This is a genomic window from Nostoc piscinale CENA21 (assembly GCF_001298445.1).
In the GTDB taxonomy this organism is placed as follows: Bacteria; Cyanobacteriota; Cyanobacteriia; order Cyanobacteriales; family Nostocaceae; genus Nostoc_B; species Nostoc_B piscinale_A.
The window spans coordinates 3,861,763-3,919,433 of sequence record NZ_CP012036.1 but is presented as its reverse complement, the minus strand read 5'-3'; the positions used below and the strand labels follow the sequence as shown (position 1 = coordinate 3,919,433).

At 40.3% G+C, this 57,671-nt stretch carries 52 protein-coding genes and 4 pseudogenes (2 of these 56 only partly in view); 20 read left to right on the top strand and 36 right to left on the bottom strand.

Features of this window, described 5'->3' with window-relative positions; genetic code table 11:
- From ACX27_RS16995 to ACX27_RS16975, 5 genes are all read right to left on the bottom strand, one after another.
- Nucleotides 1–387, bottom strand: the start of a protein-coding gene (locus ACX27_RS16995; protein ID WP_062294596.1) for an SPFH domain-containing protein. The gene continues 1,701 nt to the left of window position 1, outside the view; the window shows 387 of its 2,088 coding nt (coding positions 1–387); it begins with the start codon at nt 385–387; its stop codon lies off the left edge, out of view.
- Nucleotides 388–620: 233 nt separating this feature from the next.
- Complete coding sequence (atpC, locus tag ACX27_RS16990; protein ID WP_062294594.1) at nt 621–1,034, bottom strand: ATP synthase F1 subunit epsilon; 414 nt, start codon at nt 1,032–1,034, stop codon at nt 621–623.
- A gap of 99 nt (nt 1,035–1,133) precedes the next feature.
- Nucleotides 1,134–2,579, bottom strand: a complete 1,446-nt coding sequence (gene atpD, locus ACX27_RS16985; protein ID WP_062294591.1) for a F0F1 ATP synthase subunit beta — start codon at nt 2,577–2,579, stop codon at nt 1,134–1,136.
- A gap of 213 nt (nt 2,580–2,792) precedes the next feature.
- Entirely contained in the window at nt 2,793–3,464 is a 672-nt protein-coding gene (locus tag ACX27_RS16980; RefSeq protein WP_062294589.1) for a PEP-CTERM sorting domain-containing protein, read from the bottom strand.
- A gap of 275 nt (nt 3,465–3,739) precedes the next feature.
- Nucleotides 3,740–4,741, bottom strand: coding sequence for a choice-of-anchor L family PEP-CTERM protein (locus tag ACX27_RS16975; protein WP_062294588.1), 1,002 nt, complete (start codon nt 4,739–4,741; stop codon nt 3,740–3,742).
- A 946-nt stretch (nt 4,742–5,687) separates the two neighbouring features.
- Between ACX27_RS16975 and ACX27_RS16970 the strand changes: the two genes are divergently transcribed.
- The 4 genes from ACX27_RS16970 to ACX27_RS16955 all read left to right on the top strand — a co-directional run bounded on the left by ACX27_RS16970 (nt 5,688) and on the right by ACX27_RS16955 (nt 8,443).
- A complete protein-coding gene (locus ACX27_RS16970) occupies nt 5,688–6,509 on the top strand; it encodes a SirB1 family protein (RefSeq protein ID WP_200929815.1) in 822 nt (273 codons plus the stop codon).
- 24 nt (nt 6,510–6,533) lie between these two features.
- Entirely contained in the window at nt 6,534–6,902 is a 369-nt protein-coding gene (locus tag ACX27_RS16965; RefSeq protein ID WP_235526246.1) for a hypothetical protein, read from the top strand.
- 237 nt (nt 6,903–7,139) lie between these two features.
- A complete protein-coding gene (locus ACX27_RS16960; protein ID WP_062294586.1) occupies nt 7,140–7,358 on the top strand; it encodes a hypothetical protein in 219 nt (72 codons plus the stop codon).
- Nucleotides 7,359–7,525: 167 nt separating this feature from the next.
- Nucleotides 7,526–8,443, top strand: a complete 918-nt coding sequence (locus ACX27_RS16955; protein WP_062294583.1) for a histone deacetylase family protein — start codon at nt 7,526–7,528, stop codon at nt 8,441–8,443.
- Nucleotides 8,444–8,571: 128 nt separating this feature from the next.
- Here ACX27_RS16955 and pstB read toward each other — a convergent pair.
- From pstB to ACX27_RS16920, 7 genes and pseudogenes are all read right to left on the bottom strand, one after another.
- Nucleotides 8,572–9,400 (bottom strand): annotated as a pseudogene (pstB, locus tag ACX27_RS16950) (phosphate ABC transporter ATP-binding protein PstB).
- Nucleotides 9,401–9,476: 76 nt separating this feature from the next.
- Nucleotides 9,477–10,379 carry a phosphate ABC transporter permease PstA gene (gene pstA, locus ACX27_RS16945; RefSeq protein ID WP_062294580.1) on the bottom strand — a complete coding sequence of 301 codons (903 nt, stop codon included), beginning with the start codon at nt 10,377–10,379 and terminating at the stop codon, nt 9,477–9,479.
- Between the two features lie 5 nt (nt 10,380–10,384).
- The gene (pstC, locus tag ACX27_RS16940; RefSeq protein ID WP_062294578.1) at nt 10,385–11,326 is read right to left on the bottom strand and encodes a phosphate ABC transporter permease subunit PstC; all 942 of its coding nucleotides are present in this window, start codon (nt 11,324–11,326) and stop codon (nt 10,385–10,387) included.
- Nucleotides 11,327–11,337: 11 nt separating this feature from the next.
- Nucleotides 11,338–12,339: a PstS family phosphate ABC transporter substrate-binding protein gene (locus tag ACX27_RS16935; protein WP_062294576.1), complete on the bottom strand. Its 1,002-nt coding sequence runs from the start codon at nt 12,337–12,339 to the stop codon at nt 11,338–11,340.
- A 33-nt stretch (nt 12,340–12,372) separates the two neighbouring features.
- A complete protein-coding gene (locus ACX27_RS16930; protein ID WP_062294575.1) occupies nt 12,373–13,506 on the bottom strand; it encodes a sulfate ABC transporter substrate-binding protein in 1,134 nt (377 codons plus the stop codon).
- Between the two features lie 414 nt (nt 13,507–13,920).
- Entirely contained in the window at nt 13,921–14,682 is a 762-nt protein-coding gene (locus ACX27_RS16925) for a circadian clock KaiB family protein (RefSeq protein ID WP_062294573.1), read from the bottom strand.
- A 68-nt stretch (nt 14,683–14,750) separates the two neighbouring features.
- Nucleotides 14,751–16,022 (bottom strand): type IV pilus twitching motility protein PilT, encoded by a 1,272-nt coding sequence (locus tag ACX27_RS16920; RefSeq protein ID WP_062294571.1) that lies wholly within the window; start codon nt 16,020–16,022, stop codon nt 14,751–14,753.
- Nucleotides 16,023–16,738: 716 nt separating this feature from the next.
- Here ACX27_RS16920 and ACX27_RS16915 point away from each other — a divergent pair.
- The 3 genes from ACX27_RS16915 (at nt 16,739) to ACX27_RS16905 (ending at nt 19,158) form a co-directional block, all read left to right on the top strand.
- A complete protein-coding gene (locus ACX27_RS16915; RefSeq protein ID WP_062298392.1) occupies nt 16,739–17,113 on the top strand; it encodes a hypothetical protein in 375 nt (124 codons plus the stop codon).
- A gap of 179 nt (nt 17,114–17,292) precedes the next feature.
- Nucleotides 17,293–18,408, top strand: coding sequence for a non-hydrolyzing UDP-N-acetylglucosamine 2-epimerase (gene wecB, locus ACX27_RS16910; RefSeq protein WP_062294568.1), 1,116 nt, complete (start codon nt 17,293–17,295; stop codon nt 18,406–18,408).
- Nucleotides 18,409–18,735: 327 nt separating this feature from the next.
- On the top strand, nt 18,736–19,158 hold the full coding sequence (locus ACX27_RS16905) for a DinB family protein (protein WP_200929975.1): 423 nt from the start codon (nt 18,736–18,738) through the stop codon (nt 19,156–19,158).
- Between the two features lie 2 nt (nt 19,159–19,160).
- Here ACX27_RS16905 and ACX27_RS31780 read toward each other — a convergent pair whose 3' ends face one another.
- Entirely contained in the window at nt 19,161–19,268 is a 108-nt protein-coding gene (locus tag ACX27_RS31780; protein WP_144427476.1) for an element excision factor XisH family protein, read from the bottom strand.
- A gap of 28 nt (nt 19,269–19,296) precedes the next feature.
- Here ACX27_RS31780 and ACX27_RS32890 point away from each other — a divergent pair, with 28 nt between their 5' ends.
- Nucleotides 19,297–19,518: a hypothetical protein gene (locus ACX27_RS32890; protein ID WP_200929813.1), complete on the top strand. Its 222-nt coding sequence runs from the start codon at nt 19,297–19,299 to the stop codon at nt 19,516–19,518.
- A 232-nt stretch (nt 19,519–19,750) separates the two neighbouring features.
- A complete protein-coding gene (locus tag ACX27_RS16895; protein WP_062294564.1) occupies nt 19,751–20,350 on the top strand; it encodes a hypothetical protein in 600 nt (199 codons plus the stop codon).
- Nucleotides 20,351–20,364: 14 nt separating this feature from the next.
- Here ACX27_RS16895 and ACX27_RS16890 read toward each other — a convergent pair whose 3' ends face one another.
- The 7 genes and pseudogenes from ACX27_RS16890 to ACX27_RS16870 all read right to left on the bottom strand — a co-directional run bounded on the left by ACX27_RS16890 (nt 20,365) and on the right by ACX27_RS16870 (nt 28,072).
- Entirely contained in the window at nt 20,365–21,342 is a 978-nt protein-coding gene (locus ACX27_RS16890; protein ID WP_062294562.1) for a DUF4351 domain-containing protein, read from the bottom strand.
- Nucleotides 21,343–21,427: 85 nt separating this feature from the next.
- Entirely contained in the window at nt 21,428–22,597 is a 1,170-nt protein-coding gene (glgA, locus tag ACX27_RS16885; RefSeq protein WP_250635673.1) for a glycogen synthase GlgA, read from the bottom strand.
- Nucleotides 22,521–22,850 (bottom strand): glycogen/starch synthase, encoded by a 330-nt coding sequence (locus ACX27_RS34660; protein ID WP_250635672.1) that lies wholly within the window; start codon nt 22,848–22,850, stop codon nt 22,521–22,523. The genes glgA and ACX27_RS34660 overlap by 77 nt, the downstream gene beginning before the upstream one ends.
- 145 nt (nt 22,851–22,995) lie before the next feature.
- Nucleotides 22,996–23,968, bottom strand: a pseudogene (gene hemC / locus ACX27_RS16880) (hydroxymethylbilane synthase).
- Nucleotides 23,969–24,399: 431 nt separating this feature from the next.
- Complete coding sequence (locus tag ACX27_RS35345) at nt 24,400–24,594, bottom strand: lysozyme inhibitor LprI family protein (protein ID WP_335337702.1); 195 nt, start codon at nt 24,592–24,594, stop codon at nt 24,400–24,402.
- A 16-nt stretch (nt 24,595–24,610) separates the two neighbouring features.
- Nucleotides 24,611–24,823 carry a lysozyme inhibitor LprI family protein gene (locus ACX27_RS35340; protein WP_335337701.1) on the bottom strand — a complete coding sequence of 71 codons (213 nt, stop codon included), beginning with the start codon at nt 24,821–24,823 and terminating at the stop codon, nt 24,611–24,613.
- Nucleotides 24,824–25,243: 420 nt separating this feature from the next.
- Complete coding sequence (locus tag ACX27_RS16870) at nt 25,244–28,072, bottom strand: two-partner secretion domain-containing protein (RefSeq protein ID WP_062294560.1); 2,829 nt, start codon at nt 28,070–28,072, stop codon at nt 25,244–25,246.
- Between the two features lie 390 nt (nt 28,073–28,462).
- Between ACX27_RS16870 and ACX27_RS16865 the strand changes: the two genes are divergently transcribed.
- Together ACX27_RS16865 and ACX27_RS32470 are read left to right on the top strand one after the other, a co-directional pair.
- Nucleotides 28,463–29,404, top strand: coding sequence for a calcium-binding protein (locus ACX27_RS16865; RefSeq protein WP_062294558.1), 942 nt, complete (start codon nt 28,463–28,465; stop codon nt 29,402–29,404).
- Between the two features lie 7 nt (nt 29,405–29,411).
- Entirely contained in the window at nt 29,412–29,576 is a 165-nt protein-coding gene (locus ACX27_RS32470; protein WP_158507394.1) for a hypothetical protein, read from the top strand.
- A 122-nt stretch (nt 29,577–29,698) separates the two neighbouring features.
- On the opposite strand, the gene ACX27_RS16860 is transcribed toward ACX27_RS32470, so the two are convergent.
- Nucleotides 29,699–29,905, bottom strand: coding sequence for a hypothetical protein (locus ACX27_RS16860; RefSeq protein WP_083468759.1), 207 nt, complete (start codon nt 29,903–29,905; stop codon nt 29,699–29,701).
- A 111-nt stretch (nt 29,906–30,016) separates the two neighbouring features.
- Here ACX27_RS16860 and ACX27_RS34915 point away from each other — a divergent pair, with 111 nt between their 5' ends.
- Nucleotides 30,017–30,148: a hypothetical protein gene (locus ACX27_RS34915; protein WP_256364344.1), complete on the top strand. Its 132-nt coding sequence runs from the start codon at nt 30,017–30,019 to the stop codon at nt 30,146–30,148.
- 15 nt (nt 30,149–30,163) lie between these two features.
- On the opposite strand, the pseudogene ACX27_RS16850 reads toward ACX27_RS34915, so the two are convergent.
- The 3 genes and pseudogenes from ACX27_RS16850 to ACX27_RS30980 all read right to left on the bottom strand — a co-directional run.
- Nucleotides 30,164–30,643 (bottom strand): annotated as a pseudogene (locus ACX27_RS16850) (hypothetical protein).
- Between the two features lie 21 nt (nt 30,644–30,664).
- Entirely contained in the window at nt 30,665–31,279 is a 615-nt protein-coding gene (locus tag ACX27_RS16845) for a hypothetical protein (RefSeq protein ID WP_062294554.1), read from the bottom strand.
- A gap of 40 nt (nt 31,280–31,319) precedes the next feature.
- Nucleotides 31,320–31,616, bottom strand: a pseudogene (locus ACX27_RS30980) (tyrosine-type recombinase/integrase); the annotation flags it as partial.
- A 335-nt stretch (nt 31,617–31,951) separates the two neighbouring features.
- Between ACX27_RS30980 and ACX27_RS16840 the strand changes: the two are divergent.
- The 6 genes from ACX27_RS16840 (at nt 31,952) to ACX27_RS16815 (ending at nt 41,765) form a co-directional block, all read left to right on the top strand.
- Nucleotides 31,952–32,950: an aldo/keto reductase gene (locus ACX27_RS16840; protein ID WP_062294552.1), complete on the top strand. Its 999-nt coding sequence runs from the start codon at nt 31,952–31,954 to the stop codon at nt 32,948–32,950.
- Nucleotides 32,951–33,340: 390 nt separating this feature from the next.
- Nucleotides 33,341–34,177 carry an alpha/beta fold hydrolase gene (locus tag ACX27_RS16835; protein WP_062294551.1) on the top strand — a complete coding sequence of 279 codons (837 nt, stop codon included), beginning with the start codon at nt 33,341–33,343 and terminating at the stop codon, nt 34,175–34,177.
- Nucleotides 34,178–34,390: 213 nt separating this feature from the next.
- Nucleotides 34,391–34,540: a hypothetical protein gene (locus ACX27_RS32465; RefSeq protein ID WP_158507393.1), complete on the top strand. Its 150-nt coding sequence runs from the start codon at nt 34,391–34,393 to the stop codon at nt 34,538–34,540.
- A gap of 1,078 nt (nt 34,541–35,618) precedes the next feature.
- Nucleotides 35,619–39,503, top strand: a complete 3,885-nt coding sequence (locus ACX27_RS16825; protein WP_235526243.1) for a PAS domain S-box protein — start codon at nt 35,619–35,621, stop codon at nt 39,501–39,503.
- A 544-nt stretch (nt 39,504–40,047) separates the two neighbouring features.
- Nucleotides 40,048–40,401: a hypothetical protein gene (locus ACX27_RS16820; protein ID WP_062294548.1), complete on the top strand. Its 354-nt coding sequence runs from the start codon at nt 40,048–40,050 to the stop codon at nt 40,399–40,401.
- Between the two features lie 413 nt (nt 40,402–40,814).
- The gene (locus ACX27_RS16815) at nt 40,815–41,765 is read left to right on the top strand and encodes a class I SAM-dependent methyltransferase (protein WP_062294546.1); all 951 of its coding nucleotides are present in this window, start codon (nt 40,815–40,817) and stop codon (nt 41,763–41,765) included.
- A 143-nt stretch (nt 41,766–41,908) separates the two neighbouring features.
- Here ACX27_RS16815 and ACX27_RS16810 read toward each other — a convergent pair whose 3' ends face one another.
- On the bottom strand, nt 41,909–43,450 hold the full coding sequence (locus ACX27_RS16810; RefSeq protein ID WP_144427475.1) for a phytoene desaturase family protein: 1,542 nt from the start codon (nt 43,448–43,450) through the stop codon (nt 41,909–41,911).
- A 226-nt stretch (nt 43,451–43,676) separates the two neighbouring features.
- Here ACX27_RS16810 and ACX27_RS16805 point away from each other — a divergent pair, with 226 nt between their 5' ends.
- The gene (locus ACX27_RS16805; RefSeq protein ID WP_062294544.1) at nt 43,677–44,846 is read left to right on the top strand and encodes a serine/threonine protein kinase; all 1,170 of its coding nucleotides are present in this window, start codon (nt 43,677–43,679) and stop codon (nt 44,844–44,846) included.
- Nucleotides 44,847–44,941: 95 nt separating this feature from the next.
- On the opposite strand, the gene msrA is transcribed toward ACX27_RS16805, so the two are convergent.
- Genes msrA through ACX27_RS16790 form a run of 3 tightly spaced genes read right to left on the bottom strand, consistent with a single transcriptional unit; the run spans nt 44,942 to nt 47,300 of the window.
- Nucleotides 44,942–45,619: a peptide-methionine (S)-S-oxide reductase MsrA gene (gene msrA, locus ACX27_RS16800; RefSeq protein ID WP_062294542.1), complete on the bottom strand. Its 678-nt coding sequence runs from the start codon at nt 45,617–45,619 to the stop codon at nt 44,942–44,944.
- Between the two features lie 17 nt (nt 45,620–45,636).
- Nucleotides 45,637–46,095 carry a GNAT family N-acetyltransferase gene (locus ACX27_RS16795; RefSeq protein WP_062294539.1) on the bottom strand — a complete coding sequence of 153 codons (459 nt, stop codon included), beginning with the start codon at nt 46,093–46,095 and terminating at the stop codon, nt 45,637–45,639.
- 26 nt (nt 46,096–46,121) lie between these two features.
- Nucleotides 46,122–47,300, bottom strand: a complete 1,179-nt coding sequence (locus ACX27_RS16790) for a sensor histidine kinase (RefSeq protein WP_235526242.1) — start codon at nt 47,298–47,300, stop codon at nt 46,122–46,124.
- Nucleotides 47,301–47,790: 490 nt separating this feature from the next.
- Between ACX27_RS16790 and ACX27_RS16785 the strand changes: the two genes are divergently transcribed.
- Complete coding sequence (locus ACX27_RS16785; RefSeq protein WP_062294536.1) at nt 47,791–48,294, top strand: DUF2808 domain-containing protein; 504 nt, start codon at nt 47,791–47,793, stop codon at nt 48,292–48,294.
- A gap of 122 nt (nt 48,295–48,416) precedes the next feature.
- Here ACX27_RS16785 and ACX27_RS16780 read toward each other — a convergent pair whose 3' ends face one another.
- The 8 genes from ACX27_RS16780 to ACX27_RS16745 all read right to left on the bottom strand — a co-directional run.
- Nucleotides 48,417–49,283, bottom strand: a complete 867-nt coding sequence (locus ACX27_RS16780; protein WP_062294534.1) for an STM4011 family radical SAM protein — start codon at nt 49,281–49,283, stop codon at nt 48,417–48,419.
- 41 nt (nt 49,284–49,324) lie between these two features.
- Nucleotides 49,325–50,611, bottom strand: coding sequence for a hypothetical protein (locus tag ACX27_RS16775; RefSeq protein ID WP_062294532.1), 1,287 nt, complete (start codon nt 50,609–50,611; stop codon nt 49,325–49,327).
- A gap of 81 nt (nt 50,612–50,692) precedes the next feature.
- On the bottom strand, nt 50,693–52,084 hold the full coding sequence (locus ACX27_RS16770) for an STM4012 family radical SAM protein (RefSeq protein WP_062294530.1): 1,392 nt from the start codon (nt 52,082–52,084) through the stop codon (nt 50,693–50,695).
- Nucleotides 52,085–52,099: 15 nt separating this feature from the next.
- Nucleotides 52,100–52,891 (bottom strand): STM4013/SEN3800 family hydrolase, encoded by a 792-nt coding sequence (locus ACX27_RS16765; protein WP_235526241.1) that lies wholly within the window; start codon nt 52,889–52,891, stop codon nt 52,100–52,102.
- Between the two features lie 10 nt (nt 52,892–52,901).
- Nucleotides 52,902–54,101 (bottom strand): STM4014 family protein, encoded by a 1,200-nt coding sequence (locus ACX27_RS16760; protein WP_062294526.1) that lies wholly within the window; start codon nt 54,099–54,101, stop codon nt 52,902–52,904.
- Between the two features lie 15 nt (nt 54,102–54,116).
- Nucleotides 54,117–55,337 (bottom strand): hypothetical protein, encoded by a 1,221-nt coding sequence (locus ACX27_RS16755; RefSeq protein ID WP_062294524.1) that lies wholly within the window; start codon nt 55,335–55,337, stop codon nt 54,117–54,119.
- A gap of 86 nt (nt 55,338–55,423) precedes the next feature.
- The gene (locus ACX27_RS16750) at nt 55,424–56,656 is read right to left on the bottom strand and encodes a leucine-rich repeat domain-containing protein (protein ID WP_062294522.1); all 1,233 of its coding nucleotides are present in this window, start codon (nt 56,654–56,656) and stop codon (nt 55,424–55,426) included.
- A 273-nt stretch (nt 56,657–56,929) separates the two neighbouring features.
- Nucleotides 56,930–57,671 carry the 3' portion of an STM4015 family protein gene (locus ACX27_RS16745; RefSeq protein ID WP_235526240.1) on the bottom strand. The gene runs 404 nt beyond the window's last position, so the window shows 742 of its 1,146 coding nt (coding positions 405–1,146); its start codon lies beyond the right edge, outside the window; it ends in the stop codon at nt 56,930–56,932.

Genomic DNA, 57,671 nt, shown 5'->3' with positions numbered 1-57,671 from the left:
TTCACCGTTGAGGGCAATCAATCGTCCGGCTGGCAGTCCGCGTCCAGAAAGGGCAAATTTTTTCACGACAATGCCAACTTCCCGTTCGCCAATCACTACGAGTCCGCCAAAAAACAACGGCACAAATATAACAACGCCACCAAGTACCACTATAGGAATCAATGGTGCTATCTGCATTGCTTGATAGGAAGGCTGATTAGTAACGGCTTGTGTTTGGCTGAGATTGACTGATGCTGAAGCGATTTCTGCTGAATTTTGGGTTTTTAGGGAAGTTGCATTAACTGAATGTATACCGCCTGTGATGGCTAAAGCTGTCAATGCCGACAATCCCAAACGAACTAATTTATTTTGCTTACTCTTACCAAAGCAAGATGGAAAAGTTTTCATATTATGCGCCCTGTTGGGCAACTAATCATCTAACTTATCACTTCACTTGCTAAGGTCTGATTTTCTTAAACTTGGTGTAATTTTTTTATGCAAAGTTTAATTTACAAGAACTTTAGAGAACAAAAGACTCTTAACACTATGATCTCTCACCGATCACTTATCTATACTCCCTAAAAAAATTTGTAGAGCAAGCAGATAGCCTACTCTACAAAATTGCAGATTATGAGCAATGTTTACACCAAACCACCAGCAGCTTGAAAACGAGCGCGAGCGCGTTTGTACGCTTGGTTGGCTTGGATTTGAGCTTGTCGATCGCCTGCTGGAACTTGAGCTAGGCGGGTTTGGGCTTCGTTGTAAGCTGTGCGTGCGCTGTCTACGTCGATGGTGTCGCCACGTTCTGCGCCATTGACGAGAATTGTCACTTCATCAGCTTCTACTTCTGCGAAACCACCCAAAAGTGCGATCGCTTGCCAGTTGGTATTTTTGCTGGCACGAACACGCATTACTCCTGTATCTAAGGCTGTCAACAGAGGCGCGTGTCCACTGAGGATACCTAGCTGACCAGTTGTACTGGGTAAAATTACCTCTTCAGCTTCAGCATCCCAGATTGTTTTGTCTGGGGAAATTACACGAACGGTTAATGCCATGTTTCAGTTATCAGTTATCAGTTATCAATGAGGAAATGATCAGCAAACAGCGATCGTTTTGATGGTGATCACTGTTCACTGATGACTGTTCACTGAATATTAGCCTTTGAGCTTTTCAGCTTTGGCGATCGCTTCGTTGATATCGCCTACCAAGTAGAAGGCTTGTTCTGGCAGAGCATCTAATTCACCAGACAGAATCTTTTGGAAGCCTTTGATGGTGTCTTCCAATTTTACGTATTTACCAGGAGAACCGGTGAATACTTCTGCTACGAAGAAGGGCTGAGACAAGAAACGCTCAATTTTGCGAGCGCGTGCTACAGTCAGACGGTCATCTTCAGACAATTCATCTAGACCGAGAATTGCGATGATGTCTTGTAATTCTTTGTAGCGTTGTAAGGTTGCTTGCACAGCACGAGCAGTATTGTAGTGTTCGTCACCTACAATGTTGGGCTGCAACATTGTAGAGGTAGAACCTAGGGGGTCAACCGCAGGATAGATACCTTTAGCAGCCAAACCACGAGACAGTACTGTTGTACCATCCAAGTGAGCGAATGTGGTTGCAGGTGCGGGGTCAGTTAAGTCGTCCGCAGGTACGTACACCGCTTGGATAGAGGTGATGGAACCTTCTGTTGTTGAGGTAATCCGTTCTTGTAATGCACCTACGTCAGTACCCAGTGTAGGCTGATAACCTACCGCAGAGGGCATCCGACCTAGTAGCGCGGATACTTCGGAACCTGCTTGTACAAAGCGGAAGATGTTGTCAACAAACAGCAGTACGTCTTGTTTGTTTACATCACGGAAGTACTCAGCCATTGTCAAACCAGACAAACCAACCCGCATTCTCGCTCCGGGTGGTTCGTTCATCTGACCGTAAACGAGAGCGATTTTAGATTCGTTGAGGTTGTCTTTGTTGATAACCCCAGATTCAATCATTTCGTTGTAGAGGTCGTTCCCTTCACGGGTACGCTCACCCACGCCAGCAAATACGGATACACCACCGTGCTGGGTAGCGATGTTGTTGATCAACTCCATCATGATCACGGTCTTACCGACCCCTGCACCGCCGAACAGACCAATCTTACCGCCACGTCGATAGGGAGTTAGCAGGTCAACGACTTTAATTCCGGTCTCGAAAACGGAAGGTTTGGTTTCCAGGTCAGTTAGCTTGGGAGCATCACGGTGGATAGGTAAGGTTTCTTCCGTGTTGACTGGCCCTCTGTTATCCACAGGTTCGCCAAGGACGTTGAAAATCCGACCCAGGGTAGCTTTACCCACTGGTACACTGATGGGAGCGCCTGTATCGACAACTTCCAAACCGCGTACTAGACCATCGGTGGAACTCATCGCCACAGCTCGAACTTGGTTGTCGCCCAGCAGTTGCTGTACTTCGATGGTTAGGTTGATTTCCTGTCCAGCTTCGTTAGTGCCTTTGATGGTCAAAGCGTTGTAGATTTGCGGTAATTTACCGCCAGGGAATTTAACGTCTACAACCGGACCAATGATTTGGGTAATGTAGCCTATGTTTGTTTTTTCTGCGGTGACCATGCTGAGCCTAATGATTGAAGCTATATTTCAGATGAGGTCTTTGATGACAAAAGATTAAGCAATGTCATCTTTCACTGTAGCACCGGAAGGGGACATAACTCCGTTAGTAATTCCTTAAGACCAGTGTTTTGTTTTGGAAATGAGGCTAAAAACAAAAAACACCGCGTCAGATGTATTCTGACACGGGCGCTACAAAGTTGAGTGAAAATTTATTTATGCTTTAGCTTTTACTTTCTGGAGTTGACGTTTAGATATTGAAACTGTACCTAAAGCACCCAAGGCTAACACACCTAACCAAGCACTAGGTTCAGGAATTGATGTCGTCGTGCGTGACAAAGTAATGTTATCCAGAATTAAACCAACATTATCTCCACCAACACCTTCAAAGGCTAAATTAGCAGTGGTGAGTGTGGTGACATTAATGGTGCGGCTAATGGTGGTCAAAGCTTGGTTAGCTGGTAAGGTGAATGTTTCGTTGAACAAGCTGCCTAAAGAGACAATTACTGAGTTAGTTTGGCCTCGTCTTCTAGCACCACCAAGATCGAAGCTTATGTCAACTACATCTCCTGGATTAAATGTAAATGCTGTTTTTGATGTAATTCTGCCAGCATTATTAGTTGAGCCATCTGTATCAATATACAGTCCGTTACCAGGGAATAAGTCAAAAAAACCATTCCCAATTAAGTCAACGGTGCCACCAGAAACGTTCCAGTTAGTAAAAGCATTGTAGTTTAAACTTCCTACACCACCATTTTCACTATTAAAGTTGTCAGACAGCAGGGTGGCGGCTTTAGCTGTATGAGATGTTGCCATCCCTATCGCTGTGATGGTGGTTAATGTTAGTCCTAATTTACTGAATGTGGTAAGAAAATTTGATTTAGCCATACTTTAAGTAGAATGTTTTTCCAAAGAAAGAGGCCAGTAGTAATACAGGCGGTTTGTTAAGTAACTTGTCTAGGGGTACTGTGTTTTAGGGGACAATTACTCCTGATAGCGATCGCATCACTGAATACGCAGTAAATTCTTGTAAACAATGAGTTTGACTGCAAGTTTTGAGCTTTGCAGTCATCTTACTACGTGTTATTTCTGTGAAGTTACTTTTATAGAGTACTTCTTTCTTTGTAATTTAATAATGAAGTTTCCGTATTTTTACATAAAATTTAGCGGAGAGCTTTTGTTGCTACTATCGTCCGCTTACGGAGGGATGTCAGACCAAAGACCGCACTAGCCAATACACCTAAAACAGTGGTGGGTTCTGGTACTTGTTGTACAGGGACTGGTGTAGGTACAGGAGTTGTTGGTTGAGAAACGGGTGTAGGTTCTGGTACTTCTGGTTGCGTAACAGGTGTGGGTTCTGGTACTTCTGGTTTTGGCAGTTCACCAGCAGAAAAAGTACCTGCTTGAATAAACACCGCAGAATCGTAACGATAATCTCCCACATCTGCAATTGCTATTTTCAATCGATGTACGCCTGCACTTAAACCCAAGAATTGTGCAGTAAATACATTGGTAAATCCATCATATTGCAGGTTATAAATTCCACCATCACTGAAAGCATTATTATTAAATAAGTGAGGATTGGTGGCATTGCTACCAAATGGATAACCACCATTAACAGTATTAATAGAAACTGGGGTATTGCTTCCAGGAATTAAGGCAATATTTTTACCATCTAAGAAAAAGCCAAATACATCGTTATATTGAGAATTTACGTATTCGTTATATTCTTCGGAAGCGAAAACATAATTAAAAAATAAATTGCCAGTTGTGGATGTAAATTCAAATTCCAGTACACTAGCATCAAAGGTTTTTACACCAGAAATTAAAGCACTTAAGTCATTATCGCCAGGTAATTTGTTGCTACTAGATGCACTCTCACTAGTATTTGGCCCAGATGCCAATTTTGCATTACCAGTGGTCAGAATAATGCCACTATCTATGCCGATACCTGAAGCTAAACCATCTGTAAAGATTCCTGATGCTATGGATGCACCTTGATAGGTAGCATTAGAGATTGTAATGCCTGAACCTAAAATGTTGTTAACTAAAACATTCGGGTCACTGTTAGTAGTAATATTGACCGCTTGAGCAGGTGCAGTTACTAATCCTAAGCCTAATAAAGAAAATGCACCAGTTTTGAAAAAAGCCCGGAGAGATTTCATGTTTTTCTACCAATTAAACGTGAAGATTGACAATATTATTTCTGCTAAAATATAGGGAATTTTAGCAAGTATAATGCCAGAAAATAGCAAGTGTTATGGTTGCAAACTGAATTCATCTCTAGCCGCGATCGCTGATTATCGACCTAGTGCTGTAACCACACTTTGAAAACATATTTATGCCGAATCTTAGCGAGTTAATCTTTATTTTGCTCTCGCTGGTCTATGTAACTAGATTAGTATTTAATTATTTTTTTGGATAGTAGAAATACTGTTGTTTACACAATAATTAAATTTGTAATTCTGTAAATCTACTCACAAAAGCTGATTTTATAACAGTTTGAGAGGAATTTAAGGCTAGTTTTACCAATAAAACTTTGTAAATAAATCCAATTCCTTCAAAATTTTTTTATATTTAAATATAAAAATAAAATAAATAAAATATAAGGCAATTTTTAAATTGATACAAAGCAATTTTTATATAGTTTATCCATAAATCAATTTCTGATGAAAACAAACTAAACTCACAAGTAGCGTCATTTTTTAATAATTTTTGTTATTTATTTATCTAGCCGTCGTCAATATTTTGAGTAGAAAATATTACATTTTCAGTAATAACCCGGAATGGTGATAAAGATTGAAAATCAATACGATAGCAGTCATATTTGGGGTATGAGCAAAAGAAACAAGGGAGACAAGGTAGAGAGATGTTTGTAAGTTATTGATGATTGCTGTGTTAGACTATCAAAATTTCTATCTAGTAGACTCTCAACTTATTTATGATTCTGATTTCTGATGGCTGATTCCTGAATGCTGTTTGATAAAGTTACGCGATTTTGCATTCGGCGTTTTACTTTCATGCTCTTCACTTAAGATAAAGATAAGTGCAAAAATCGCTCAGTCCCTATTTGCCCTAGCTTCATATCTAGAGTCACAGCAGAATTTGCTTATGAATTTCTCGTCAGCCAGACAATATTTTTACCAAGAGATTCAGCAACCTGACGAGTATATCAACTTGGCCAAGGCAGCACTATACATTGCCCAAGAAGAATATCCCAACCTTGACCCGGAAGAATATCTCAATGCCCTCGATACAATGGCACAAGAGGTTCAAGAACGTTTACCAACTCCACGCTATCCGTTGCGGTTGATTCAAAGCTTGAATCAGTATCTCTATGATGATTTGGGATTTACGGGCAATAGTAGCAACTACTACGACCCCCGCAACAGCTTTTTAAATGATGTGATTGACCGTCGGATGGGAATTCCCATCACTCTAGCACTGGTTTATCTGGAGATTGCCCACAGAATTGAGTTCCCGATGGTGGGGATAGGATTACCAGGACATTTTCTCATCCGTCCTGATATTCCTGATATGGAGATTTTTGTGGATGCTTTTAATCGGGGTGAGGTAATGTTTACAGAAGATTGTCAGGAACGACTCACCCAAATGTTTCAACAACCTGTCAACCTCAAACCCGAATTTTTAGCTACTGTCAGCAATCGGCAGTTTTTGGCGAGGATGCTGACGAATTTAAAATATATATATCTTAAACAGCAAGATTTGGGAAAAACGCTGTCTGCTGTAGAGCGAATTTTATTGTTATTTCCGACGGCGATGTTAGAAATCCGCGATCGCGGTCTGCTTTACTATCAATTAGGACATTACCCGCAAGCAGTCGCAGACTTACAAAATTACTTATCCAAAGTTCCTGATGCTGAAGATGCAGTGGTCATTCGACGGTTACTTACCGAACTGGGCAAGGAGTAAATGTGTTGTCAGGGTGGAAAAGCAATGCTTGATTTAGCGAAAGTGCAATTTATTGCTCAATCTTATACACCTCAAGAAATATTCGCAGCCTTGGTTTGGCAGCGTCGGTTCAATCAGTTTGATGGTGAAGAAGTGATTACTGACCTATCTAACCATAGAGATTTATGGGCAAGCTTTCTATTCACAAAGCCAATTTTTGCACCAGATGAAAACGGTTTAAGTTTTAGTGGTTTAACAGATACTCTCCTGGCAATGGCTAACTACCGTCCTATGCCTGAGACGAGTATCATTCATTTCGTTGCCTATCCTGCCGATACTTTATATATCCTGGCTGAGAACCAAGACACAAAGGTGACTCAGCTTGTAGATTTAGGAAAAAAAATGGCAAGCTGACTCTGTAGAAGTCACTGACGGTAATAATGAAAACTATGCTTGGCAGTTAAAGCGCCGCCTGAGAAGTCGTTTAGAAGGTGCGCTATGGGGTGAAGATGTTCCACAAGATCGTGATGCGGTGATTGTTGCTTATTGGTGGGATTAAATCTTGATCAGATAGCAATTTAAGCCCCAAGATAGTGTGTACTTGGTAATTGCATTGCTTAAGCTGAGTCTAGAAATGTGGAGACAAAATTCATGGATAAGCGAACAGTTCCCAGCCAAGCAAAAAAAATGAATCCTGAAGGCGACGCATCGCAATTAAGTCCAGAAACACTAGACAAAATCAAACATCCAGCGAAAATGGATGATGTCATTCGAGAACAATCAGCAGCAGAACGCAGAGGCAACCCGGCTTTAGTTCCCGAAATGTTAGATGAACCAACTGATGAATTAATTGGCTTTACAAAAGAGTAGGATTCTACTGGAAGCTCAAGAAGGATATACAGCAGTTTGTAAGTAAGTGAAGTATAAAAGATAAGCTTTAAACTCAGGTGTCAAGAGTTGATAACTTCTGCCTCCTGCCTCCTGCCTCCTGCCTTCTGCTATACAATGGCATTCAGTAACTTTGATGATTGCAACCTATGCTACCAGTCATCTATTCTGATGAGTTTCTGAATCACAAGACGGGAAATTATCATCCAGAAAAACCAGAACGTCTAACGGCTATTGTTACAGCGTTAAAAGAAGCTGCGTTTGCCGAAAAAATTGCTTGGCATGCACCTACTTCCGTTGCCGACAAACCATTGCTGATGTCTTTATTATTACAAGCCCACAGTCCCGCTTACGTCAAAAAATTGGGAGAAATTGCGGCTAGTGGCGGTGGCTATCTTGATGGCGATACACCTGTTTCAGCCAATAGCTATGATGTGGCGTTGTTGGCGGTGAGTGCTTGGTTAGATGGTGTTGATGTTGTCTTAGCGACAGAAAATCCGGCTTTTGTGCTGGCGCGTCCACCGGGACATCATGCTGAAAGTAATGCTGGGATGGGTTTTTGTTTATTTTCTAATGCGGCGATCGCAGCTTTTTATGCGCTCCAACAACCAGATATTAAGCGTGTGGCAATTCTGGATTGGGATGTACATCATGGTAACGGAACTCAGGCGATCGTGGAAACTCACCCCCAAATTGCCTACTGTTCTCTGCATCAGTATCCTTGCTATCCTGGCACTGGTAGAGCTTCGGAACGTGGCTATCATAATAATGTTTTAAATGTGCCACTGCCCCCAGGTAGCGATATCACAGCTTATCGCCCACTGGTAGAAAGTAAAATATTCCCGTTTTTACAAAACTTTCAACCTGATTTATTAATTGTCAGCGCAGGTTACGATGCTAACGCTGCCGATCCTTTGGCAAGTATGAATTTACTTCCCGAAGATTATGGTTTATTTACTGATTATTGTTTGGGTATAACGCGGAAAATTCTATTTGGTTTAGAAGGTGGTTATGATTTTTTAACACTTTCTCAATCTGTGTTAGCCACAATTGAACGCTGTTTGTGAATCTAGGGGCTAGAGGCTAAGGATTAGGAATGAGAAAGTAAGATTGTTTATGCCAGATATTATATTCATGAGAAAATCTCACGGACAAGTATGAAAAAGTTACTTTTCTAGCCTCTAGCCTCTTTCATCTATCCAAAACGACCACTAATATATTCCTCTGCTTCTCTGGTAGTTGGAGAAGAGAAAAGTTGAACTGTCGGACTAAATTCGACTAATTTACCACGGCGTTTGCCATGTTCATCAATTTCAGTATTAAAAAAATGCTGTCCAATCTGCAACTCTCGAAGCTTGTTGCATGTTGTGAGTCACCATAATAATTGTGTATTGCTGCTTGAGTTCTAAGCAGAGTTCTTCTACTTGGCGGGTAGAAATTGGATCAAGGGCAGAACAAGGTTCATCCATTAATAATACATCTGGCTTCATAGCGATCGCCCGTGCTATACAAAGCCTTTGTTGTTGTCCACCAGATAATGCTGTACCTTTGGCTTTGAGTTTGTCTTTGACTTCATCCCAAATTGCTGCACGTCTGAGGGAATCTTCAACTAACTCATCTAAATCACCTTTATAACCGTTAGAACGGGGGCTAAAAGCAATATTTTCATAGATAGATTTTGGGAAAGGATTTGGTCTTTGAAACACCATCCCGACTTGGCGGCGTAATTTGACTGAGTTAATTTTAGGATCGTAAATGTTGCGATCGCGGTAATTTAATCGGCCTTCAACTTTCGCACCCGGAATCAAATCATTCATCCGATTAAAGCACCGCAAAAGAGTACTTTTACCACAACCACTAGGGCCAATAAAAGCCACAATTTGCTTTTCGGGAATTTGTAGATAAACATCCAGCAAAGCCAAAAACCCACTATAGTAAACTCTCAGACCCTCAATATTAAACACATTTCTTTCTTGAATCAGTGTGCTATTATTTTGCTTACTTCTATTGTCATTGTGAGTCATAGTAGTTACACCTAATTTAAGAATTTAAGATTCCTATTTGATATCTGCAAAAATTTGCTGTTACCTCAATCAATACCTATCTAGTTATTGAAAAGCGTTGGCGAACATAAATCGCTATACCATTCAATACTAAAATCAACAGCATCATCACAATAATTGTTGCGGCTGATGAATTCGCAAAACCTGGTTCTGGGCGACTCAGATAACTAAAAATTTGAATTGGTAAAGCCATAAATCTCTGGAATAACCCAGGATCAAAAGTCAGAAAACTGACAGCCCCAACAACAAGTAAACAAGCTGCATCACCAACAGCACGAGATACAGAAATAATTACCCCTGTTAATATCCCAGGAATCGCATAGGGAATAACATGATGGTAAATAGTTTGCCATTTAGTTACACCCAAACCATAGGAAGCATATCTTAAAGAATCGGGAACTGCACGAATCGCTTCCCTGGATGTCACGATAATTACTGGTAAGGATAACAAAGATAAAGTTAAAGCTCCAGAAATTAACGCCGGGCCAAAACCTAGCAAATAATTAAATACTCCTAAACCCAGCAACCCATACACAATCGAAGGTACACCTGCAAGATTACTAATATTAATTTCGATGATTGCAGTCCACCAAGCTTTAGGGGCGTATTCTTCTAAATATAAAGCTGCTCCCACACCAATTGGCACTGCGACTAACATCACAATAATAGCTAACAGAATACTCCCCACAATTGCGGGTCGAATACCTCCCTCATCCGGGAACCGCGACGGAGTTTCTGTTAAAAAACCTGGGGTTAAAAATCTGGCTAATCCATCTTGGCAAATATCAAAAACCAGTAATGCCAAAATAAATAAACCAATCAACAACCCCAATAAAAAAATGATTTCAAATACTTTACCTAGTGACTCTCTTTTTTCAATATTATCGGTGAATTCTGCACTAGAATCGATAAAATTATTGCCTTGATAACTTGTAGCCATATTGATTAATCGTATTTTTCTTTAAATCTATGGGAAATCCAGTAGCTAACAATGTTTAAAGCCAAAGTTAGCAGAAATAATACAGCCCCGACAGCATATAAAGTTTTAAAATTGAGACTTCCTCGTGGGCTATCTCCACCAGAAATTTGTGCCATATAAGCTGTCATCGTTTCTACTGACTCCATCAAATTCACAGTCAGTTTTGGCTGTTGTCCAGCAGCAATCACTACAGTCATCGTTTCACCAACAGCGCGGGAAATACCTAAAATAATCGAAGCTGTAATTCCTGAAAGTGCTGCTGGTAATAACACTTTAAAAATCGACTCTAATTTAGTGATTCCCAAAGCATACGCACCTTCTCTTAAAGAATTCGGTACGGCTTGGATAGCATCTAAACTAATAGAACCGACTGTCGGGGTAATCATGATTCCCATCATTAAGCCTGCACTCATAGCATTAAAGATTTCTAGAGGCAGGAAATTTCTCAGGAATGGGGTAACAAATAACAGGGCAAAATATCCATATACAACTGTTGGTATCCCTGCTAAAAGTTCTACTGCTGGACGCAAAATTGCGGCGACTTTAGGTTGGGCATATTCACTTAAATAAATTGCGGAAGATAAACCCAAAGGAATCGCCACTGCCATAGCGGTGAGAGTAGTTAAGAAAGTCCCAGCAATTAATGGCCAAATGCCAAAATGTCTTTCAGCAAATAAAGGTGTCCATTTAGTATCGAGAAAAAAGTCAGCTAATGGGACTTCTTGGAAGAACTCAAATGTTACCTGAAAGATAATAATGACAATACCAAATGTTGTTAAAACCGAGACTAAACCACAGCAAAATAAAATTGTGGCTATAATGTTTTCGGTAATATCTTCGGATGGATTTTTTTCTAGTGATCGCCTAGAACCTTCCTGAAAACCATTGTGATGATTGATGGTACTCATAAATCAATAAATTAAATAAAGTTAGTAATTGGCTGACCTGGTTTAGCTTTTTTAAATTTTGTGCCGGTTTCCCCCTTTAAAAATTTCTGTTTAACTTTCACGTAAGCTTCATCAGGTAAAGCCACATAACCCGCACTATCTACCCATTTCCAGGAGTTTTCTAAATAAAAATCGACAAATTCTTGGACTGCTGGCTTTGTATCTAATGACTTTTTACTCACATAGATAAACAAGGGACGGGACAATGGCGTGTAAATATTTTTCACGACATTATCAACTGGTACAGGTTTTTCACACTTGTCATTAGGGTTTTTTACAGCTACTAAATTCAGCTTATCTTGATTTTGAATGTAGTAAGAAATTCCCACATAACCTAAAGAATATTTATCACCTGCCACCCCTTGCACTAAAGTATTTTGATTGTGGCTGGGAGTATAATCTGTACGACCATTTTTAGCTTTACCTGTCACCGCTTGGGTAAAATAATCAAATGTACCTGTATCCGATGCAGGTGCATAAAGTTTCATCTTTTCATTAGGAAACTTCGGATTAACTTGATTCCAAGTTAAAATTTTTCCGTCTGATTTGGCACTCCAGATGGTTTTTAATTCATCAACAGTCAGACATTGCACAAAATCATTCTGCCGATTCACAATCACGGCTATACCATCTAAAGCGATAGGTATTTCCAAAAATTCAATATTTTTACTTTTACATTTAGCGATTTCTTCATCTCGAATGGTACGTGAAGCACCCACAATATCAATTTCGCCTGCACAAAATTTACTAATACCTCCCCCAGTTCCACTCGATGCAACACTTACGACAGCATCAGCTTTCACATTATGATATTCTTCGGCTACTGCTAAAGAAATCGGAAATCCTACAGCCGCACCATCAATACTGACTTGTTGTTGCTTTTCTTTTTGACTACTACAAGCTGTTAGGCTGTAACTAATTACAAGTAAAGACAGCAGTAATAAATTATTTTTGCATTGAGAAATAAAATTCATACAATTGCTAATTCCCTGAATTTGGATGAGGACTTATGCTTTACTATTAGCTTTAACTTTGTCAAAAATTGCCCCATCGTTTAAAAATTTTGTTTGAATTATGTCCCATCCCCCTAAATCTTGGGCTGTGAATAAAGTTTGAATGGGGGTATATTGTGAGATTACCTCTTGGGTAACTGTAGGATCTACCGGACGGTATTGTAATTTAGCAAATTCCCGTTGGGCTTCTGAGGAATATAAGAAGTCAACAAATGCTTCGGCTACTTTTCTTGTCTTGTGTTCATCAATATTTTTATCTACTACAGCAACGGGGTTATCTATAGAAATATTTAATCCTGGGATGACATAAGGTAGTTTTGAGGTAGTTTTCTCTGCTAAATTGACCTCATTTTCGTAGGTAATTAAAACATCACCTTGGTCTTTTTGAAAAAACACATCACTAGCTTCACGGGCATCTTTTGTTAAGACGGCAGCATTTTGATAAACTTTGGCAATGTAATTTAAAGCTGTTGCTTCATCTCCGCCATTTTGCGTAACTGAACCCCAAAAAGCTAATAATTCCCAAATGCCAATTCCTGAAGTTTTAGGGTTAGCTGCAATGAGTTGCACATCGTCTTTAGCTAAGTCTGCCCAAGTTTGAATTTTTTTCGGATTACCTTCACGGGTAACAATTGCTGCTACCGATCTACTAACAATGCCATTTCTGGGGGTTCTAATCTGCCAACTGGATTTAATTAAACCAGCTTGTTGAATTCTAATTACATCTAATGGCAGTGCTAAGTGGACTATATCTGCTTCTTGCTTACCCGAAATTACATCAGCCGCTTGAGCGACAGAACCGCCATAACTTTGGTCAAAAACTACTTTTTGGTTGTGTTCTTTCTGCCACTTTTCGACAAATTTAGGAATAATTTGGTCATGGGCAGCTTTAGTGACCGAGAAAGAAACTAGTCTTAACTTAATTTCTGGTTCTGTCGCTGAATAACTTCCCGCACAAGCAGAGATAACTACACTTAAAATCGCACCTAAAAAGCATAAATATGCAAATCTTTTAACAGAGGTTTGGTTCAACCAAATTCTCACGATTTTTTGATACAAAACTTGCATTAACTGTCCAGTTTTCTCAATGCAAGTATGTATAGTAGCTGGATGCTGCGACTTATTCATCAAACATTTACCCCATTATCTACAGCATCTCCATCGAGTTACTGTAATTGATTAATTATAAAGCATGAAAATCTGATACCTGTCAAGACAGCATGTAATTAAACTATAAAAAATGAAGCTAATTCTTACTTAAGGTAGAATGTATGGTTTTACTAACAGCACAGCCAGCATTTTTCCCAAAAAAATCCCAAATTATAAACAAACATACAAATTTTTTTTAAGTTTAAAAGCTTAATTTTTAATTAAGCTTCCAGCAGAAGTCAGAATTCAGTATAAGACTAGGCTTTCTATCTAGCTTTGAGAACTAAATTATGTACTTGACTCACTGGAAATCTGCTGTAATTTTTAAAGGATTTTTACTAAAACTAATTGCTTCTTTTTTTGTTAACCTTAATACCAAATCTGATAAATTTTTTATAGCTTTTCTGCTGCACCTAACATTTGGAAAATTTTCTCGGCGTTATCTAAATCGCCGACGATGCGTCGAATTGGTTGCGGCCAAACTTTAACCAGTGTAGGAGTTGCAGACACTTGGTCAATTTCTGCTTGTTCTGGATGAGTTAGAACATCAATCACTTTTAAAGTGTAGGGATATCCTAGCGATCGCTCTAACAATTCGTGTAAATTGTGCAGTATCCGTTCGGTATTGGCGCTATGACCAGCAATAAATAAACGCAAAACGTAACATTGGTTTTTTTGTTGGATGTTTTGTGTGGTTCTGACTGGTGGATAGTATTTGGGAGCTTTTTCTGATAAGTCTAAGTTCACAATTAAATCGTGGTCTTCCCAAAGTTGGGGAAAAGTGGAACGATAAGTAGCTAACACCATGCGATCGCACAAACCATCTTGCCAAGGTGCAGCTTGCCAGATTAAATCACCCGTATGAAAAATTGCATTCAGTAAAGCTTGATGTTGTAGTACTGCCGGATAAGCCTCGGCAAAAGTCCGAATTTGTTGCGTATGGGGATCTAACCAGTGGTCAACTGTGGCAGTATAACAAGGAACTAAAAAATGTGGCGGTTCCGTTAAATCGAGAATTTCTTGTAAAGCAGCGCACAAATGCAAATGCCATCGACCTTGTTTATTGGGGTCGATGCAGTAAATTAAATCGCCTCCAGGTGTAAATAAGGCAATGCCTTTAAAAACTTTAGGTAAAAAGAGTTTAGGTGTAGTCAAGCTAGTTACAGGGGTTGGGGAACTTGGAGGTAAAAAGTCGAGGCGATAACTTTTTACCTTTACTGTAATTAAACTCGTCCTCGGAGAAACTGAGCCATTTCGTTAGGAGTTGGTGACATTTCTAAAGCTGTTTCTTCAGTAATGCGACCTTCTTGATAAAGATTGAGCAGCGACTGATTCATTGTAATCATGCCGTCGAAACTGGCTTGTTTCATCAATTCGGTAATTTCATCATATTTACCGTCTTTGACCCATTCTTTAACCGCCTCAGTGTTAATTAAGATATCGTGGAATGCAGCTCGTTTACCATCAGTCGTTCGACACAATCCTTGAGCGATGACTGCTACCAAAGATTCTGCCAGGGCTACCCGCATTGCATCTTGTTCTTCACCAGAGTATAAATTCAAAATCCGTTCAATGGTTTTTACCGCACTGTTGGTGTGCAGTGTTCCCATTACCAAGTGACCTGTTTGGGCAGCTTTTAAGGCGGTGTTGACTGTTTCTTTATCCCGCATTTCCCCCACCAGAATCAAATCTGGATCTTCCCGCAAGGCTGCTTTTAAAGCATTATCAAACTTGCGAGTGTGCATCCCCACTTCCCGTTGTTTTACCAATGACTTGCGGCTTTGGTGAACAAATTCTACCGGGTCTTCGATGGTGATGATGTGCTTGGCCATTTCCCGATTAATATAGTCAATCATCGCCGCCATTGTGGTTGATTTCCCAGAACCAGTCGGCCCAGTCACTAAGATTAAGCCTTTATGGGAGTGGCAGATATCTCGAAAAACTGGTGGTAAGCGCAACTGTTCCATCGATAAAATTTTCAGGGGAATCAACCGCAGTACCATTGCATGGCCTTTCAATGAGCCAAAAACATTAATCCGCACACGAGCAAATTCATATTGAGTTGCACCATCAAATTCTAGGTTTTCTTCAAATTGCTGAATTTCTCTTTCTGTCATCACTTCCCGTAACCAACTCATGAAACTTTCATGATCTGTTTCGGGATATTCTGTGGGGCTAATTTCGCCACGGTTGCGGTAGCGGGGAACTTCACCTACACCCAAGTGAATATCTGAATAACCATTATCAAAAGCTTCTTTAATAATTGCTCCCAAAGTTAACCCAGAAGGATTTTTTGCTGCGGCTGGTGGACTTGTGGGACGATTACCTGCAACTGGTGGCGGTGGTGCAGGTTGAGTTGTATTCCGATGAGCAGACATATCTAATGTTTGTGTATGCTGCCGTTGTGTCGTTAATGATGGTGGTGGCGGCGGCATAGGCGGCACATTCCGAGGAGCAGCAGGATGGGAATTGGCAGAGTTCTGTGTTTCTGTCATATATCTTCAAAATTAGGGAGTTATGAACTTGAATCTGCAAAAAATCTGTCTTGGTGGTTCTAAGGACGGCAGACAGCAGGTTTGTTGCTGTTCCTTAGTTGAGAACTTTAGCGCAACATTTCGTTACATTTAATTTGCCTGTTAGTATATTTTTTTAGATAATGTGCAAATCTCTCCATTAGGGTAAAAAATCCTGAAGTCCATATAAACTTGTTTAGCACACTGTAACCTTATATATCCTTCAGTAATAACGCTTATAAATTAAAGTAATTTATAATACATTTAATAAAAGATGAAAACATCTCACCATTAGATGAGAAATTTTTCGGCAAAATTCCGGCAATTGACTAGCAGCTAAAAGCCAAATCAGCAGCAGGTATTTTTTTCAGACAAATTAGTGAATTATGAGAGACATACCCAGTTTTTATAAGAAATATTAAGGGGATCAATTTGAGGGGTGGAAAACATTCTGATGAGGCTGTTAAGAACCAGCTTCTACTCCTTGAGATAGATGGCAGAAACCAGTCCTGTACCAAGAAATCAACGGAACTTTACATTCATAATTAGAAAAACTTAACTGTAAAGTTAAGTTACTAAATGCTCATTTTTCCTATTCCTCTTTATATACTGGAATTCACTGAAACAATCAGTTGATTCGCCAACAGCGGTATCTAACTGAAATTACATTTATTGCTGTGTACTTAGGAGGAAAAGTCATGGTTTCGGCTCAAGGCTCTAATCTCGGAAAGACCTACTCCTTAATGATGATTAAAAGCTTCTTGATATGGACTTTCACATTGGCAGTATGTTTGTTAGTTGTCGGTTTTCCATTAGTTGTTTTGATGGCTACGGTCGGATGTCTGTTGTCGATTGTTTTACAATCTGTCATGCCTGTTAGTGCTGTTTTACTAGTAGGCGGTGGGTTAATTTTGTTCAATATTTTGGCAGTGGCGATCGCAGCTGGTGTTCTCACCCTCAAAGGTGTACATCCTAGTGATATCAAATGGTTAAGCTGGTTGCATGGAGAGACTGAAGAATTACAAAAAACCTCTGTATATGCAGCTTGCCCTTTAACTTGTGAAATCAAATAAAACTATTGCGTTAAACACGACAAACAGTACATCTGCCCGGTTCAGCCGGGTTTTTTCATGTTTATTTATTATTAGTCATTTGTCCTTGGTCATTTGTCCTTTGTTCTTGGTCGTTTATCATTTGTCATTTATGGCGATTGAGTATTTACTATTGACAAATGACTAATAACAAATGACAAATGACAAATAAAAAGCGAGTTGGCATTATCCTAGGTACACGCCCAGAGGCGATTAAACTAGCGCCTGTGATTCAGGTTTTCCAGCAATCTCCTGAATTTGAGTTGCAAGTAATTTTAACTGGACAGCACCGTGAAATGGTTGAGCAAGTGATGCAACTGTTTAACCTGAAAGCCGATGATGACTTAGAGATTATGCAGCCGAAACAATCTTTAAGTGATATTACTTGCCGCAGCTTGCGCGGACTAGAAGAGTTATTTCAAAAAAGTAAACCAGATTTGGTTATCGTCCAAGGAGATACAACCACAGCTTTTGCCGCAGCTTTAGCAGCTTTTTATCAAAAAATTCCTGTGGGTCATGTTGAAGCAGGGTTAAGAACAGATAATATTTACAATCCTTATCCAGAGGAAGCGAATCGACGGTTAATTTCCCAAATTACCCAACTGCATTTTGCACCAACAAATTTGGCGGTGGAGAATTTACAACGTTCTGGGGTGTTGGGCGAAATTCACTTGACGGGGAATACTGTGATTGATGCACTGTTGAATGTGGCGGCGAGTCAACCAGCTTGTAATGTTCCGGGGTTGAACTGGAATGAATATCGCGTGTTGCTATCAACAGTTCACCGCCGGGAAAATTGGGGAGAACCATTACAAGCGATCGCTCAAGGTTTTCTGCAAATATTAGATAAGTTTCCTGATACTGCTTTGGTGTTACCTCTTCACCGCAACCCGACAGTTAGGGAACCATTGCAAGCATTATTAGGGCAACATCCGCGAGTATTTTTGACCGAACCTTTAGATTATGCCGAATTAGTGGGGGCAATTGGGCGATCGCATTTTTTATTAACTGATTCTGGTGGTTTGCAAGAAGAAGCACCCAGTTTAGGTAAACCAGTATTAGTTTTGCGAGAAACAACAGAACGTCCTGAAGCAGTAACGGCGGGTACAGCTAAGTTAGTGGGAACTGAAAGCGCGAGTATTTTGGCGGCGGCGGCTGAGTTGCTGAGTAATCCTGCTGCATATAATGCAATGGCTAATGCTATTAACCCTTTCGGTGATGGTCATGCAGCCGAGCGAATTTTGCAAATTGCCGAGAATTATTTAGGAGTGGGTTGAGCAGAATTAAGGGGTTGCATGGTTCAAATATGCAACTCCCCATATTATTTTGTCTCGCGCACAGGCAAACTATAGGCAAACTATGCACCAACTAGAAATCAAATTATGACTTTGAAATTTTAAATTGGTATTATCTGTAGGGTGCTTGGTAGAGTAGATATTTTCCTTCACAAAGAGGATTATTAACAATGTCAAACTCGATTCACCTTAGTCAGTTCCGCTTGATGGCACAATACAATTCATGGGTCAACAATCACATTTATGAGCTTACAGCCTCGCTTTCACAAGAAGAAAGACAGCGCGATCTAGGAACATTTTTTTAAATCAATTCATGGAACGCTGAATCATCTTCTTCTAACCGATCGAGTGTGGCTGGGAAGGTTTGCTACGGGAACTGGCTATACATTTAAGGCTTTGCAGAATGCGAAGCTTGTGTTTGAGTTACAGTCTTTGGGACAAATACTTTATGCTGACTTTATAGAGCTACATCATGAGCGAATGGAAACAGATCAAGTAATAGAAAAATGGCTGGGGGAACTTGAACCAGAGATGCTTTTAGCGAACTTGCAGTATTTTAATTCTACCCGCGAGATTGAGCTAAAGCATTCTCTATGGTTTGGATTGACTCATTTTTTTAATCACCAAACCCACCACCGTGGTCAAGTGACGACGCTTTTCTCCCAGCTTGGTCGAGATTATGGAATTACAGATTTTCTTGCTATGTATAACTTTGTAAAAGATACGATTTAAACCTATACTTTCAGCACTGTCCGATAGGTTAGAGTTTGACCAAGAGCTATATGAAATTTTCTTACCTCTGATGAATTAAGGAAATATTTAATCTCAATTGTAATGGTCATAAACTTGTAATAATTAATACGAACAAATATGACAACTAAACAACAAGATATTTTAACAATTGCCAAAAATTACCTTCAGGCTATAGAAGAGGGAAAAGTAGCGGATGAACTGGCTATTTATTATTCGGAATCAGTTGAGCAAATAGAGTATCCTAATCGCTTAATACCTAATGGAGCTAGAAGAAATTTAGATGATTTAAAAGAAGCTTCATTAAGAGGAAAAAAAAATTATAATCAGCCAAAAATATGATATCCAAAAATCCTATGTTCTAGGCAATACAGTAATTTTAGAAACAATATGGACAGCGAAAATAGCAGTTCCAATTGGACAGATTCCATCCGGGGGACAGATGAAAGCCTATTTTGCTCAATTTATTGAATTTGAGGATGGCAAAATAATTCGTCAGAGAACATATGACTGTTTTGAGCCATTTTAACTTATCTAGCTTCTTATTATTTTTTCAGCAAGCCCTACATAAATTATGGGTACTGATATCAGATTATTGGCAGAATACTTACAAGATGGACAATGGTCAGCAGTACTAAAACCAAAAGGTCGGGGTCTAAAACAGTTTACCGTAGAGTTATCACCTCTAAAAATAATAGATATCGGCAGACATTATGAGTTTTTTACTGTTCTAGCAGGTGTGCGCCGAGAAAGATTTTTGCAATATGGTGCAGATGTCAGACCGATTTCTCGACCACGAGGTCTGCCAAAAGACCTTTCACCTTTATTACAAACTTATATTGAAGATGATGATTGTTGGAATGCGTCTTGGCTTTTGGTTCAAGAACTGATCAATTTTGATTGGGAACAACCTATTACATTCTACGGCTTGGTTGAACCACAGTACGCGAATTTGTTTTCTAGTAATCAACCATTTCCTCACGAACAATGGCCAGAAAACGCGCACTGCTATGCTCTAAACTCGAATTATCTTCCTAAATCGGATATTGTACAAGTCAGTTGGGTAGAAAGTTATAGAGAGTTTGTTGGTTCTGAATTTATTAATTATTTTTTTGGAGAATTATTACTTTTAGGTTCACCAAAAGAAGTGAGAATTATTTTTTACTTCTATTAGTTACAAAACTTAAACTATGCTGTTTGATTTGCTTGTAACCAGTTGAGTAAATCAGCGATCGCACTAAAATCCAATAAAGCCTCACTCAGTGCTTCCAATTGTTCTAAAGAAAGATTTTGAACTTGTTGACGAACTTCGTCGGGTAAATTGCCTACCCTTCTTTGTAGTTGTCTTAAAATAAGTGCTTGTGTTTGTTCTTGTTTGCCTTCTTGTTTTCCTTCTTCCTTGCCTCGCTCGTAGCCAATGCGCTCGCCTGTAGTTATGTAAGGCATAGTAAGCTCCTGCTCGAATAACTTAAAGTCTTGCCAAAATTCTGCTTCTAATGCTTTTGGTAAAATCATAACCCAATCGATAAAACGATAGAGGTTACGAATATCTCTTTCTGCTAACCCTTGTTCATATAGTCGCCGAATTAAGCTGAATTTCCAATTTTTCCGTTCTCCTGGCTGTTTGCTGGTTTGCTGCGTTTTTAAATGCGCCATGACAACTGTTGCAAAAGGGTTATCGCTGGTTTCTAATTCTGTCCAGTGATTTTGATAATCCAGTAATTTGACAGTGCCGAATTGAAAAACCAAACTGCAATCAGGATAATTGTAACTGTATTGATTCGGTCTCCAAGTGGAATCAGCATCACATAAAATAGCTAGGCTGATGGCTGGTTTGGCAAATTTATCAAAAATTCGCAGGTTGTACAAAAACATCCTTTCAGCGAAGTTATCTTCTGGTTTCGCCTGAATTTCGACATGAATTAACAGCCAAACTTCTTCCCCGTCAATTTGCCAAACTTTGACTAATTTATCTGCGTATCTTCTTCCAAGTTCGGCTTCGCGGGCGATTTGTTGAAATTCCTTGTCGAGAAATTCGTGGGGACGTTCCCAATTAAGGAGTGCGGCTGTTTGGGGGAAGAAAAATTGCATCGCTTGGGGAAAGTATGCTTCTAATATTTCTTTCCACGGCGAATCATTATCGGCTCTTTGGAGTTCCTCGGTCATTGTATTTGGAGAATAACTAAACGCAGATGAAAAACAAAACTTTGTCTTCCTCTGCGTTAACCTCTGCGTGACTTTGCGTTTAAAACTACTGATTCAAAACTAACTCTGGCTGTGGTGCTTGTTCCTCTGGGTCTGGTAAACCATACATGGAACGATACAGCTGATCGTACTGCTTGGCAGAGCGATACCAGCTAAAGTCTTGATTCATGCCGCGTTTTTGCAGTTCCTTCCACTGGGGTTTGTAACGAAAACCTTCCCAAGCGCGAATCATACAGGTAAACAGATCCAATGGTTCGTAGCGGTCGAAGCAATAACCTGTACCCGCTTCGTTGATGGGGTCGTGGTGGGATACGGTGTCAACTAATCCCCCAGTGCGGCGGACAATGGGAACAGAACCATAGCGCATTGCCATCATTTGGCTGATACCGCAGGGTTCAAAACGGCTGGGCATTAAAAAGGCATCAGTACCAGCATAAATCCGGCGGGAAAGGGCATCGTTATATAACAGGTAAGTTGCCATACGTCCGGGGTAGCGGGATGCTAATTGCCACATTTGAGTTTCATAATAGCGATCGCCTGTCCCTAACAACACAAATTGGGCATCTGTATAAGCCATGAAGCGGTCTAAAATTTGAATGACCAAATCCAAGCCTTTCTGCTCGACTAATCGGCTCACCATCCCGATTAAAAAGGCTTGAGAGTTGACCTCTAACCCCATTTCTTCTTGTAATGCCACTTTATTTTTCTTACGCTGATCTATCGTGTCAGGAGTGAATGTCTGTGCAATATATTTATCATCGGCTGGGTTGTAAACATCAGTATCTATACCATTGACAATTCCTGATAACTTCCCACTGATGAATGACAGCAAACCTTCGATGGTTTCACCATAAGCTGGTGTTTTGATTTGTTCGGCATAAGTTGGGGAAACGGTATTTACCCTGTCAGCAAATTGTACTGCTGCTGCCATTGTGTTGTGTCCTTGCATATACCAGGGACACCAAGTAATTTTCTCTAGATACCAACGCCACGGCCCTTGATAAGCCAGGTTATGTATTGTAAACACCGTGGTGATATCTGGCGATTGGTGCATCCACACGGGTATCATGCCTGTATGCCAGTCGTGACAGTGGATAATGTCTGGCTTCCAGTAATTCCAGCAGAACTCAGCCGCACCATTAGCAAAAAAAAGTGAATCGCCAATCTTCGTCTTCTCCCGAATAAATGCGGCGGGGATTAAATACAGGATGTCCAAATAAATACAAAGGCACATCAGTACCGGGCAGCACACTTTCATAAACTGCAAAGTCTTGAAACATGGCGTATCCCCACCAAATCGGGTCTTTGGGGATTTCCATTTTGTCTGGTAAAAACCCGTAGTAAGGCAAGAATATGCGGACATCATGCCCCATTTCTCTCAAGACTTTAGGTAATGCTCCCACAACATCACCCATTCCTCCTACTTTCGCAACGGGAGCTGCTTCTGCTGCAACGAATAGAATCCGCATGGTCTTTGTTGTTTCCCCGGTTCTGCCTATATTTTCACAAGTCTGAAGTCTGAAGTATAAAGGCAGTTTAATCAACGAATCTTGATCCTTTACACTTCATCCTTGAAACTCAATTCTTATCTAACCACATCTGTTTGCCAGTATCCTAAGAACCGCGTTGGATTTCAGCAAAGATTTGCTCAAGAATTTCTTGCGCGCCTTGTTCCCGCAGGCGGTTGGCTAATTCTGTCCCCAATGCTTCGGCGTTGCTGGCTAACCCTGTGACGGTATCTTTAACAAGTTGTTGACCATTTACACTGGCAACTACACCTGTTAATGTTAAATTACCATCAACAATTTCTGTATTTACACCGATGGGTACTTGACAACCACCTTCCAAGTCACGTAAGAATGCTCTTTCTGCTAAACAACGATCGCGGGTTTCGGGATGTTCAATGGCCTTGAGTAAAGATATCAAATCTTGGTCATCAGCGCGGCATTCTATCCCTAATGCACCTTGTCCGACAGCGTGCAGAGAAATTTCTTTGGGGATAATTTGATGAACGCGATCGCCCATACCCAAACGTTGTAACCCAGCAGCTGCTAAAATCAGGGCATCGTATTCGCCAGCATCGAGTTTTGCCAAGCGGGTATTCAAGTTACCGCGCACATCTTTAAAGGTAAAGTGGGGAAAGCGATTGCGTAACTGTGCTAAACGTCGCAATGAGGATGTGCCAATCACTGCACCCTCTGGCAAAGTGTCAATTTGCTTGTCTTTGTACTTTTCATGCACAACTAAAGCATCTGCGGGGTTTTCCCGTTCGGTAATTGCCGCTAGGGTCAAGCCTTCTGGTAAATTAGTCGGCAGATCCTTGAGGGAATGAACCGCAAAGTCAATTTCTTTGTTGATCATTCCCACTTCTAGTTCTTTTGTAAATAGTCCTTTATCGCCAATCTTCGCCAACGCTACATCCAGGATTTTGTCGCCTTGGGTAGACATGGTGTGGACTTCAAAATTGATATCTGGGAAACTTTTTTTGTAGTTGCTCTCTTACCCAGTATGTTTGAACTAGAGCAAGTTGACTTTTACGAGAACCAATACGAATCGTGCGGGTTGCACTGGAAACAACTGAAGTCATAATAACGTTATGTCAAACCAGGCGATACATTCACATTCATCTAGACTACCGCAGTGAGTGACTTCCCGCATTGCAATCGCTTAATTAAACGCAATTTTAGCTTGAATTTCATTTACATTTTTTAACAAAACAACTGTTACTCGTTTAAGTTAAGCATCCCAGCACAAAACTGCTTCATAAAATAAGCTGTTAAACATTTATTCTGCACATGGAAACCGCAGGGGGGCAGGGAGCAAGGGAGAGGGTTTGGAGCTTTATTTACCATTAAACATAGTGCAATTTAAATGACGATTAGCTTACTTTTTTCTTATAGCTTCTGCTTCTATAGCAATTAACAAATTTCTCTCTCCCTTGTCTACCTTGTCTACCTTGTCTCCCCTATCTTCCTTGTCTACCTTGCCTCCTTTGTTCAAGCATAAGCCTAATAGTTATCAACCATCATGTTGAAGATACTCGCGTAATTGTTGAGTCCGCTGTTTTGTGGCTTCTTCTAAGCAGCCAGCATAAATCGCAGGTGCAATACTTCCCCCTTCGTATGCGCTTCTTTCAAACTCACAACTAGCGTCACGAAACTTAATCCAAGCTAACTGTGCAGCAATTAATTTTTGCTGTCTAGTCTTTGACAATTTTGGTAACAGTTGTTTATAAACTTGGTTCAATTTTTTTATCAGCATTTTGATATGACAACTGTGAGCAGATATTAATATCTAATTGAGTTTGCGGGTCATTACAGTTGGGTTTTTGTGCTAAATATGTTTTTGTCGGTTGGGTTTGTGTATTTGCCTGGGACACAGTATTACCACTAAAACTGATAACCGTTAAGATACCGAAAAAATAAAGTGATAAATAACGCATAGTATGACTTACCTCTCAGTATTAAAAACAGCGAGAAGTTCACTATAGCTCATAATTACTGGTGTTTTAGGAACTAAACAGAAATATTTTTGGTAAAATCCAACACAATTACAATAATCATGGTGCGAAAATTGTATATATTTACTTATAAAATATGGTGCAAGTAAGAAAATTAATTCCAGAAAAAATCTGTTTACTGGAACAAATTCTTCAATAGTGACGCTTTCATCCGCCAATACTGCATAACTTCCTTACTCAATGGTGGCTATCCCAAAGACACAAAGTGAAGGTAGTTAAAGCTTCAAGTTTGCAAATGTAGACATTTGATGTTCAAAATCATATTGTTGCTCCCTGTTCTTATCTTCGATTAAAAAGCTGATTAACCTTTTTATTTGAAAATCTTGTCGAAGTTTACTTCCGTTATTTGTTACCTGACCCAGGCAAACATTCAGAGACACCCTGAGAGATATTTTGGAATTTTTGATGGTTTTCCTGAGATTGATTTGTTTGAGAACTAGCGAAACACAATACAGGAGTTGTGTTTTCTAGTGCTTCTTCTTTGAAGGTATGTGTATTACCTTCTAAATCTTGAATCAGCCGAATCGGGTCATCAATTACTGAAGTATTAGCCAAGCTGAAATTAGCAGAAGTCGAATTTTCTACAGCAGCATTGATAATATATCTACCAACTATACCGTTTGCTGTCACAGGCACGAATAATTCACCATTATTGTCAGTTATTAGGCTACTCTCGCCAAAGATAGCAGAAGCCCCAGAGGTGGGAGCAGAAAAGCTAATTCTAATGCCAGCAATGGGTTTGCTAAACCCATTTTCTGTGAATCGCACTTTGAGATTAGTGGCAAACGGATGATTAACTGTAGCTAGTTGTTCTGAACCAGAAACTGCGGTAAGACTGTAACCAGCAGACTCAAAAGCACCAATATCTGAGGTGCCTCCTATAGAACGGAGAATTCCTCTTTGGTCTGTGGCGATACCTATAATCTTGATCCCTGAGTTAATAGCAGGGCTACCTGGCACGAGAGCATGGGTTTGGGTAATACCACCATAATCGCCAAGGGGAGTAAGAATTTGGTTAAGTGCCACATTGGGTACAATGTCAGTGACACTGGGACTGTCTCCATTCACACCGCTGTCGCCAGAATAGCCAAATAGATTGTGGTTAGAGGTGAAAGTGCCAGTAATGGCAGCGGTGTAAATTTCTCGTCCAATCGGAGAAGTATTCCCAGCAATTAGGCTGTTACTTACACTCAGCGTACCCTCATTGTAGATACCACCGCCATTGAAAAAGCTTACTGAATTGCCACTAATAGTACTGTTGTTCAGTGTTAAGGTGCTACCAGAATTGTTGTGGATGCCACCACCATCGAAGGTGGCCGAGTTGTTACTAATAGTACTGTTGCTCACGGTCAGAGTTCCACTAGAGTGGTTATATATCCCGCCACCGTCGAAAGCTGCTGAGTTCCCGTTAATCGTAGTGTTATTAACTGTTAGATTCCCAACAGAATCGTTGTAAATCCCGCCACCATTAAAGGTTGCCGAGTTGCCGCTGAGAGTACTGTTGTTTACTGTTAACGTACCAGCATTGTAAATACCACCACCATTGAATGCTGTGCCATTGCGGATAGTTAAACGCTCCAGCATCACCTCTGCTCCCGTATTCACCGCTATCACTCCTACACCATCTGCACCACTAACTGTCGTCGTGCCTGTAGCTGCTCCGTTTATGGTGAGATTTTTGTCAATGAGGATTTGCTGTGTCGGCGTATAGGTGGCAGCAGCTAGGTTGACCTTACCTCCAGCAGAGGACACATCTACACCATTCTGCACTGTGCCATTTGTTCCCACATTCACTGTGTTAGCCGTGCCATTGAGAATTGAAGTTCCTTGAAGGATAATTGGTTGGTTCAGGTTGACAGTCGGAGCTGTCAAAGTCAAGTTACCAGGGTTGATATTGGTACTAGAGTTAATCGGCGCACTCACCGTAATACTGTTTGTTGCTTGCAAATTCACGTTGGTAACATCTAAGGCTGTTACCACCGTGCTGGCAGTAATCGTGGAATCTGCTGTACTGTTCGTCCCGGTCGTTGCTATCACATCTAAATTTATCGGGTCAAGCAGCCAAGTACCTATTTCTCCTTTCGGCGCACGCGTACTAACCTGAGCAACGGGGGCAATTGCTAGAGCTTGCCCAGAAGTTTCGACCCATCCCCCATTACCTGCTTGCAATCCGCCCTGTGCAGTAATCTTGCCAGTTATAGTTGTCTGCTGCCCATCTATCTTGACTTGACCACCATTTCCAATTATTCCTGCATCCACATTTACTGTCCCGGCAATAGTGGCGGCTCCTGCCGTTGTAGCCACCACAGTGGGCGTTCCAATTAAATGTACTACTCCATACTCTACTTTCACACCCCTAGCTTCTGTCACGCTTGGGCCGGTTAATAATGCTGGTAATGAAAGGGGCGAGAATGATGTGCTATTAATTGCAGATTTTGTCTCAAGTGGCAAGTCTACACTCAAAAGACTACCTGTTGGTGTTAATCGCACGAGTTTTTCCCCAGGCACTGCCATAATTTTGATACTACCGCCAGGAGCCATTACTGTCCCGGTATTGATTACCGTGCCACCTAATAGCGTCAGGCTCTGCCCTTGTCCTACTGCTAGGGTGCCTGTATTCAGCAGTGTCCCTGACTGATTAGTAGCAAAAGCAAAGCTATGTGGATTACCGATGAGAGTGGCATAGTCATTCGCTCCATTGGCATTGAACCAACCATTGCCAAATCCAATTGCGTTTGCAGTCGTTGCAGTAAAGGCAGCTGGCACATTCAAACTTGCATTTGCACCAAATATAATCCCGGCTGGATTCATCAGGTAGAGATTAGAGTTACCACCTGTCACTTGAATCAACCCGTTAATCATTGAGGCATTGCTGCCCACCACACGACCTAGAATGTTGACAATTCCGGGATTAGACAAAAAATTGGCAGTTTGTCCCTGCTTTAACCCAAATTGCTGAAAGCTGTGAAACAAGTTAGTACCTGAGAGAGTACCTCCCGAAATATCTAGTTGGTTAGGCTGTCCCTGATGTGGAGTAACGCTTGTTCCTGTGCCATCCATAGCTGGCGTAAGCGATTGAGCAGAAACACCTTTGACTTCAAAACAAACCAAAAATACCAGAAAAATGAAGAGAGAACGCGTATGTACTGAAGGCATTTGCTTTTTTTTCATTGGGCAGTACCGAGATAAAAATGAAAAACCCACTGTGTTAAAAAGCGCAGGAGATGTCTTGGTAAATATCCCAACAAGTAAGCACTATTGAGCGATCAACGCGACACAACACAGAGAGACTTGATTAGTATTCCCTTCTGCAAGCAGAAATTAACTCATTGATACTGAACCTTTGAGCAAATTTTTGTTTGGCCATCAGCATTCTGCCAAGTCAAGTATTTTATCTAGTCAAATGCTTTAAATAAGCTAAATATAAAGACAATTTAAACACTTAATTCGGTAATGAAACTTCTCTAGATTAGCACCTATATTTAATTCCGTGGTAATACTCTAGGAAAGTTAATTTGTTCAAGCTAATTTAGTATAACTATTAAAAATAACTCCTGAAAAATGAAAATTGTACTTCCTTTAATAGGTAATTTTGATGCAGCAGATTACAGAACATATTTAGGAACTAGTTTAGACTCAATTATAATTTTTTCTTTTGACACAGCACAGTTTAATATAACAAAAAACGATAGAGATTCTCTAGATGTTTCTGGAAGTTGTGAAATAATATTTTTAAATTCAATAGTTGCTAATACAAATAACTTAAGCCAGTTAGATCCATCTTCAATAAAAGATTTAAATCAATATAATATTATTTCTCAAGGGCAAGGGTTTGGGAAATTTACAGTAGCAGAGACAGGTATTAATTTAGGATTTAGTTATAATGGAGGAATTAAATTTCTTTCTCTTTCAGATAATCAAAATTTTGACATAGCTATCAGTGGAGTCTTACAAATTCCCAATAAATTAGAAAATAATACTATTAGTAATAGTAAAGAATTACTAAATCGAATGGCTTGGAATTTGAAAGGTAATTCTATTTTGGCAGTAGGTCGTGCTGAGACACAATTAACATCTTTTATCAGTGATATTTTCACTAATACTATTAGTAAACAGCTTAATGGCACAGCAAATAATGACACTATAGTTATTTTAAAAGGAGTAAAAGAAGTAAATGCTGGTGCTGGAGATGATGTCATCAGTAGCGGCACAAACGGCAGTATCCTTAGAGGAGGCTCTGGTGACGATAGAATTTATGGTAATGCTGGCACAAACAAAATTTATGGAGATGATGGTAAAGATATACTAATTGGTGGTACGGGATCTGACCTCATCTTTGGTGGTAAGGGTGACGATATTTTATTTGGAGGGGGCGGAGTAGACCAATTAAGAGGAGACGCTGGTAACGATTTTCTTAATGGTGTAGGAGATAACGCACAGGATATTCTTTTTGGTGATTTGGGTCGGGATACTTTTTTTCCTTGGTTTAAAACAAGGAAATGACTTAATTATGGATTTCAATCCTGCTGAAGACAAACTTAAGTTAGGCTCTTTGAATGTCAGCGATTTATCCTTGGCTAAAACTCGTAATGGTGTGTCCATTTATGCAAATGGTGAAATCTTAGCCACAATACTCAATGTAACTGCTGCTCAATTAACCTCTACTTTTATCTAAGTAGAAGTAAAAATCATTCCACTTATTTAGGAATACGTTGAATCTACAATTAAAAATGTTTCAACCTCTGCAATGAGACATTTGCAGAGGTTGAAATTTGCTCATGAATGCTTGAGACACGCCTATGAAGCTGCGCCGGCTTCAGCTACAGCAACGCCTTCTTCTGGTTTAGGCTCCTTCGCCTTCTTCTGGAAAATCTGAATTCCGGCATCCACTATTTCAAACCCTGAATCTGTTCGTTGACCAAGCTTACCTGATATAGCCCCTGCCCAATCCCCAAACTCCGAAGCATTACTTTCAGCCTTACGCCAGCTTTTTGCATTAATCAAAGCGGAACATGGCGATTAATGCAGAGGATGCGAGATGACTGAATGCAGAGACTGCTTGACAAAAGACATAGATATAATTGCATCTGTCTTTCAAAACATGAGAGAAAAAGCGTGAAATATCTGATTAAACAAAGCACTAAGAAAATGCTTGCCCACACCCAAGATTTAGTGTATACCCTCAAAGAACTGATGCCGACGCAGTACCAAAAAGATAACCTAGAAGCGATATCTTATTTTACTTAATATTAAACGCCTTGCTCACCTTGCACGTAGTTCTGGTTTTGACATTGAAATTTCCAGGTGCAAGATTTGAGTCGGGCTAATTTCAAACATATCCTTATATTGATACAACGAAATGCCATATTGTTTGGCAAATGCTTGCAACACCTGGTTTGTATAAGCACGTATCTTGCCAGCCGTTAGCCCAAAGCAGTGAATCGGCTCTAGACGGCAGATAGGTTTTTGCCCCAACCATAACTCTGCACCTAAAGCGTGCAAGGGTTTATCCCCTGTTTCTTTATACAAGTACAACACAGCGAAATATGTTGCGGGTGGCTCAACGGCGATCGCTTCAATCTGCCCAGAATCATCTTTGTTGCGGTTTCGGTAGAAGGAACGGCGATTGTGACACACCTTCGGATTCCAGCAGCCATCACCTTTGGGCCCATGCAATACTCTTGCCTTAGCTGTCGGTAGCTAGGCACATAATTGGCATTTGGGGTCAAGTGGCTTGGGCATCTACTTATTTTTTCATCACCTTTAGTTACTTAATATCCCCACCAAAATTTCTATTAATTCTGGTAATTCTTCCGGTACTCTATATAACTTCAAATCTTCTGTTATCTGTTTTTCTTGACGATTATATCTAGCAAAACGCCAATCTTCCCCAGTGGTTACTGCTCCATAAAGAACCGATTTATCTAAATTTATCCACTCTGACAAAGCTATCAATTCTACTGCTAATTGTGTAAACCCTCTGCTTAAATCAGCTTGTTTTGCCTCTATCACTAACAAGCCTTTACCTTTATCAATGTAATAATCTAGGTTGCCTTTTAGTTGATCACTCACATTAATTGCATACTCGATATTCAACTGGGTTTGCGCTATTTCACATACCTCTAGTAATATTGGTGCAATAATTGCTTGTTTACGTGCATCTTCACTTAGTAGCTTGACTCGCCGAAGATTGCGTTCAATTAGCTGCTGCAATTGCTGGGTCTGCTTATCTAAAGATTCTGTTCTTGGTAATTGCAAACGCTCACGTTCATAACCGCAACCCAATTCAGCCAGTATATCTTCTGGAGAAAATGGCAAGTCAAAATACTTACTAAATGTATAACTCTGTCCTGGTTGAATAATTCTTGGACGACTCATGATTTCAAAGATAACTAGTTCGTTGCTCTTTCATTTTTGCTTATGAATCCTCCTCTGGCTCTTCACCAATTGCACGATAGTAAGCAGAGATCGCCGCTTCTTGTTCACTACGCAGAGTATAGCGCCGGAATGCTTTCTCGCTTTGATGCCCAGTCAGTTTTCGCGTATGGCTGGGGTCAACGCCCAGTAACAACAACTCCGTCGCGTAGGTGTGCCGAAAGGAGTGCGGGTGCAAATCTCCAATAAGAGCTAGTTCCCCAATTTTTTCTACGGCGAAATATATTCCGTGATAACTCAAGCGTTCGCCCTTGTATGAGGCGTGATGTGATACCCTTATCTTTTATCCGACAAAAACTCCGATTAAAATTTACTTAGAAATACTTTAATTAGTTAATATAATATTATACTTTAAACTCAGTATTTAAAAGAGGAGCGATCGTCATACTCCGGTGTTCAAGTACCTCAAACCCTTGTTCTTAGCAATGTGATATTACCAATTTCTTACTTACAACTTGAAATGTAAGCTCTGAAAGAGTTTTGAGATGGCAGTTTTATCATCTTCCCTCAGTTATGTGTAATCTGGGGGATTCTCAAAGGATGCTCCGACTGATGCCTTGTTGCGAATTGAAACTAGTTCGTTTAGGGTAAACACAGAACAATTGGAAAAAAATTATGACCACTGAACATAGAATCGAGCTTCGTGAAATTGGCTCTACTGGTCTAACTGTTTTCCCCTTGGCTCTTGGATGTATGGGTATGTCCGGAATGTACGGTGCGGCGGACGACAACGAAAGTATTGCCACCATCCACGCAGCTCTTGATTACGGTGTAACACTGCTAGATACAGGTGATTTCTACGGTACCGGACATAATGAAATGCTAATTGGTCGTGCGCTGAAAGGCCACCAAGACAAAGCTCTGCTTTCTGTGAAATTTGGCGCAATGCGCTCTCCTGATGGTGGATGGATTGGTACAGATGCACGGCCCTCTGCCGTGAAAAATTTCGCAGCGTATAGTCTTACCCGATTGGGAGTAGACCATATCGATATTTACCGCCCTGCTCGACTAGACCCACAAGTTCCTATTGAAGACACCATAGGAGCAATCGCTGAACTAATAAAGGCTGGCTATGTCCGATATATCGGTTTATCAGAGGTGGGAGTAGATACTATCCGCCGCGCACAAGCTGTTCACCCCATCAGCGACCTTCAGATTGAGTACTCGCTTATTAGTCGTAGTCCAGAAACCGAGATATTTCCCGTACTAGAAGAACTTGGTATCGGCGTAACTGCCTATGGCGTTCTTTCGCGAGGGCTACTGAGTGGTTCTACTCCATCTGCTCAAGGCGACTTCCGTGCTTATTTACCGCGTTTTAGGGAAGAAAACCTAGCCCAAAACCAGCGTTTTGTTGAAGAGTTAAAGCAAATTGCTGCAAGTAAAGGAGTTAGTCCTTCACAGTTGGCCATTGCCTGGGTACTTGCAAAAGGTAGAAATATTATTCCATTAATCGGCGCACGCAAGCGCACCCAACTTGAAGAATCATTAAAAGCAGTTGAGGTGGAATTATCATCAGAGGAGTTAACCCGTATCGAAGCGGCGATTCCGGCATCAGCGATCGCCGGAACACGTTACGACGAGCATCAGATGAAGATGTTAGACAGCGAACGCTAACAGCAATTTTTGGGAGTGGGGTGCGACGCATTGGTAGTTTTCGGAGTTTTTCGTGGCAGCAGTAAGTGCGTACAACCGCTCCCCACTGTCTGTTAAACTCTGCTTCTAAAAAACCCAGAGCTACCGCAAGCCAAAAGAAATGAACCGTCTGGGCTGACTTGGAATGAGATTTTAATTGAAGCGCAGGAGCGAGAAATAGAACAGCACAAACAACGGTCTAGGGGTTTTAGTAAATGAGTCGTGTTTGCCCTTTCCTCGTTGCCGCTGTCGCTCAATTAGGGGTTGGGCATGGTTGAGAGATTGCTTGTTGGTGTTTGAGACTAAGATAATTTTGAACAGATCGCTAAGAGTTGAAAATTAAAGTCCAAGTTACAGTTTGGTAAGGTTGAGATGAATCAAGCTGAACAATTGCAAGATCAGTATGTCAAAGTCGGCTCTGTAAATACCCGATATTGGCAAGCTGGAGATTCAGGCAGCACGGTCATTTTGCTTCATGGCGGTGGCGGTTACATTGAGTTGTGGAAGTACAATATCCTTGAATTAGCCAAACATCATCGCGTTTATGCGTTTGATATGGTGGGTGCAGGTCGCTCCGATAAACCCGATGCTGCTCATTACACCTTTGACTTCATGGCTCAGTTCACGCGAGATTTCATGAAGGTTTTAGAGATCCCCAAGGCAATTTTGATTGGCACTTCTGCGGGCGGTGGAGTAGCACTCACTTTAACGTTGAACTTCCCACAATTAGTTGAGCGACTAATTCTGGTTGGCAGTGCTGGTCTTGGGAAAGAACTTAATTTTCTGCTTCGAGTTACCACAATTCCTGGTTTAGGTAAGTTGTTTAGTTCACCAAGCAAATCAGGTGTAGCGATGTTGTGTAAACAGGCAGTGTACGACTCAAAACTCATCACTGATGAAATTGTCGAAGAGTTTTATCAAATGGCAACGCTTCCTGGAGCAGCACAAGCAACATTAAATCTAGGTCGTTCAAACTTTAATATCTGGGGGCAATTCTATCACTCAATTACTGACAAATTGCATACTATCGAGGTTCCGACCCTAATTATTTGGGGCAGACAAGATCCGATGGTTCCTCTAACCCATGCTCAGAATGCCGTTAAGATTATTTCTCATGCTCAGTTGGAGATTATTGAAGAGTGCGGTCATTGGAGTCCGATTGAGCATCCACAAAAATTTAATCAGCTAGTTCTAGAGTTTCTATCGTGATTTTTGAACTGGTTAACGGTTGCTAGTCAGCTTTCTTTTCTTGATAAACCTGAACAGTATCCACATTTATGGCTGCAAATAAGCGCGACATTACAGTAAGAAACAAAAGTAAGCCGATCGCTCTTACTTCGACCGGGCAATAGAGATACACAACACTGGCTCTCAAAAGCATTGATTTATCTGGGTGTGACAAGTGTTAGTAAGAAATTCAGGGTGGAATTTGCTTACTTTGAGGGCATTGTCATTATCGCTAGAGTTGGGGCGATCGCACTCATCATGGCTTATTGGTTTACTTGTGCTTTGAGCGGCCATTTATGTCACGTTTCTAAAAAAAAATGTAGAGTCAAAGATGTTGTGACTTAAGCACAACCTAAATAAAAAAATATTTTTGGTAAAATCCAACACGATTACAATAATGATTGCGCGAAAATTATATTTATCGCGGTTCTCATTCTAGTGAGATACAAGCCAGAATAATTAACCGCAGATGTAGACGCTTAAGCGGCTTGCCACTGGCTACGCTGATAAACGCCGATGGAAACAGATAAATTTGTACCTCAGCAGACGAGGAAACGCCAGATTGTCGTATCAAATAGGGCGCAAGTAAGAAAATTAATTCCAGGAAAAATCTGTTTACTGACTCAAATGCGTCAATGGTAAAGCTTTCATCTGCCAATACTGCATAACTTCCTTGCGACGCATTGGCTGGGTTAGCTATAGGAGAAAACCGCTATCTCCTTTGGATTTTGTGATCATGGAATATCACGCATTTTCTAATAATAGCAGCAAGCGATTAGCGATTACACCAGCTTGCCAAAATAGCATTATGCAAAAATTTTAGCTCTTTTTACAACTAGTAAAACCGCTAGATACTGATGTTTTTGTCATAACTATAAATCAAATTTTCACCTAATTAAAATAGTTTTTTTTATTAAAAGCTAAATACGGAGGCGGAGCAAACCACATTAATTTTCAAAATCTTGATATTTTTTATACTGTAACAATCCTTGGAAAGAAATTAACTCCTAGAGTTGCTTAGTTTGTGTTTTGTAAATAGTTGTATAATCAATCTAAGGTATTTAATCATAAAAAGTTATTAAACTTACAAAATAATATCTCAGTATATTAGCCCAAATTAACATCAGAACTGTGATTTGAGAAAAAAGCTAAATTTTGTCATCTGGTTTGAGAATTCAGACTTTTTAAGCTGATTTTTTGCTGTTCAGATTTTTAATATCACTTTTTTATTGCTTTCACGGAAACACTTAACTAATGCCATCACTTTATCCTGTGGATTTACCTACCTTAGAGCAGGTAATGGAATGTTACCCTTTAACTGTGTTACCGGATACTCTGCTCGTTGATTTAATTGCTCTCATGAATCCGGTAAGCAGCAGTACAGTGGATTCTGCATCTAATTTTAGTAGTTGTGTTTTAGTAGTTGAGCAAAAAAAACTTAGTAGGTATATTAACTCTACGTGATGTAGTCAGGCTCATTGGTGCAGGGGTAGATTTATCCAGGGTAAAAATTTCCGATGTGATGACTCAGCCAGTCATTAGCTTGACACGAGCTGCGGCTCAAAATGCTCTCACCGCCTTAACTTTCATGCGCCAGCATCACATTCGCCATTTGGCTGTGGTAGATGAGCAAGGGCAATTGTTAGGCTTGATTACTCAAGACAGAATACGTCAGGTGATCCAACCAGCGCATCTGCTGAAACTGCGATGTGTGGCAGAGGTGATGGTTAGGGAAGTAATTCATGCGCTACCAACGATATCCGTGTTGGAATTATCTCAGATGATGAGCGATCGCCGCATCAGTTGCGTCGTCATTGTCGCCCCACAACCGACAAAGTTGATTCCGGTGGGGATAATCACCGAGAAAGATATTCTCAAACTCCAGTTACAGGGACTAGATATGGCTCAAACTCAGGTGCAAGCCGTAATGAGTACCCCTGTATTAAGTGTCAGTCCAAGTGAATCTTTGTGGACTGTTCACCAGTTGATGCAAGAGCAAGGTATTAAGCGGGTAGTTGTAATAGATGAACAAGGAGAACTGCAAGGACTGGTGACACAAACCAATCTTTTGCAAGTGTTTGATCCCCTAGAAATAGTCAACGTCATCCAAGCCTTGCAAACCAAAGTTGAGGAGCAAACTGTTCAACTCAGGCAAACCAACCAGCAGTTAGAAGCACAAATCAAACAACACCAGCAAGTTGAGGAATCACTACGCCAAGTACAACAAGAACTAGAGTTGCGGGTGGTGGAGCGGACAGCCGAACTGGTGCAAGCTAATGCACGTCTGCGACGGCGTGAACAGCAGTTGCAAGCCTTGTTTGATCACGCTTTGGATGCAATCCTGATTGCGAATGATGAGGGACGTTATGTGGATGTCAATGCAGCAGCTTGCGAATTATTTGGTGTATCTAGGGAAGAACTTTTAGGTTCCACAATTGCGGATTTTGCCGCACCAGAATTTAATTTTACCCAAGCTTGGCAACAGTTCCGTGAACAAGAACAAATGTCGGGTGAGTTTCAATTGCATCGTCCCAACGGCACAGTACGAGCAACAGAATTTGCGGCGGTTGCCAATTTTATACCACATCGCCATCTTTCCATCATCCGGGATGTGAGCGATCGCCAGCAAGCTAAGGCAAATCTACAAAACAGCGAGCAACGGCTACAACTCGCACTCTCAGCCAGCAACACAGGTATGTGGGACTGGAATCTGCAAACTAATGAGGTGGTCTGGTCTGAGAGTATGTGTTCTCTATTTGATATCGATCCCCAGACATTCAACAACAGGTTTGAATCATTTGTAAATTTCATCCACCCTGAAGACCGAGAATTTGTAGAACAACACCTGAAGCAGTCTATTGATCAGCATACCAACTGTAATATCGAGTTTCGGGTAGTATGGCTGAATGGTACAGTACACTGGGTACATGGCAAAGGAAGCGTCTTCTACGATGAAACTGGTCAGCCACTCCGGATGATTGGGGTGCATCAGGACATTACAGAGCGCCAACAAGCTAAGGCAAATCTGCAAAAAAGTGAGCAACGGCTAAAACTAGCACTCTGGGCTGGTAATACTGGCACTTGGGACTGGGATTTGCAAACCAATGAAGTTATCTGGTCTGATCATCTGTTTTCTTTATTTGGTTTAACCCCTGATACGTTTGATGTCAGCTATGAAAATTTTTTAAATCAAATTGTCCATCCTGAAGACCGCGAACGGCTACATCAATCAGTTTTGCGAGCCATTGACCAGCAAGTACCCCATGATATTGAATTCCGGTTTCTTTACCCAGATGGTACAGTTGGTTGGTCATTGTGTAAAGGTCAAGTATTATACAGCAAAACCACTGGTGAGCCACTCCAGATGATTGGAGTGAATATGGATATCACTGAAAAAAAGCAACTAGAATTTAACCTCCAACAATCAGAAGCGAAGCTCCGAGATATCCTTAACAGTTCAGCAATCTCAATAGCTCGTTTGCGCCTGTTTGCTAATCTTGATTGGGAATATGATTACCAATCAGCAGGATGTGAAGGCATCTTTGGTTACACTCAACAAGAAATGATGGATAAGTATTGCTGGAGGTCACGGGTGTTTCCAGAAGACCTGGAAAATATTTTCATGCCTGCCTTAGAAAATTTGTTGGCGGAAACCACGGTGACAGTACAGTATCGTTTTTATCACAAAAATGGTAGTGTACGCTGGATTTCAGGGACTTTTACATCTCGATATGATGAAGTTGCAAATTGCTGGATAGTCACAGTTGCGGACACAGACATCACTGAACGCAAACAAGCACAAGAGAAAATTCAAGAACAAGCAGCTTTAATTGATATCGCCACCGATGCTATTTTTGTCCATGATTTAGCAAACCGCATATTGTTCTGGAGTCGAGGGGCGGAAAACTTATACGGTTGGACAGCAGAGGAAACTGTGGGGAAATTAGCTCATGAAATATTTTACAGAGAATCATTATCGCAACTCGAAGTAGGTTTACAAACTACTATCGAACAAGGTGCTTGGCAAGGTGAGTTAGAACAAGTCACTAAAAGTGGCAGAGAAATTATTGTTGCTAGTCGGTGGACACTGGTAAACAATCAATTTGGCGAACCCCAATCCATCTTAGTAGTTAACACCGACATCACTGAGAAAAAACAACTAGAGCAACAATTTTACCGCGCTCAACGCTTGGAGAGTATAGGAACTCTCGCCAGTGGCATTGCCCACGACCTTAACAACGTCTTTGCTCCCATTGTCATGATTGCCCAATTGTTGCCTTCCAGATGTAAAAATGTGGATACAAGGACTCAAGAACTGTTCAAAACTCTAGAAACTAGCTCCAAGCGTGGCTCTGATTTAGTAAAACAAATTCTCACCTTTGCCCGTGGTACCGAAGGTCAACGCATCCTCCTGCAACCTGGACACTTGCTCAAAGAATTAGCCAAAGTCATCCAACAGACATTTCCGAAATCCATTGAAATTATTACTGATATTCCGACAAACACCTTGTGGATGGTGTATGCCGATCCCACCCAATTAGAACAGGTGTTCATGAACTTGGCAGTCAATGCCCGTGATGCTATGCCCAATGGTGGTAAGCTTACCATCACTGCCGCCAATCGGGTAATTGACTCTACCTATGCCCGAATGCACCTAGAGTCGAAAGCAGGAGACTACATTGTTGTCACCATCTCAGATACAGGCACAGGAATTCCGCCAGAAATCTTAGAACGCATATTTGATCCCTTTTTTACTACGAAAGAAGTCGGTAAAGGTACAGGGCTAGGGCTATCAACGGTTTTAGGTATCGTCAAGAACCACGGCGGTTTTGTAGAAGTGGCCAGTCAGGTAGGTCAAGGCACAGAATTTCAGGTGTTCTTACTCAGAGGAGAAGGAACAGCAACCGAGTCCATAGCAAAGACAGAATTGCCTAGAGGTAACGGCGAGTTGATTTTAGTTGTCGATGATGAAACAATCGTCCAACAAACTGTACAAGAAGCCCTAGCGGATTATAACTATAAAATTTTGATAGCTAACGATGGCATTGAGGCGATCGCTCTCTATGTTGAATATCAACCAGAAATCAGTGCCGTCTTGCTAGATATGGTTATGCCCAACATGGACGGATTAACCGCCATCCGCACCCTGCGAACCATCAACCCCAACGTCAAGATAGTTGCTACCAGTGGCTTACCCGCCAATGAGCAAAAAGCGATCGCGGCTGGTGCAGACAAATTTCTCTCTAAGCCCTACACAACTACAGATTTATTGACTACTCTATCGAATGTAATCAGGCTTAAAGAGTAGAACATTGCTTACTTTTAGCGCATTGTAATTATCCCTGGACTTGGAGCGATCGCACTCATCATGGCTTATTGGTTTACTTGTGCTTTGAGCGGCCATTTATGTCACGTTTCTAAAAAAAAATGTAGAGTCAAAGATGTTGTGACTTAAGCACAACCTAAGAAATAATACCTACAGCATAATTATCACACCGCAGCTGATTAATTATCTGGCTGCGGTTTTTGTATTTATTTACTTCTGATGCTCTAGATACAGCAGCTTACCAGCAAGTGATTGCCAAAATACAAGTTTTAAAATCTAAAAGTTAAAAAATTATTAAAACTAGATTGATTTTGGAAAAGTATACTGGAAACTCTTTATTAATACAGCAATTAAATAGGCTAAGAATTAGCACTCTAAGCTAGTGAGTGCTAATAAATAAGGAACTTTGTTTCCTCGGATATAATTAAAGAATACTCTTTTTATAGAGATGAGTTTAGACATTTTTTAACCATAATTTTCACCAGATAAATCTCCTTGTAAGTAGTAAATTATTGGGATGAACTCAATGAAATATACTTTTGATATTGTTGGTGTATCGCCCGTTTTGCAGTTTTTCAACCATCAACAGCAGAGTATGCAAAAACCACAGTATGTAGGGGTGGAATACTTAGGTACACACATCTGTACACTTGATGCGTTTATCGCAACAGTCGAACCTGTACCCGCAAAATGGGGCTGGGATTTAGACCAAGTAGTAGACACAGTAGTTAAGTTTTGGGTGAATCATTCCGAGAGTATTCAATATTGGAAAGCACGTTTAAGTGACGCTGGACAAAATAATTTAGTTGTAGCCAGACTTGCAGATATTAGGGCTTTGCAAGCAGAATTTGAAACGCTCTTAGATAAAAATAGTTATTAGTTGATTTCCTGGTAAATATTGAAGTAGGGTGTGTTACGGCTATGAAAGAATTTCGGAACTCAGAAAAGTGAGAATTAGCCGAAACGCACCGAGAAAGATTGTGCGTTTCGGCTTACGCCTAACACACCTCACTGACTGGGGTTAAATGACACAAGAGCCTTAAATTGGGGAAGTTATAGTGGTAGTCAGATATGTTAGGACAATTTGAAAGCTTGAATGCCAGGAATAGTAAGACTTTTCCTCCTGCCTCCTGCCTTCTACCTCCTGGAGACAGCGCGTTGCGGGGGTTCCCCCCGTTGTAGCGACTGTCGTCCTTCTGCTATAAAAGCAAGAATAGAAAAAACGATGCTTTTGAAAGCAGCAATCAAACCTAAAATAGGTATAGGCAATTATCGCTTCATTTCCTCAAAGTGATGAAAAATAAAGTCAAACCTGATTGGGCTGGTGAAAGCATACTCTCCAAGTTCGTTAATCTGCTAATCCAGACCAAACCTATTTACAATGTGATGAAATACCAAGCTCGGCAAGTATTAATCACAACAGCCGAAAAGAATGGGATTCCCTGGCGCAAAAACTCTGAAGCCCTACAAGGGCTAATGACAAAACAATTGCTAGGGGCAGTTACTAACCCAGGAATTGTGTATCCAGAATATTACAAAGTACCATTCCACGCTTACGCTGAGGGTAATCTTTGTTGGGAAGCGGCTTTTGAAGCGGAGTCAGCTACCTATGCTATGTCTTTGCGTGTTTGGCCGCAAGAAAACCTCTCTTGGGAAGCGGCTCACGCCAGGCTTAGAGGTACTTTTCATGATGCTTTGGCAGCTTACGGCCCTTTGCAGGTGAGGGAAATTTTGGACATTGGCTGCTCCATAGGTTTATCTACGATGGCGCTACACCGTTTCTATCAAGAGAAACAAGAGCAACCAATTCGGACTGTGGGTTTAGATTTGTCGCCGTATATGCTGGCTGTGGCTAAGGCGAGGGATGTCAATAATGAAATTTCCCAATGGGTTCATGCTAAAGCTGAAAATACAGGCTTACCAGATAATTCCTTTGATTTGGTGACACTCCAGTTTGTCTGTCATGAATTGCCAAGCTACGCCAGCAAAGAAATTTTCGTGGAAGCTAAACGACTACTCAGACCGGGTGGTTATATTGCTTTGGTAGATAATAACCCGCGATCGCCTGTAATTCAAAATCTCCCACCCGCTCTGTATACTTTAATGAAAAGTACGGAACCCTGGAGTGATGATTATTACGGTTTCGATATTCCAGCAGCCTTAGAGGAAGCAGGCTTTTCACCCACAATTGAAGTCGCCAGTGACCCCCGTCACCGGACAATTATCGGGAAAAAGCCTTCTTAATAGTAGAATTCAGGAGTCAGGAGACAGAATTCAGAATCAGAATAGCCTCTCTACCTAGTAGTTAAGGTTCTAGAAAAGGGTGTAAGGATTTTGAACACTTACACCCTCTCCCAAACCGTTGATTAATCGTCTCACCACGTCAATTAAATACAGCCAATATCCTTGAGCATTGCTAAATGCTGACCTACAGGGGCGAGGGTATTGGCGACTATCATGCCACTGGCGGCGACGGCGGGCAAACCGATACCGGGGAATGTTGAGTCACCACAACACATCAAGCCTGATAGGGGTGTTAGGGAACTGGGGAATAAACCAACATCGGCGGAAATGGCTGGGCCATAAGAACCACGGTGACGGCGTAAAAAGCGTTCGTGGGTGAGGGGTGTACCAACTAATGTAATTTCGCAACGAGAGTGAATATCAGGAATGATCCGTTCTAGAGCTTGCCACATAATTTGAGAACGCGATCGCTTTTGTTGTTCATACTCTGAACTTTTTCTGTCCATCCCTTCCCAAAGGCTATAAGGTTCATTCCCTGGGGTATAAACGTGAATTACATGCTTGCCTGGAGGCGCAAGAGATGGGTCAATGACTGAGGGAATCGATACTAATACTAGATTTTGCGGTGCTGTGATGCCCTTGTCCCAATCATTCACGATGATGTGGTGACAGGCTAAATTAGCTGGTAAACCTTGAGCATCAATACCTAAGTGGAGGTGCATAAAACTATCACACTCAGGTGTTGCTTGGCGTTGGCGGCGAAATTTTGCTGGTAAGGCTTCTGGCGGAACTAACTTCAGTGTGTCCCAAACCGAAGCATTAGAAACTACAGCCCGCCGCGCCCGAATTTCTTCACCGTTCCGCAAACGCACACCAATAGCCCGGTTATCTTTGACTAATACTTGTTCAATATGCGCCCCTAGTTTTAACTCGCCGCCGTGTTTTTCCAAACCCTGCACCAAAGCATTGACTAAAGCACCACTCCCGCCGACTGGATAATCTAGCTGGACTCCTGGGCGATACCAGTCAGCAAACATGAAAGCTACCTCTGCGGCGTTAGTTCCCGAAGCGGGTAGCCCAGAGAGAAGGAAACACAACATATTCAGCCAGTTGCGGATAAATGGGTCACTGACAACACCATCCATAATGCGAGAGAAAGACCCAGTTAATTTGAGGACATTACCAGTATGACGGGCTAAAGTAGGCGCAAAACGGCTGACGGTGACAGCTGCACCTATATCCAAACGTAACGCAGCCGGTGGCAGAGCGATCGCAGCCTGGGCTAGAGGAGCCATTATTTGTTGTAACTTTCGCCATTGAACAACCGCATCTTCACCGCGTAGTCTGGCTAACACATCACAAAATTGTTCTGCTCCTACCGATGTGTCAAAATCGCCTTCTGGTAAACAGCAACCCCAAGTATTGTAGTTGACGCACGGCAGTTGTGAACCAAGAGCGTCTAGGACTTGCCGTAACGGGTTAGGAGATGGACTATAAGATAATCCCGAATACAGAGATGGCCCGGAGTCAAATTTATATCCTTGACGTTCAAAAGCGTGGGCTGCACCGCCAGCAATGGTATGACTTTCGCAGACAATGACATCAAAGCCATATCTCGCCAACATCGCCGCACAACTTAAACCACCCATACCGCTACCGATAACGACAACATCTGTTTGTTTCACAGCTTTTCTCGCAACAACGCCCAAACTTTTATTAGCTTAGTACCGAAGTTTATGAATCGAAACAAAGGTGAGATTTTTGATAAATAGCCAAGTTGAAGTGATGAAATCAAGGTGAGTGCGACTTTTGAGTGGTTTTTGGTAAACATCTGCCCCCAAATTCTCTGTGTAATGTCTATCCTGGAATAGTAGGGGAATCACCTTAGCGTAAATTGCCAGCAGGTGTTTGATGCTGCAAATAGAACAGATAATACACCACCGTTATCAAATCCAACAGCAACTCGGTAATAATGGCATTCGCCAAACTTGGCTGGCCAAAGATTTACAAGCTGCTGATGGAGAAGAATCATTAGTTGTGGTCAAACTTTTGGCGTTCGGCGGAACTGTGCAGTGGGATGATTTGAAGTTGTTTGAACGAGAAGCACAAATTCTCAAACAACTCAAACATCCGCGCATTCCGCAATACATTGATTACTTTTGTGTTGATGACCGGACATTATGGTTTGGCTTAGTCCAAGAATATATTCCTGGGGAGTCACTCAAAGAAAAACTGGCAGTTGGTAAACGCTGCACAGAAAAGCACGCCCGGAAAATTGCGACTGAGGTTTTAAAAATTCTGATATATCTGCATGAGTTGAATCCTGGTGTGTTGCATCGGGATATCAAGCCCAGTAATTTAATTTGGGGTGAAGATAATCAGATATATTTGGTAGATTTTGGTGCAGTCCAAGATAAAGCCGCTAAAGAAGGCGTGACTTTTACGGTGGTTGGGACTTATGGTTATGCACCGATGGAACAATTTGGTGGTCGCGCTGTTCCGGCTTCTGACTTGTATGCCTTGGGTGCATCGTTAATTCATTTATTAACTGGTGTTCCTCCTGGTGATTTACCGCAACAAGATTTGCGGTTGCAATTCGCTGATAGAGTTAACGTGAGTTCTAGTTTTGTGCGCTGGTTACAAAAGATGACTGAACCTGCGCCGGAACAACGCTTTAGCAATGCTCGCCAAGCAATTGAAGCTTTAAAATCTAATCTGGCTGTTAAGCCTGTAAACAATAAGATAATTAATAATTCTGGTTGTGGGATTAATTCTACAGAACCAGTACCAGAAGAGATTTTGGGATGGAATTGGGGGGCTTTTTTATTACCTTGGTTATGGTTATGGACTAATCAGGTATGGTGTGGCTTATTTTGTTTTGTACCGCAGATTGGTTGGTTTATGGCGATCGCAATGGGGGCAAAAGGCAATGAATGGGCTTGGAGAAGTAGACAATGGCGCAGTATTGAACATTTTAAAGAACATCAACGTGGTTGGGCGATCGCGGGAATCCTCGTCGGCGCACCCATAAGTTTAATTTTGTGGATTACGGCATTTCTCGCGTTGAAGTCAATATTCTAAGGCTGTCTGAGTTGTTGTAGAGAGGTCATAGATCCCCGAATTTTTGAAAAAGTCGGGGATCTGAACACACACACAGATAAATTTTTCAGCAAGTCCTATTTATTATAAATTTCAGGAAATGTAGACTGAAGTTTAGCCAATTTTGGCAAGTCATGGGCTACGACATAGCGACTATCGGGATTACGGGCTATGTAGTTTTGATGGTATTCTTCAGCTTGATAAAAACCTTTTAATTGGCTGATTTCGGTGACAATTTTTTGCTTAAATATTTTCTGCTGATTAAGTTGATCAATATATTTTTGTGCTTCTTGTTTTTGTTCATTGTTAGCAAAAAATATTACTGAACGATATTGTCTACCAGAATCCGGCCCTTGGCGATTTAACTGTGTCGGGTCGTGGGCTACTAAAAAGTAAACTTTTAATAGTTGTTCGTAAGAAATCTTTGAGGGATCATAAGTGATTTTTACTGATTCCGCGTGATTGGTGAAGCCAGAACTCACAAGTGAGTAGTCTGCGGTCATCGCATCGCCGCCAGAAAAACCAGAAACCACATCAGACACACCATTGAGATGCTCAAATACTGCTTCCATTCCCCAAAAGCAGCCACCACCAAAAACGGCTACTTGCTTGGTTTGGGGTGTAGTGGTGGAAATATCACTGGCGGGAGTCGGAAATAATATCCGCGATGCACCATACAAGAGGATGAAACTCAAAGTGATGATGGACAAGTTGCGTACTAGGTTACGAGAAAGTGTTAAGTTGCTATTTGACATGATTGTATGAACTCCTTTTATGATTGATTTAGTTTTTTAGTCATGAGATAGCGATCGCTATCTTTAAATCCCACTCGATGATAAAAATTTTGGGCAGATGTATTTTCTCTTTCAACTTCTAAATGTAATGCTTGAATATTCAGAGAAATGCAGACCTCCTCTAAAAACTTAATTGTTTGTTTGCCGATGCCTTGACCTTGATAAGCTGGATTAATATATATTTCATCAATAAAAGCATCTCGTCCTCCGTATTCCAAACTATAACCAAATGAGAGAATAACATAACCAATTGCTTGATTTTGATGTTGAATTAACCAGATTCGGCCTATAGACTCTTCATTCAGTAATTGAATCAACGCATGACGAACAACCACTGCATTAAAGGAGAGATAACCATCTAGTTGATAAAATTCTTGGATTAAAACTAAAAGTGTTTCAACATCATTATTTTCTCCTGCTTTAAAGTTAATGTTCATATAACAATCCGATTTGATTTCTGAACTTACTCGTGAAGGTAGGGAATGAGATTTTCTTGGTTCCTTTCTTTTACTTCTAATGCAGGTAATTTCAAGATAAAACTACTACCATTCCCAAGTTCTGAGCGGAGTTCAACTGTACCGCCAATACACTCTACAAGGCGTTTGACGATACATAAACCCATACCAGTACCGCCTGTAGCACGGGTGCGAGAAGAATCTAAGCGATAAAATGGTTCAAAAATGCGGGACTGTTCTAATAAGGGAATACCACATCCTTTGTCGCTGACTTGAATCATTGCCACATCTTCCGTTTGGGTGAGATGTAAAATAATTGGCTCACCAGTAGCAGAATATTTCACGGCATTAGTAATCAAATTGTTTAATATCTGCATTAGCTGTTGGCGTTCGGCTTTGACTTGAACAGGAAAAGGAGCGATTTCTAGCTGAATTTCCCGATGATGGAATTTTTCTGTCATCTCGGCGACGGCTACAACTACATCATTAAGTAAGAGTGGTTCAGTTTCGCGGGGACAGGGAATCGCGCTGTTATCCGCCCGTGCTAAGTCTAGCAAGTCTTGGAGGATATGATTCATTCTTGCCGCGTCAGAAACAGCCATTTCGAGCGTTTCTTTTTGGGAAGCAGCTAAATTATGACTGCGTTGGAGACTTCTTTGCAGATATCCATACACCACACTCAAAGGTGTGCGTAACTCGTGGGCTAAATCGCTGAATAACTGGCGTTGCTGTTCTTTGGCTTCAGAAAGTTTGCTTAAAAATTCTATCCATGTCTGGGCTAATTCTTGAATTTCGCTTGGTGTTTGATGCAAGCCTAATTGGTGGGGAGTGAGTTCAGTTGTGCAGGTTTCTGCCCATTGATTAATCTGTTGTAATGGTAAGAGCGATCGCTTAATAAATAAAGTAGTCAAAACTGTGGTGATAATCAGAGAAAAAATACTCATCATTCCCAAACTTTGAATCACAGTCCACAGTTGATAATTATCAGCCATACCATAATTTTGATGAGCAGGCATCAAACATTGTTTGATTTCCCATCCAGCCCAGAGCGTAAAGCTACTTATTCCAAATGTCACAATTAAGATAATGCCAACAGTCAACCGAAAATGTAGTGAAGCAGTGTCAATTCTGGCAACAAAAAATTCGGCTAATTTTCTTTTAAAATTTTCCCCAAAATTTATTGGCATATCTTGTATATGAACAAAAGAGACAAGGTAGACTAGGCGGACAAGCAAGACAAGGTAGATTTACATCTTGCACTTTCCACAGTTCAAATCTAATCGATGTTTCCTCCAGAAAAATTAGTTTTTCCTGAATAGAGTTAAAGCTTTTGCTGAAAGCTTATTCAGAACGATTTGGCATTATTTTATTATCAATACATAAATTATTGGATTTCTCCCGTTCTTAAGTAGGGATTGAATCTCTAAAACACCCTCTATTAACGGGTGTTTATAACTCTGTATAGAGCCAGTAAAAGTTAGGTGTTGTATGGTGTACAACCCTTGTTTTGTAAGCATTATGAGCTTTGGCAATTATTTTTTCTGTGAAAATTAAAGCAGATTCTTTATAAAATTTAATTTCTTATTCAGTCTTTTTTCATATTAATAAACTAATGTATTGATGTAGATGGATTGCACAACACCAAGATATTATTTCACCCCAAAGTGAGGTTTGATTATGAAAGCTTTAATATTTGGTAGTTTGTCTGCTTTAATACTCACTACCGCCTCTACGGCTATAGCTACCCCAACTAAATCTCAACAGCTAGATTCTGCATCATCGGCTCAAGTTGCGTATACAGTTAATGTTCCGACTATTACTAACTCTGGAGTGAAAAATGATACACACTTCATTAAAGTTGCAGTACTGGGGATGTCCGTACAAGACTTAATGATTTCTCTACCAAACCAAATGGAACGTTTTTCTAATGTTCGAGTGGTAGATGATTCGGGTAAAGAAATTGCAGCGAAAACAGAAATCACGAAAGAACGGTTGTCAATTACGTTTGATCAACCAATAGCTGCTGGTAAGTCTGTAGAAGTGCAATTTACAGGTGTACAAACAAAAATTTTAGATGGGAGAATATTACTCTACGGAGTAACAGCTAGACGAACTGGTTTACAAGGGGAAATTCCTGTAGGTACAGCGAGAATTGACCTTCCTTATAAAAATACCAATTGATGTTTAAGCTAGAATCTCCGCCCTAAAAGTGTGGAGAGTATGTTAATCAGTGATATCGTGTATTTTAAAGTGCAGAGGTGCAGGAAAAATTAGTGCGATCGCTACATCTTGCACCAACTGTTTTATGATTTATGGATAGTCCAATCATCGGGAATCCTTTCTAATAGTCCAGAACTAAAAATTTGATTCATATTTAAGTAATCAAGATGGACATAACCAATGTGACAATGACAAGTCTGGTTGGTACAAGGTTGCTCATATAAGGCTGTTTCCCAATCAGAATCATAAATATTACCAATTGGAGATTTAATAAAATGACAACGGCGTATTGTCCCGTCGCCATCAACAGAAATTACTGATTTTCCTGCCCGACAAGAATGCCCAAAGCTAGGATAATGTTTGGTATTCAATTCATATAATGGGTCGATAGATTGGAAAAACTCTCTGTCTGCTGGTGACAAATTCGGGAGTTCAGCTTTGACAGCATTAATCCACAGATAAATTTGGTTTGGTAATTCTTGACGTAAAGCGGCTATTTCTGATTTAAACTTGGGAAAGCCTACAACTCCGACGCTAAATTTAACATTTTGGTGGTTTAATTGAAGACATTTAGATAAAAAGCGATCGCATGATACCCATTCAGAATGAAAAGTAGCCCAAATTGCCAATTTATCTTTGTTACATTCCTCTACCCAATCTAGTTGACAAGAGAGATTAGTTTGAATTGCAGCCTTATTAACGTTGGGTAAATGGGTTAATTTTACCAAGGCTTGCTGATACCAAGAATGGATTAAGGCTTCTCCCCAAGGGGTGAATAGAATTGAAAATTGATGTTGGGGATGTTGGGAAATCCAATTGACAAACTTTTCTAAAGATTGTTTATCTATAGCTAATTCTGCGGCTGTTTGTTGGCGTTTCGCAAAGGGGCAATATTCACAACCGTAGTTGCAACTAATTAAAGAACCGCGATAAAGGATGGTAAGGTACATATTAGTTGAAAGATGAAAAATACCCATTTTGAATTTTTAAATTATTCGGCTACTGTGCAGTAGCGGTCTTCTGTATGTTTTTGTGGATTATCAGAAATAACTTCAATATCTAACTGTTTTAACCTTGCAAGCATATTATCAGTTAGACAATTATCAGAGACATTCAGTGTATCTAGTTGTTGTATTGCTGGACAATTCAGCAAAGCCTCTGCGCCTTCATCACCCAAAGTTCCCATAGAAAAGTCTAACTCTACTAAATTCTCAAGAATAGGAGAATCTACTATTACCAAGGCAATATCATCAGAATATTCACTGTTCCGCAATCCTAAATATTTCAGTTTAGGAAATACCCCAGAAAGTATTGGCATCAAGTCATTAATAGATGATGTACCACCATATCCCTCACTACCCAACCATAATTCTAGATATTCTAACGCTGGTAATTCAAGTTCACAGATTTGATTAATTACTTGATGGCGAAGTCCGCCAGATTCGATAATTAAAGCTTTTAATTTTTCGTGTCTTAATGATGGATTAAAAGCTAGTCCTGCGTTTATTGGTTCATATCCATAGCTATAACCACCATCACCGCGAATTTTTAATACTTCTAGATGGGGATAAGCTTGCAAAATCGGGCTGACATTACTTTGTGGAATTGAAGAAATCATACATTCAGAGTCCTCAATATCTCCAATAAAAACAGCTTTGAGATTAGTCAGATGTGCTTGCAGTGCAACTAGTGAATCCACAACATGGCGCGAACTAAAATCAGTTGCTTCTCTGTCAAACCAAACGCCAAATACTAAAGCTTCAATTTGATTTACCAGATGACTTTGTTGCAATAATTGAAGTTTATTTGCGATTGTTATCTCAGGTTTATTACTATATCTCTCCGTATTTCTCAAAGCGTATGCAATATCAACAGTCTCCTTAATATTAGTTGTTGGCTCAAATTCTATAACTTGCCGATTAGCAAAGGTGCTTACATACTGATGTGGTAGTCTATTTAATTTTTCAAAACCACTCCAAAATTTATAATTATGCAATGCCAGCTTAACTTGAGCTTCTTTTCTATTTTGCAAACAATTAACCGCAGCTTGACGTACTTTTCTAAACTTATCTTCTAAAGCTTCAATTACCAAACCCAATCCTATATCACCATGATTTAGTGCTTCACTTAAAGCCGCAACTCTCGCTTCAATATTTGAACTCGATAAACGTATTTTAACACCTTCAATTCCACCTAAAACAGCACCTTGTACTGGTGGCGGTGCTTCTCCGCCGAGTACAGCGTCAAATTCTCTCGGTTTATTTTGATTGTTTGTCATATTTTCTTCCACGGTAGATGTTATGTAAAATTTTGTATAAAAGTAATTTATTACTTTTATACAAATCTGGTTTAACCTCTACTATTTCAACTCGTAACCCTGCATTAATTCCTGAACTTTCTCAGAAAATAAACACGCGCCGATAGTATCAGAACGTTCAATACCAAATTCAGTTAAGTGTAAACTATCTTCATCTTTCATCGCCAAATTTAAAGTTAGCAATTCTGCAAGTTCGGGAAAATCAGCGTCTACTTCACTAGCAAATCGCTGGCGATAACTAACGAAATTTAATCCTTCATCAGAAAGTAAAGATAATAAGATATATCGCCGACGTTGTTCTTCTGCATCTAATTGAAAACCATAGTGCGCGTATTCAAATAACTCATCGGCTGTTTGAATATATGCTTGCAAAATCTCGCTGATTCCCTTTGCACCTACCGCATACTCATTAGAATAGTGCAGAGTATTCGTGTAAGAACGTGCGCCGCAACCTAAACCAATCATACCGTCGGCTTGACAGCAGTAGATGGGGGAGGGGAAGGGGAAAGTGTGGGGAGTGTGGGGAGATGGGGGAGAAAAATTGCTACCTTGTCCACCTTGTCGAAACATCCGCATAGATACTTGAGTATAACCTTGAGATAACAGGAGCGATCGCCCTTCGCGGTAACAAGCTAAACGAATATCGTCCCATTCTTTTTCTGTGCGTCCCAAACCTGTTAACGGCCGTACATACAAGGGATACAGATAAATTTCTTCTGGTTGAAAGCGCAAAGCACTATGTATTGATTGCAACAAAGTATCGACGGTTTGACCGGGTAAACCGTAAATCAGGTCAATATTCAAAGTGGGAAATCCAGCTTGTTTTATCCTTGTCAAAGCTGCTTCTACTTGAGTATTAGATTGACGCCGCTGGGTGGCTAAGACTTCCGACTCGATGAAACTTTGGACACCAATGCTAACACGATCGATAGAGTGCGATCGCAACAACTTTAACTTCTCCTCAGTCGCAGTTTCTGGTGAAACTTCCACAGAAATCGGAATTTCTTGCAACTTTGCACCCATCGTATTTTCAGCGATATCGAGAATAGTTTCGAGGTGTCCAATGGGTAACTGAGTCGGAGTTCCGCCACCAATAGCGAACCTCGCAAATGACGCATCACCCAACACCGCTTTCATCCGTTGCGCCTGTCGCTGTAACGTGCGGACATATTGACTCATAAAATCTTCATTGTGGCTGACTGTGGTAAACAAGTTGCAGAAACCACAACGCATTTCACAAAAAGGTATGTGTATGTAAAGAAATAGTGCTTGTCTATCTTGCTGCGTCCAAAGTTCCGGAAGATATATAGGTGGGTTGAAAGGACGATAAGCTGTTTTGTGGGGATAAGAATAAACGTATGCTTGATAAGGAGACTGAGAAATTTTAGATTTTAGATTTTGGATTTTAGATTGAGGATTTTGGATTTTAATCATAAATTTTCAAGGTTTTCATAAAATAAACTCTGCATAAGGAACAGTCCAAACAACGGGATGGCTGAGCCGATGTCCAGTGTAACCATCTTCACCATAAGTTGTCCCGTGGTCGGAACAGAGAATGCAAAAAGTAGAATGTCTTTGGCGTATAATATTCCAGAGTTTGGCTAATTGACCATCTACATATTCCAAAGCTGCGGCGTGAGATTCAATGGTGTCGATTTTATCCTTTGGGTTGGGAAGGTAAAAGTAATTTGGTTGATGCAAAGCCGAAATATTTATAAATAAAAATATCCGTTGGTTATGTGGCGTTTTTTCTAAAATTTTCCCCGCCAGATTTACCTGATTTTCTGTAGATTTTGGGTTAGTAACACCTAACTCTGGACTCCAGTAACTTTCAGCAAACATTGAAGGAAATACATTACCTATAGGATTGCGTTTGTTAAAAAAACCAACTCCACCAATGCAAACTGTGTGATATCCCTTAGCAGCTAATCCACTAACAATATTTGAGGTATCTAACACACAAGTTTTATCAGTTGTGGTCGTACTTCCTTGAAATCCTAATGCAAAAAGTCGGGGGTGAATTCCTGGCGTTACAGGTGTGGGTAAAAAGCCGGCAAAAAAAGCATGATGCGCCGCGTAAGTGAAATTTCCAGGTGAGTGGCGTTCTTCCCAAGCTGTTTTGGGTAGAACTTTTTCTAAATTAGGAGTCCGTTTTTGAATAAGTAAGTTTTTGGCTATGTCATAACGTAGAGTATCTAAGGTAATAAATAAGATATCGTGAGTTCCCACGATTTGATTCATATTAAACATATTAAAAATTTTTCTTCATTGTCTGTGTTCTCTGCGCCTCTGCGGTTCGTTCCAAAATCGCCTTAACTTCACTCGTATAAGTATCGATTCCATTCCATAAAATACCCGGTAGTAAATCGCCAAAAGCATTAATTTCTAAAATTGCATGAGTTTTCCAATCAGGTAAAATCAATAAATCAACTCCACAATACAAACTATTAGGAAATAAGCTGGCTGCTTGTTCGCAAGTTCGCTTCATCATCTCCCAATTTTCCGCACCAACTTTTGCTAAAAATTCTTCTGTATCTCCTCGTTCATTCCCTAAATGTAAATTTGTCATCGGACTTTTACCAAGGCGAACAACGATATGCTGTGCTTTCCCATTGATAACCACCACGCGCACATCAAAACCGCATCCTTGTAAATGTGCTTTGGGTAACCATTCTTCAACTTGTACGCCTTCTGCTGTTAAGATATTGATGATATCGGCGATTTCTTCGCGGCGGGTGTAGTGGCTAATTTTTCGGGAGTTGTAAAGTAGAGTTTCCCCATTTTCCCGCACTCGTTCGACGGTGGTAATAGCTGATTCAAAACGGGAATTTGCGCGATAAGCCACAACTCCAGAAGCGGCGGAACCGTGGGAAAGTTTGACAAATACTCGTTCTATTCCCTGGGTTTGCATTTGTTCGCGCAAGTGTTCATAATTGTGAATTTTTCCTAGGGAACGAGGAACGGGTATATTGTTACGGCTGAATCTTTCGTGACAAGCTGGTTTGTCAAACATCACTGCGATGTCTTGGGGATGGTTCATGAAGTACCCCACCCCCAACCCCTCCCCGCAAGCGAGGAGGGGAGTAAAGAGTGTTTCCCATTTTTGCAGGAGATATCGCCAGCCTAAATACCACTGTCGCGGGTAGAGGATGCGTCCTTTATCGAATTCTAATTCCATAGCTTCGCCAGGACTGATGCTTTGATGTTGTCCGTTATCTGATACATTAAAACCTGCGGCGATTATGGCTTTATCAATATCAAAGTTTTTTTCTGGAGAGTCGAAGCGGATAATGGTATTGGGTGCGTTGAATTGTTCCAGGGTTTGTTTACCTGAGATTAAATCTGCGTAATCTATTACGGTAGCTGGTGGTAAGTTGAGATGAGTTAGTGCTTGTTGGAGGAAACCGACACGGCGATTTTCAGGGTTAGCGATGAGGATGAAGTTGAGCATTTTCTGATATATTTTTTATTCGTATAACGCCGAATAACGAGAAGGTATATGTCCGTAACTTCTGTTTTCTTGAGAATGAGCAATTAATAAACAATCAATCAAAGATAATTCTTTTATCTCCTGAATAAACTCTTCCGATATGTAGTTGTGAGCAATATTCAGGGTATGTAAATTAATAATCGCCTCGGATTCAATCAAAGCGTTCAAACCTTTGTCTGTCAAATTTCCCATTGATAAATCTAGTACATCAAGGGTTGCAAGAAGGGGAGATTCAGCCATGAAAGAAGATTGTGCGATCGCATCGGCTATTGCATCAGCATAATCGCTATGTAAACCTAAATATTGTAAATTCGGAAATGATTCACTAAAAAGAATTGGTCTGAGACTATCAATCGTATCATCACAACTATTTTCAGACGTTCTACCCATCCATAATTCAAAATACTCTAAGGCTGGTAAATCGAGAGAACAAAGACGATAAATTGCTACATCACTGAGATTTGCTGTTTCAATAATTAAAGTTTTCAAACTTTTATGTTGTAGTTTTTCACATTCAAGTTCATTGCAGCAAGCACGAATATGTAGTACTTCTAGGTTAGGATAAGCTTGCAATATTAAAGTTATATCTCCAACGCCTATATATGATTTTTTGTATTGATTGTCTCGACTATCACCAATAAATAAAGCTTTCAGCTTAGTTAACTGCTGACGTGCTTCATAAAGGGTATCAACATAACTATCAAAATCAGGACTGACTTCGTAATAACAATCGTACCCAGATAAATGACAAATTAAAGCTTCAACTTGATTAGCCTGGGGGTCTTGCAATAATAACTTTAATTGTTCGATATTTACTATGTAGGCTGTCTCAGATGGATTAGCGATTCCAGTATTAGGATTAAACTTTTCTGCTTTCCAATCCTCCAAAGTTGTAAAAAATAACCCAGGCTGACATCCTAAACGTGCTTGCTTTACTTTACCTTCTGTTTGTTGCAATAGTTCAACAGCAATCTTATGAATTTTAGTTGAGGAATTTTGCAAGGCTTCAATTATTAAATCTAAACCTGCATTTCCATAATTTAGTGCATCAGTCAGTGCTGCAAGCTGCACTTCAAAAACTCCACTTTTTAGGCGACTTCTGACTCCTGCAATCCCTCCTAGCACTGCACGGTTATCGGGTGCATCGCCACCAATTACTGCGTCAAATTCTCTGGGTTGATTTGGATTATTGTTCATCTTGGATTTTACTGATTTTTAAAATATCTACGACGCATCAAATTTATATATAACCTCTGTATTCTTGTACTACTTTGAGGTATAGCTTATTCCCAGACTGAGTAATAGCGATCGCTAAACTGAGAATCTGCAATTAGTCGACATTTCAACTCAGAAAGTTGCTCAATTATATCTTTATGTAAACGATTTCCTGAAACATTGAGAGTATGCAGGCGATTCACTGCTGGAGAATTTAATAAAATATCCCCATTACTCAGATTTCCATCTGTTAATTCAAGTATCTTCAAATTTTCCATAATTGGAGAATTAACGATAGCTTGAGCCACTTCACTCAGATTTCCACATTGTCTTATTGCTAAGTACGCTAAGTTAGGGAAAGATTCACCTGAAAGTATAGGGGCTAAACTATCAATATTAATTTTGCTTAAGTTGCTTCTATTGAGCCATAACTCAAAGTATTCTAAAGACGGTAAATCTAAATTGCAAACTTTAGCTAAATTAGCATCAGATATACCATCAGCATCAACAATCAGAGTTTTTAAACTTTCATGTTTCAATGATTTGATAGGAATATTAGAATTATTTTGATGATTCCGAACTTGTACTATCTTTAGTTCAGGTTTTAAAATATCTTCCTTCACCATACACCCACGTATGTGCAGTAACTCTAAATTATGATAAGCTTTTAATAAGGGATGAATACTACATACATTGATATTTGATTCTTGATATTTAATATTAATTAAATCACAGTAATCACCAATTAATAAGGCTTTCAGGTTTGTGAGTAATTCACAAGCATTAACAAGTATGTCAGTGAAATCTTTAAAAGCGGTTTTAATCTCTGGATTTCTGTAATAAACTTCGCATTTGATTGCTTCTATATCCTTAGCTTTGGAGTCTTTAAGCAAACGCGATAATCTATCTGTACTCTGCACACAATATGCTCTACCTATGGGGTCATATATTCTATCTTCATAATAACGGTCTCCCCAATTTTTAAATATAGTAAACACTAACCAAGGGTCATAATCAAGTAATGCCTGTTTTCCTTTAATACCCGCTTTGCCTAGTAAATAAACAGCACAATCATGTATTGCTTCTGAAGAGTCATATAATGCTTCAATAATCAAATCTACTCCTGGATCACCATATTGCAACGCATCTTCAAGGGCTGCAAATATTACTTCATAATCTTCACTATTGAGACGATTTTTGACTCCCTCAATTCCTCCTAAAACTACAGCATAGTTTTGATTTTTCGCCTCTCCACCAAGTACCGCGTCAAATTCTCCAGGTTGATTTGAATTGTTATTCATCTAAGATTTCCTGACATTTATTAATGTTGACTATTGACTGACTGTTTAACTTAACTTATTCCCAAGTGAGGAAATAACAATGCTATGGTTCTTGTGACTTAGTATTTAATTGGTGCTTAGGTTTAAATAACTAATCACAAATGACAAATGAAAATTATCAATTACTCAGCCACAGAACAATAGCGGCTGTGAATGTAACTATCATCCTCTTCTTCTTTCTGGTCATTTGCTATGACACGCACATTTAAACCAGATAATTTATCAATCATTTCCTCAGATAAAAAAGTTCTCTGACACATTGAGAATATCTAGATAATTAATCGCCTCACAATTAAGTAATTCTTCCGCACCTGCATCACTTAAGGTTCCCAGTGAAAAGTCAAGGACGCTGATAGAGTTAAGAATTGGGGAATTTACAATAGCACTGGCTATTTCATCGCTAAATTGACTATTACATAATCCTAAATAAGTTAATTTGGGAAACTTGTCTGCAAAAATAATTGGGTGTATATCTTCAACCCAACAGGTTCCGCCATAATCTTCACAGCCAAACCATAATTCTAAATGTTCTAATGCTGGCAGATTTAAATTACAAATCTGTGCGACGGTATCCCGACTTAAGCCCCCTGTTTCTACAATTAATGCTTTGAGATTATCGTGTTTGATTGGTGGGCTAAATTGTAAACCGTCTCCACCACGAACTTGTAAAACTTCTAACTGGGGATATGCTTGTAAAATAGGACTAATATCACTTTGTTGAATCCAGGAAATTTCACATTCTTCACTCAGAATATCGCCCAGAAAAATAGCCTTGAGGTTGGGGAAATATTGCTTGACATTAACTAAAGCTTGGATAATTAAACTTGCATTATTTTCATAAGTTTCTGTCCATAAACCTAATACTAAAGCTTCCAATTTTTCGGCGTTGGGTGCTTGAGCAAGTTTACTAAGTTTATCTGCTAAATCCTCTTCATAGTCATCATAAGTACATCGTAGGGCATAAGCTTGATTAACA

Coding starts and splice junctions, on each gene's coding strand:
- atpC (WP_062294594.1), bottom strand. CDS start 1,034: ATGGCATTAACCGTTCGTGTAATTTCCCCAGACAAAACAATCTGGGAT.
- atpD (WP_062294591.1), bottom strand. CDS start 2,579: ATGGTCACCGCAGAAAAAACAAACATAGGCTACATTACCCAAATCATT.
- ACX27_RS16980 (WP_062294589.1), bottom strand. CDS start 3,464: ATGGCTAAATCAAATTTTCTTACCACATTCAGTAAATTAGGACTAACA.
- ACX27_RS16975 (WP_062294588.1), bottom strand. CDS start 4,741: ATGAAATCTCTCCGGGCTTTTTTCAAAACTGGTGCATTTTCTTTATTA.
- ACX27_RS16970 (WP_200929815.1), top strand. CDS start 5,688: ATGAATTTCTCGTCAGCCAGACAATATTTTTACCAAGAGATTCAGCAA.
- ACX27_RS16965 (WP_235526246.1), top strand. CDS start 6,534: ATGCTTGATTTAGCGAAAGTGCAATTTATTGCTCAATCTTATACACCT.
- ACX27_RS16960 (WP_062294586.1), top strand. CDS start 7,140: ATGGATAAGCGAACAGTTCCCAGCCAAGCAAAAAAAATGAATCCTGAA.
- ACX27_RS16955 (WP_062294583.1), top strand. CDS start 7,526: ATGCTACCAGTCATCTATTCTGATGAGTTTCTGAATCACAAGACGGGA.
- pstA (WP_062294580.1), bottom strand. CDS start 10,379: ATGGCTACAAGTTATCAAGGCAATAATTTTATCGATTCTAGTGCAGAA.
- pstC (WP_062294578.1), bottom strand. CDS start 11,326: ATGAGTACCATCAATCATCACAATGGTTTTCAGGAAGGTTCTAGGCGA.
- ACX27_RS16935 (WP_062294576.1), bottom strand. CDS start 12,339: ATGAATTTTATTTCTCAATGCAAAAATAATTTATTACTGCTGTCTTTA.
- ACX27_RS16930 (WP_062294575.1), bottom strand. CDS start 13,506: ATGAATAAGTCGCAGCATCCAGCTACTATACATACTTGCATTGAGAAA.
- ACX27_RS16920 (WP_062294571.1), bottom strand. CDS start 16,022: ATGACAGAAACACAGAACTCTGCCAATTCCCATCCTGCTGCTCCTCGG.
- ACX27_RS16915 (WP_062298392.1), top strand. CDS start 16,739: ATGGTTTCGGCTCAAGGCTCTAATCTCGGAAAGACCTACTCCTTAATG.
- wecB (WP_062294568.1), top strand. CDS start 17,293: ATGACAAATAAAAAGCGAGTTGGCATTATCCTAGGTACACGCCCAGAG.
- ACX27_RS31780 (WP_144427476.1), bottom strand. CDS start 19,268: ATGACCATTACAATTGAGATTAAATATTTCCTTAATTCATCAGAGGTA.
- ACX27_RS32890 (WP_200929813.1), top strand. CDS start 19,297: ATGACAACTAAACAACAAGATATTTTAACAATTGCCAAAAATTACCTT.
- ACX27_RS16895 (WP_062294564.1), top strand. CDS start 19,751: ATGGGTACTGATATCAGATTATTGGCAGAATACTTACAAGATGGACAA.
- ACX27_RS16890 (WP_062294562.1), bottom strand. CDS start 21,342: ATGACCGAGGAACTCCAAAGAGCCGATAATGATTCGCCGTGGAAAGAA.
- ACX27_RS34660 (WP_250635672.1), bottom strand. CDS start 22,850: ATGCGGATTCTATTCGTTGCAGCAGAAGCAGCTCCCGTTGCGAAAGTA.
- ACX27_RS35340 (WP_335337701.1), bottom strand. CDS start 24,823: ATGCGTTATTTATCACTTTATTTTTTCGGTATCTTAACGGTTATCAGT.
- ACX27_RS16870 (WP_062294560.1), bottom strand. CDS start 28,072: ATGAAAAAAAAGCAAATGCCTTCAGTACATACGCGTTCTCTCTTCATT.
- ACX27_RS16865 (WP_062294558.1), top strand. CDS start 28,463: ATGAAAATTGTACTTCCTTTAATAGGTAATTTTGATGCAGCAGATTAC.
- ACX27_RS32470 (WP_158507394.1), top strand. CDS start 29,412: ATGGATTTCAATCCTGCTGAAGACAAACTTAAGTTAGGCTCTTTGAAT.
- ACX27_RS16845 (WP_062294554.1), bottom strand. CDS start 31,279: ATGAGTCGTCCAAGAATTATTCAACCAGGACAGAGTTATACATTTAGT.
- ACX27_RS16840 (WP_062294552.1), top strand. CDS start 31,952: ATGACCACTGAACATAGAATCGAGCTTCGTGAAATTGGCTCTACTGGT.
- ACX27_RS16835 (WP_062294551.1), top strand. CDS start 33,341: ATGAATCAAGCTGAACAATTGCAAGATCAGTATGTCAAAGTCGGCTCT.
- ACX27_RS16820 (WP_062294548.1), top strand. CDS start 40,048: ATGAAATATACTTTTGATATTGTTGGTGTATCGCCCGTTTTGCAGTTT.
- ACX27_RS16815 (WP_062294546.1), top strand. CDS start 40,815: ATGAAAAATAAAGTCAAACCTGATTGGGCTGGTGAAAGCATACTCTCC.
- ACX27_RS16805 (WP_062294544.1), top strand. CDS start 43,677: ATGCTGCAAATAGAACAGATAATACACCACCGTTATCAAATCCAACAG.
- msrA (WP_062294542.1), bottom strand. CDS start 45,619: ATGTCAAATAGCAACTTAACACTTTCTCGTAACCTAGTACGCAACTTG.
- ACX27_RS16795 (WP_062294539.1), bottom strand. CDS start 46,095: ATGAACATTAACTTTAAAGCAGGAGAAAATAATGATGTTGAAACACTT.
- ACX27_RS16790 (WP_235526242.1), bottom strand. CDS start 47,300: ATGCCAATAAATTTTGGGGAAAATTTTAAAAGAAAATTAGCCGAATTT.
- ACX27_RS16785 (WP_062294536.1), top strand. CDS start 47,791: ATGAAAGCTTTAATATTTGGTAGTTTGTCTGCTTTAATACTCACTACC.
- ACX27_RS16780 (WP_062294534.1), bottom strand. CDS start 49,283: ATGTACCTTACCATCCTTTATCGCGGTTCTTTAATTAGTTGCAACTAC.
- ACX27_RS16775 (WP_062294532.1), bottom strand. CDS start 50,611: ATGACAAACAATCAAAATAAACCGAGAGAATTTGACGCTGTACTCGGC.
- ACX27_RS16770 (WP_062294530.1), bottom strand. CDS start 52,084: ATGATTAAAATCCAAAATCCTCAATCTAAAATCCAAAATCTAAAATCT.
- ACX27_RS16765 (WP_235526241.1), bottom strand. CDS start 52,891: ATGAATCAAATCGTGGGAACTCACGATATCTTATTTATTACCTTAGAT.
- ACX27_RS16760 (WP_062294526.1), bottom strand. CDS start 54,101: ATGCTCAACTTCATCCTCATCGCTAACCCTGAAAATCGCCGTGTCGGT.
- ACX27_RS16755 (WP_062294524.1), bottom strand. CDS start 55,337: ATGAACAATAATCCAAATCAACCCAGAGAATTTGACGCAGTAATTGGT.
- ACX27_RS16750 (WP_062294522.1), bottom strand. CDS start 56,656: ATGAATAACAATTCAAATCAACCTGGAGAATTTGACGCGGTACTTGGT.